This is a genomic window from Stenotrophomonas maltophilia, from assembly GCF_023518235.1.
Lineage (GTDB): Bacteria > Pseudomonadota > Gammaproteobacteria > Xanthomonadales > Xanthomonadaceae > Stenotrophomonas.
In genome coordinates this window covers 508,910-566,580 of sequence record NZ_CP090423.1, presented here as the reverse complement: position 1 = coordinate 566,580, position 57,671 = coordinate 508,910, and the positions used below count along the sequence as shown (strand labels likewise).

The following is a 57,671-nucleotide window of genomic DNA, read 5'->3' as shown; positions in this document are numbered from 1 at the left end:
GCCATCGGCGCATCAGCCACGCTGCGGTACACCACCTGCTGCACGCCGACCGGCGCCAGCACCACGTCGTAGGCGGTGCGGAAATCGCAGGGCACGCCCCGCACCGGGCGGCTCTGCAGGGCGGTGCCACGCGGCACGCGCACCGGCGCGCTCAGTTTGGAGGCCACGCCTTCCATATCGAAATGGGCGATCGAGCAGGACGGAAACGGCCGCAGGTAGTGCGGATACAGCACGTCCAGCAGCGCATCGGTGAACTCAGGATAGTCATCCTCGATGCGCTTGGACACGCGCGCACTGAGCAGCGCGAAGGCTTCGATCAGGCGCTCGACATGCGGGTCCTGGCTGCCTTCGGCAGACAGCTGCAGGCGCCCGGCGATCTTCGGGTAGCGCTCGGCGAACTCACGCCCGTAGCGACGGAGATAGGCCAGTTCGCGTTCGTAATAGGGCAGCAGATCCTGCATCAGGCGGCCTGCGTACGGCGTGCGCGGGTGACCTGGTACTGCAGGGTCGACGGCTGCAGCATCGCATCGAAACTGACCGGCTCGCGCGCCGGCTCCAGGTCCAGCAGCGCGTGGATGGTGAAATGCAGCCCGCCGGCGAACTGGTTGCCGGCATCAAGATGCACGTTGACATTGCGCAGGCGGCGCTCATGACGCGCCACGGCCTGCTCCAGCGAACGGCAGATGGCCGCCCGGTCGTAGGCATTGGCCAGGCTCATGGCCGAGAAATCGGCCAGCCCGTAGGTCAGCAGCGACTGCCGGCAGTTGGGAAATTCCTTCATGTCGCCCTCCTGGAACGCGGCGCGCGAGTTCAGCAGCCCCTCCAGGTCGCCGGCAATGGATTCCTTGTACTGCTCAAGCGAGACGGACTTGAAGACCGGCCCGGCGCCCGGTTGCTTGGGGGCGTCGTCGAACAGTTTTTCCAGCAGGCTGGGTTCGAGTCCCTTCATTGGAAGATCCACTCAGGTTCGGCATCCGTGCGGGCGGCAACGGTGCAGCAAAGGCGAGGCCGATCCTGGCCCCACCCGGCGATCAGACTGCGATGGCGCACTAGGCGCCATCGCAGCGACACAACATCACACGGTGTAGTTCGGGATGTTCTTGGTTGCGCTCCACTGCGCCACGGTCTTGCCACCAACGCCGCCTTCCGGCTTCTGCTGCTGGTAAGTCCACTTGATGGCGCCGAAGCTCAGCTGAACAACTTCCTGCGGCATGCCTTCCTTGTCCACCGTCGTGGTGACGCGGTGGACCAGCACGTTCAGCAGCTCGACCGTGTAGTAATTGATCGCGTTGCCGTCCTTGTCGGCGCGCATGAACTGGATCTGCGCCTTGGGGAAGGTGGTGCCGTTGGAGGCGGCCTGGTTCAGGGCCGTGGAGGCGAGGTCGATCGACTTGGTGATTTCGATCGGGGACAGGTTCACGCGGGCAGCGGTGGTGCCGCCGGAGGTCGACGCGGTGGCCGAACGCGGCTGCAACAGGTCCTGCGAGAACGACTGGATTTCGATCCAGTCCTTGTGCTTGTCGTCGTGCGACTCGCCCTTGATGGTGTCAATCGAGAGGAAAGCGTGCTGCATATCTGGTCTCCTAAATTCCGTTCTTCCGTGAGATTTGATGTGCCAGGCGCGGGCCTGGCGGTTAAGGGGGGCTACGCCCTCTTGAAATAAGCGTCACTGCAATCCGGGGAGCGGACTCCCCTGGACGCTTCAGTTACAGCAAACCGTTACGACTTTTTCGCGGACGCCGGCAGTTCGGCGACCAGACGCAACGAAACAGACAGCTCATCGAGCTGGAAATGCGGCCTGATGAAGGCCACCGCGCGGTAGACGCCAGGCTTGCCCGGCACCTCCGAAACCTGCACAGATGCTTCGCGCAACGGGAACTGCGCCTTGGCTTCCTGCGACGCGTTGTCGTCCAGCAGCACGTACTGGGCGATCCAACGGTTCAGGAATTCCTCGACGTTGCCCGCCGAAGCGAAGCTGCCGATCTTCTCGCGCATCATCGCCTTGAGGTAATGGGCGATACGCGAGACCGCGAAGATGTACTGCAGCTGTGCAGACAGGATCGCGTTGGCATTGGCCGAATCGGTGTTGTACTTCTTCGGCTTCTGTGCCGACTGTGCGCCGAAGAACGCGGCGTAGTCGGTGTTCTTGCAGTGCACCAGCGGCATGAAGCCGAGGTCACTGAGTTCCTTTTCACGACGGTCGGTGATGGCCACCTCGGTCGGGCATTTCAGCGCCACTTCACCATCGTCGGTACGGAAGGTGTGGGTGGGCAGATCCTCGACCAGGCCACCGCCTTCCACGCCACGGATGGCAGCACACCAGCCGAAGCTCTCGAAGGCCTGGGTCAGACGGGCACCCATGGCGTAGGCGGTGTTGCACCACAGGAACTTGCTGTGGTCGGCCGCTTCGATCTCTTCGACGAAGTTGAAGCCCTCGACGGTGGTGCCGTCTTTCGGGTTGTACGGCAGGCGGCCGAGGAAGCGCGGCATGGTCAGGCCCACGTAGCGGCTGTCCTCGCTCTCGCGGAACGACTTCCACTTGGCGTATTCGACGGTGTCGAACACCTTGGCCAGGTCGCGCGGCTTGCCCAGGTCGGTGAAGGTTTCCAGGCCGAACATGCCTTCGCTGGCAGCGGAGATGAACGGCGCGTGCGCCGCGGCGGCCACGTGCGACATCTGCTCGATGAAGTACATGTCCTCCGGCTGGCGGCCGAGGAAGTAGTCACCGATCAGCGCACCGAACGGCGCACCACCGAAGGTACCGAATTCTTCCTCGTAGACCTTCTTGAACAGCGCGCTCTGGTCGAAGTCGATGGCCGACTTGAAATCCTTCACCAGGTCCTTCTGCGGCGAATTGAAGACCTTGATCTTCATGTTCGGGCCGGTGGAGGTCTGCTGGCACAGGTAGTGCAACCCGCGCCAGCTGCCTTCCAGCTTCTGGAAGGCATCGGCGTGCATGACCGCGCTGAGCTGCTCGGAGATGATCCGGTCGATCTCGGCGATGCGGGCATCCAGGGTGAGATTGAGGTTGTCGGAGACCACCACGGTGCCGTCCAGAACTTCCTTCGCCAGCGCGGCGATGATGTCCTTGGCGCGGTCATGTTCGGTCTGCGACTTGGCGACCTTGCTCTTCTCGACGATCTGGTCGAGCAGGCCCACCTCTTCGGCGACGGCGGCCTGGGTGGCCAGTTGGCTGGCATCGGCTGACATCGGTCAGTCCTCCTTGGTCACGCCGAGCTTCTTCAGCTGCTCGGTGTTGTTGAGCACATCGGTCAGCAGGTCTTCCAGCTTCTCGTTGCCGGCCAGCTTGTTGCGCAGGTCGGCCAGCTTGGTACGCGACTCGAGCAGGCGACGCAGCGGTTCGATCTGCTGCACCACCGCCTCCGGGCGGAAGTCCTCGATGGAGTTGAACTTCAGCTCGACGCCGAACTCGCCGCCGTCGTCACTGATCTTGTTCGGCACGCGATACACCGCGCGCGGCGCCACGCCCTCCATCACTTCATCGAAGTTGTCCAGATCGACGTTGACGAACTTGCGATCCTTGACCTTCGGCAGCGGCTGCTCCGGGTTGCCACTGAAATCGCCCATCACGCCGACCACGAACGGCAATTCCTTCTGTTCGATCGCGTCGCCCTTCTCCACGTCGTAGGTGAGCTGGACGCGCGGCGGGCGGATCTTCTGCAGCCGCTTCTGGATGCTTTCCTTCTTGGCCATGAGTGTCTCCTGACTGGGGCCGGTTCCGGATCAGTTGCCGATGTTCTGGAACGGATCGGAGGTGTTGGAGCGGGCGGCAGGCTTGGCCGGCTGCGTCGCGGCGGGCTGGGCGGCGGCGGCCGGAGCGACGGCACGACCGGCGCGGGTACGGGCGCGCGGCTTCGGCTTGGGCGTCGGGTCGAGAATGGCGTCACCCATGGTGTTGCGCAGGGTGGTGGCCAGGGTCTGCGCTTCCTTGCGGGCGGTATCCGACGCCAGCGCGCCACGGCCCTGCAGGCGGGTGAGCGACTGGTTGGCGACGCGGAAACCGGCAACGGTGATCACACCATCGGCAACCAGGTCGTTGGGATCGCGCTGGAGCACCTCTTCGGCGGCAACGATCGCACGGGCGTACTGGCCCTGGTCGAACTGCAGCTGTGCGATGCGCACCCACGGTTCCTTGCGCGTCGGGTCGGCCTTGGCGGCCAGCTCGAACGCGCTGATCGCGGCATCGGCGCCGCCAGCGGTGACCTGCGCCTCCGCATTGCTCAGCGTGGTTTCGAACGGCACGACCTCGGCCTTCTTCGGTGCCGATGAGCAGGCCGCCAGGCCCGACAGCATCATCAGCGCGAACATCGGCCGGTACACAGCCTTCCCCATTGCCTTCACTTCCATAGTGATCCCTCGTCGAAATTAGTTCCTAAAGGGAGCCGAATCTCCGCCGATACAACGCACGGGATTCCTGCCCCTGTCGGCGGCAGTGTACATTCGCGAATACGCGTCGGTATAGTGAATTTCGTCAAGAATATGGCGAATTTGATAGACACACTCTTCACATCCCGATGTGATATTCGCGAGCAGAAACCTTTATACGCGCACCTTTCACCCCCGCACTCCGAGCCCGCCGACTGCACATGAATGCGCAACTTTTCCGACTCCATCGCGTGATCTCCGTCACGATTTTCTCCCTCGTTATCTCCAGCTCACTGGCCGGATGCGCCAGCGACAGCAAACTGGGTAAAGCGATGGACAAGACATTGCAGGCGGTCGGCATCCGCGAGGAGAAGCCCGAGGCACCGCCAGCGATTCCGCTGCGCCTGTATGCCGGCAGCAACCTCAATGCCGGCAATGACAAGCGGGCCACGGCGGCGGTGGTCAAGATCTACCACCTGCGCAGCCTGCAACGCTTCGAACAAGCCCCTTTCAATGCCTTCCTGGACCAGGCCGGCGAGCAGGCAGCGCTCGGTGCGGACCTGCTGTCGGTCAACGAAGTGGTACTCACCCCCGGCGCCCGGCAGGAATTGTCCGAGCAGCTGAGTGAAGGAAGTGCAGTGCTCGGCGTGGTTGCCCTGTTCCGCGCCCCGGCCGAGAATCGCTGGCGGCTGGCCTTCGACACCAAGGGCAAAACGCTTCCGCAGGACGGCGTCACCATCGGCGTGCATGCCTGTGCACTGACCAGCGACAGCAAGGCCTTGTTGACACGTATTTCCGGCGATCCAGGCAGTCTTGCATCGATCCGCTGCGCAGGGGCGAAGTAATTCCGCGCCGGAATTCTGGCACTCGATTTCGCCGATGCGATAGTATCCCCTGATGCAACGTTTGCCCCCGCGCGCTTAATGTGAGATCCAACTCACACTTTCACATTGCTGGATAGGGGTTCTCGCCACAGGGGAAGGTGAGAATGGCGGGATCGGCCCTCGCGGACGATATTTTCGAGCTATTTCCAAGGATTGAACGTGGCTTATGTAAGCAGGATGTCGAAGGTTCTCTGGGGTGAAGGATTGTTCCTGCGCCCCCAGCATTTCCAGCGTCAGGACGCCTATCACGAAGCGCGGCTGCAGGATCTTTCGCAGACGCTGCATCCGTATGGCTGGGGTGCGCGCCGGGTGCGTTTCGATCCCCATGCGCTGTCGGGTGGGACGCTGCGCCCGCTCGACCTGTCGGCTGTGTTCCCCGATGGCGAGACCTACGATGCGCCGGCCCATGACAGCCTGCCCGATGCGGTCTCGCTGCAGGATCTGCCGCCCGGCGTGCAGTCCACGGTGGTCTACCTGGCACTGCCGTTGCTGCGCGACGATGGCGCCAACTGCGCCGATGCCGAAGGCACCGTGCTGGCCCGCTATCGGCAGGCCAACCGCGATACGCAGGATCTGTTCACCGACGCGGTGGAAGCCGAGCTGGCCTTCCTCAGCAAGGCGGTGAAGCTGCTCACCGACGACCAGCCGCGCGATGCCTATGCCACGGTGCCGGTGGCACGCGTGCGCCGCACCTCCAGCGGCGGCTTCGAACTGGACGATGAGTTCATCCCGCCGTGTGCGCAGTTGCAGGCATCGCCGTTCCTGCATCGCGAACTGCGCGCCGTGCTCGACGCGCTGCAGGCCAAGGTGGACGCGCTGTACGGCCTGCACCGGCAGACATCGCAGAACATCATCGAATTCCGCTCCGGCGATATCGCTTCGTTCTGGCTGCTGCACACCATCAACAGCTCGTTCAGTGCACTGGCGCACCTGCTGCATCATCCGCAGCTGCATCCCGAGCGCCTGCACCAGGAGCTGCTGCGCATGGCCGGTGCGCTGCTGACGTTCTCCAATGCGTACCAGCTGGGCGATCTGCCGGTGTATCGCCACGACCAGCCGGAGGCCTCGTTCCGCAAGCTGCTGGAGATCGTGCGCGCCCTGCTGGATACGGTGATCTCCACGCGCTACTTCAAGATCGCGCTCAACGAGATCAAGCCGTCCTATCACCTGGGCCGCCTCGATTCGCAGCGCATCGATGGCAATGCCTCGTTCTACCTGTCTGTGTCGGCCTCGCTGCCGGCGCAGGAGCTGATCCAGAGCGTGCCGGTCCGCTTCAAGGTCGGCGCGCCGGACGACGTGGAGAAGTGCGTGCTGTCGGCGCTGCCCGGCGTGAAGCTGGTGCATGCCGCGCAGGTACCGGCGGCGATTCCGGTGCGCCCGGGCAGCCACTACTTCGAGTTGGACGCGCGCGGCGCGCTGTATGAGCGCATGCTCAAGGCGCAGTCGGTGATGATCTACGTGCCGGCCGGCATTGCCGAGCTGAAGATGGAACTTGTGGCGGTGACCTCATGATGAACTCTCCCCTGCCCCCGACCCCGGGCCCGATGCCGTCGCTGACCGCCAATGGCGCGATGGTCAATCCCACGCCGCAGGCGGCCAATCCACAGAGCCTGCAGGACCTGATGTCCGACGGCTTCTACCTGCTGCTGCTGCTCAAGCGCGGGCAGCTGCCGCACGATGCCGAAGGCTTCGTGCAGACCGTGCAGAAGTTCCTCGATGGCGTGGAGCGCAACGCGATGCGCATGGGCGTGGCATCGGAGGATGTCTACGCCGCCAAATACGCCTTCTGCGCCGCTGTGGACGAAGCGATCCTGTCGCAGCCTTCCCCGCTGCATGAGACCTGGGAGCGCAACCCGCTGCAACTGCGCCTGTTTGGTGAGCACCTTGCCGGCGAGCACTTCTTCGACCGGCTGGAAGAGCTGCGCCGCCAGGGTGCGGCGCGCCTGCCCTCGCTGGAGGTCTACCACTACTGCCTGCTGATGGGCTTCGAGGGCAAATACCGCCTGGAAGGCACCGAGAAGCTGGGCTACCTGACCGCACGCCTGGGCGATGAAATCGTCTACCTGAAGGGCAAGCGCCACGGTTTCGCACCGCACGCGCTGCCGCCGGACAACGTGCGTCACAGCCTGCGCCGCGTGGTGCCGCTGTGGCTGCCGGCGGTGGTGGTGGGCTGCTTCGGCATCGTCGCCTTCTTCGGCATGCGCACCTATCTGGGCCACGAGACGCGCCAGCAGCTGGCCGCCTACAACGATGTGGTGCAGATGCCCGAGCGCACCGCGCACATTACGATCACCTTGCCATGAGCCTGATGATATGGACATCCCAAGCTCCGCACTGCTCGCTTCCCTCGCCTCGCTGTCGCACCGCGACCGCCTGATCCAGCTGAAGGGGCCCGAGGCGGGCCTGGTGGTCGAGCGTTTCGAAGGTACCGAAGCGGTCTGCGGCGACAACCGCCTGCAGATCGACTGCCTGGCCACCGACGCTTTTCTTGCACTGGACCCGTGGCTGGAACAGCCACTGACCCTGCAGCTGCGCCAGGCCGACGGCGCGCTGCGGCAGTGGCATGGGCTGTGCACCGAAGCGGCGCAGCTGGGCAGTGATGGCGGCCTGGCCCGCTACCGGCTGATCCTCGAACCGTGGACCGCACTGCTCCGCCTGCGCCGCAATGCGGTGATCTTCCAGGACCTGGACACCCGCGCGATCTGCGAGCAGATCTTCGCCGACTATCCGCAGGCCGTGTTCCGCTTCGACGTGCAGGCTGCACTGCCGGTACGTACGATCACCACCCAGTACCGCGAAACCGACTGGGCCTTCGTCACCCGGCTGCTGGCCGAGGCCGGCCTGGCCTGGCGCATCGAGCAGGCGCAGGGCGATGAGGCCGCGCACACGCTGGTGGTGTTCGAGCCGGGTGCCGAACTGCCCGACACTGGCCGGGTGCGCTTCCATCGCGCCGACATGGCCGAGGCCAGTGATGGCATCACCGCCTTCGCCGAGCGCCAGCAACTGGTGCCCAACGCCAGCACCGTGGCCAGCTGGCACAGCGAGCAGGTCACGGCGGTGGCCGCGCAGTCCAGCGCCGACGCCGGTAGCCTGCCGGCGCTGGAAGTCTATGTGCAGCCACGCGCCGGGCGCTTCGCCCAGGCCGGCTGGGCCGATGCCGAAGCACAGGCGCGGCTGGACGCGCTGCGGGTGGGCCAGGTGCTCTACAGCGGCAGCGGCAGTGAGCGCCAGTTGGCCGCCGGCAGCACCTTCCGCCTGGCCCAGCACCCGCAGCACGAAGGCCAGGCCTTCCAGCTGCTGGCGGTGCAGCACGTGGCGCTGAACAACCTCGACCAGGGCATCGCCGAGCTGCTGGGCAGCCCGGCGCTGGAGCGCGGCGCCTACCGCAACAGTTTCCTGGCCACCGGCGCCGGCGTGCCGCTGCGCGCCCTGCCGCAGGACCGGCCAACCCTGCATGGCCCGCAGACCGCCCGCGTGGTCGGCATCGCCAACACTGCGGTCACGCCCAACCGCGAGCATCAGGTGCGCATCCAGTTCGGCTGGCAGCGCGGCAGCCAACCCAACCCGGGCGGCCTGACCGACACCGGCAGCGCGCAGCCCGGCCATGCCCCCGGCGACCACACCAGCGGCAGCTGGGTGTCGGTGGCCGAATGGGTGGCCGGCCCGAACTGGGGCACCGCGTTCCTGCCGCGGGTGGGCAGCGAGGTGCTGGTGGAATTCCTGCACGGCGACATCGACCAGCCGCGCATCACCGGCCAGCTGTACAACGGCGAGGTGGCCCCGCCGTTCGGCGGCGGCATCGACGAGAACGCGCGCCACCCCGGCGTGCTCAGTGGCCTGCATACCCAGGCCCATGACGGCAACGGCACCCAGCAATGGGTGATGGACGATACGCCGGGCCAGCTGCGCACCCGCCTGCACAGCTCGCTGGCCGACAGCCGGCTGGAGCTGGGCTACCTGATCGCGCACCAGGACACGGCCCGCGGCGCACTGCGTGGCGAAGGCTTCGAACTGGCCACCCAGGGCTGGGGCAACGTGCATGCCGGCGAAGGCCTGCTGCTGTCGGCCAGCCTGCAGGAACGCGCGGCCTCCACGGTGATGGACAACGCCAGCGTGGTGGCCCAGCTCAAGGGGGCCGAGCGCAGCCTGGAACAGATGCAGCAGACCCTGGCCCAGCAGCAGGTGCCGGGCCTGGCCGAGTACCAGCGCACCAAGCAGCTGCGCGAACAGATCGACCCGCAGGCGCAGGGCCGCTTCCAGGGCGAGGTGAACGGGCAGAGCGCGATGAAGCCCGGCAGCGATGGCCGCAGCCCCGGCGAGCAGCCGGTGGAACGGCTGGGCACACCACTGCTGCTGGCCGAAGCGCCGCACCACATCGCCTGGACCACCCCAGCCAGCGCGGTGGCCTATGCCGGGCAGAACCTGCAGATGACGGTGCAGCAGGACCTGCACGTCAGCGCCGGCGAAACCCTGGCCACCGTCTCCGGCGAGCATGTCTCGCTGTTTGCGCAGAGCGGCCCGCTGCGGGTGATCGCCGCGCAGGGTCCGGTCAGCCTGCAGGCCAACGATGGCGAACTGGAACTGCTGAGCGATCAGGCACTGACCATCACCGCCACCGACGACCGCATCGACGTGCTGGCGCAGACCAAGGTGGTGCTGCAGGCCGGCAACAGCGCGATCACGCTGGAGGGCGACAACATCACCTTCAGCTGCCCGGGCGAGTTCAAGGTCAAGGCGGGTGAGCATCCGTTCATGGGGGCCGATACCAACCCCGCCATTCCCGAGCACCTTCCGCGCGGCACGCAACTGGTGCCGCAACAATTCGGGCTGCGCCTGGTTGAACAGTTCGGCCTGCAGGGACTGGCCGGCAAGCCCTACACACTGGACATCGGCGGACAACATTTCGAGGGCGAACTCGCCTCCGATGGCAGCCTGATGCATGAGATGCCCGAAGGCGCGAAGCAGGCCAAGCTGAAGGTGTTTCCGTTCGGCGCCGACAACCATCCCTGGGAATGGACACTCGACCTTGCCGCACAGAAACAGACCGACGAGCACACCGGACTGCAATCGCGCCTGAAGAATCTTGGATTCTACGATGGTGCGGTCGATGGCGACTTCGGCCAGCTCAGCCGCATGGCCATGCAGCGCTTCCACCAGGCGCGTGAGCTGGTTGGGCTGAACACGCCCAGCCTTCCCGGCGTCACCTCGCTGGGCAAGGACCACGACATCTAGGACGGATGCATGATCTACGGCAATCACAACCTGCAACGAGGCGACCACGACGGCACGCCTGCAAACAACCGGCCGCCTCGCTGGGGGGCCGTCGACAATCCGCCGCCACCCACGCCCGCCAACGCGCAGACGCCGCAGAACCAGGGCGGGGCGACACTGGCGATTCCGCAGCACGTGCGCCAGCTCCAGCAGGACCTGCGCACCCTGGGCTTCATGTTCGTCGGCACACCCGATGGTGGGTTCGGTCGCGGCACCGAGTGGGCGGTACGCGAGTTCCAGATCTACGCCAGCATGGCCAATGCCGCGCAACTGAACCAGGGACGGCTGCACGGTTGGCAGCCCCAGGCAGGCTTGACCGCACCGGAAGTGATGGCGCTGGGACTGCGCCCCAACTCCAATCCACCGGAAAGCTATCACGTCGCCTCATTGGATCGGGTCGCCAACGGATCGCGCTACACCGGCCCGATCAGCGGCGTGATGAATGCCGACACGCGCACCGCGATGGAACACTGGCTACGCAACAACTATCGCTGCCCGGTGGTCATCGAGGCATGGCAGGTTGCCACCGGCAACAACCAGCGCACCACACCGTTCACCAACGGCATCAATATCTGGAACTTCGACGAGATCACGCAGGGCACCGTGCGCAATGCCGCCAATCGCGTGGTCGCCCGCGTGCGGATGTTCAGCAGGGACTTCACCGGTCATTACACACTTCCGAACGGCCGCCGCGATGACCAGTACCAGTCGCTGGGCAGCTACGCGCGGTTCATGACCTACGGCGGCCCGATGAGCGAGGTGCCCAACCATACCTGGGCCGAAGCGGAAATGACGCCCGAACGCCTGATCGGTCCAGCGACGACCACGGCAATCCTGGCCGCCACACCCAACGGCGCCGCAGCGTCCACCTATCGTGTTGTGCGCGCCACGGCCGAGCAGGAATGCATGGGCATGTTCGACAGCATCAACGCCTACGATGACGCCCTGGTCTCTCTCGGCCCGTGCCATTGGACCATGGGCCTGATGCCTGCCGGCGGCTATGACAATGGCGAGCTGCCTGGCTTCCTGGCCTACTTCCTGCATCGCAACCAGGCCGACTACCAGCGCTATCTCGGCAATCTGGGTCTTTATCCGGCGACGGCCTGGGCCGGCGTCAACACGGGGCCGCTCTGGGACCGCACCGGTCGCAAGTATGTCGGCTGGATCCGCCATCACAACGAACAGACGCAGCCTGCGCAGGCGGCGACCGGCCTGGCCCAGCTGCCCATGGTCGACCGGGCAACCGTGGAGGCCAACTACTTCAAGACCTGGCACTGGTTCTATCGTCTTGCCATGATCGGCCGCACCTGCGCGAACTTCCAGCAGGCGATGTGGGACATGGTCCGCTTCCGCATCCGCGACATCCGCTCAGCCCCAATTGCAGTCAATGTGGGAGCCGTCCACATCAACGCAACGCTGGGTGACATCTACACCTCGGAAAAGTCGGTCGCGATCCTGCTGCGCTGGCATATCTTCCGTCCGGGCCACGTGACCGGGGCCCGCGTCAGGGATTCGTTAACCCGCGCCATCAACGGCCATGCCCAGCTGAACTGGGCGACGGCACCGGCGCAATGGACCAACGCACACGAGCAGGCGATCACCGCGCAACTTCTCACTGACGCGCTTACGGTCAACGACACGCAGGATCGTCTCGCCAACTGGCCGACCTATCCCGGGCGCAACAGCCGCAACTACACACTCAACAACGAGCTGGGCGCATTGCGTGATGGCCGCGGCTCCTTCCACTTCGATACCACGGGAATATGACGATGCCTTCCGTTCTTCGAGCCGCCCCGCTGCTGGCCGGCCTTTGCCTGGCCGCCTCCTGTGCAGCCAAGCCCCCTGTCGGCGATACCCTGGACCGCGCCTGCGCCGCAGTCGCCATCGACGATCGGATCGAGCTGCTCCCTCTGGAAGGAAAGCACGTCAGCGCCTGTCCGCCCGGCGACGATGAAGGCTGCCCGTACAGTGGCCAGCAGGGAAAAACATCGCTGAGCGACACACCGGATCTGAACAAGGATGGACGCAAGGATGCCATCCTGACCTACTTCGGCAGCAGTTATGGCGATATCGACGTGACCGACAAGCTGGTCCTGGCCCAATGCAAGGACGGAACCTACATCCGTCTTCTGGAAGGAAAGTTCACGACACTGACCGCTCCGGCCATGCCGCATGCCACGTGGCCGGCTCTGGAAGCGACGAGGAACTGCCCGCTGGGCCGAGGTGATGCGGTCCGCACCGAAAAGATCCAGCTGACCTTCGATAGCAAGGCAGCACAGTATCGTGGACCTGCAGGCCTGAATCTCGCCGCGGCCTGCCAGGCCCAGGGCGACTGACCGAAGTACGCTGCGTGCTCACGGCATGTAGCGGGAAGCGGGAAGCGGGAAGCGGGAAGCGGGAAGCGGGAAGCGGGAAGCGGGAAGCGGGACAGTATCCACGCCAGAATACAAAGAACCCGGTGCACGTCCCTCCTCGCAATTACCGTCACAGCTGATCGCTCAAGTTGCGCGCAAGCATCTGCAGGGCACGTATCTTTACTTCCAGCGAAATCGCAAGGTCGTTGGATCTACTTGCCCTCCCCCAGCAAGAAGCTCACCACCGGTTCCGGCATTACAGCGACAGCAAATTCTCCTGATCTTCAAGCGTACTTACTAGTCGCCTCGGGCATGTCGACCTATGAGATGACGCCAATCACCATCAACGGTCGCAGGCTGTCTACTGCCTAAGTGGACTGTGATGACAGGAACTCCCGCTGCATCAGACCACCGTAACTGGTAATTGGAGGCTGACGCAGACAGCATCAGTTCCGATCAGCCACAACCGCTCTTATGGGCACATCATGTCTTATGCGCACACCATGAAGCAGTTATCAAACAGGCTTACAGCACTGGTAGCTCTCTCCTGCCTTTCGGCTCCCGCTTGCTCATCAACGCCAAAGGACAACGAACTCAGTGTGCGCTCCCCAAAAGGAATTACAGTCACAGCTGATGGTCCGATTGCACGCAACTATCCGCAGACCAAGTGCCTTGACTTCCAGCGAAAGAACAAGAGCATCGGATTTCTCTGCTTCTCCTCCAGCGAGCAGTTCATCACTGATGTCGGCATCGCAGCAACAGCGTCTCCTGATGCTCAGGGGCACTTGCAGGTAACCTCAGGCATGTCTACCTATGAACTGAAGCCAATCATCATCAACGGCCGCACGCTGTTTACTGCCGAAGTGGATTGTGACGACCGGGACGCGGCCCTGTATCGAGCCACCTCAGCGTGTCATGTGGCATTCATGCCCGTGGCCAATGCTCACTTCTTCTATAGCAATTTCATTCTCAGCAATGGAGCGACTTCCACATCGTGGGTCGATGAGCGGACGGTCATGGACATCTGGAAAAGCCTGGCCAGTGCCACTGGCGGGCATGGATGAGCACTGACGCAAGACGCATTCGCAGACCCGGTCAATGTCTCTTGATCGCTTTCATGCTGATCATGGGCGGATGTGGCGGGTCGGCCCCCAAAGCGACGTTCGAGACCTCTCCTGCACTATCCGATGCGGATCTGAAAGGTCTTTACCCGGGCACGCTGCTGACGCAGGTGGTGTTCGAGGACATCGACGGCGCGGGCCTGCTGCTGCTTTCCCGCAGCGAAAGCACGATGCCCGCCGAAGGTGATGAGGATCCGGTGGAGCAGATCACCCTGCGCGCGGAACTGTACCGGCGTGCGGACCAGGCGGCGCCCTGGACGTCGCGATGGAGCGTCGACGACCCGATTCAATGCGAAGGCCTGGACCTGGACGCGGGCTATTTCCTGGACCAGGTGACGGCGACCGATCTCGACAACGATGGCCGCGCCGAGCTGACCCTGGCCAGCCACAGCTTCTGTGGCGGCGGGGTTGACCCGCAGCAGCTGCGCATCGGCCTTCGCCAGGGGGAGCAGTACTACGAAGTGCGGGGCGAATCGCTGGTGGAGGTGGAGGGAGACGCGCCGTTCGGTGGCGAGCGCCAGGATGATTCTGCGCTGGCTTCGGCTTCGCCAGTGCTGCGCGCGCACGTGGATAAGGTGTGGGAAGCGATCAAGCGCGGCCCGCCCGGCGCGCCGTGAACGCCGCGCCTTGATCCAACGCATGCCGTCAGCGTGGGCGCAGTGCTATGGTGGCGCCATCATGCGCCCTGGAGCCGTTCCGATGACCCGAATCAGCATCGCCCGCCTCGCCCTTGCCGCCCTTGCCACGCCGCTGCTGCTGGCCGCCTGCGTCAGCACGCCGGGCCCAGAAGTGAAGGGTACCGGCCGCTGCGACGCCAGCCAGCTGGGCTGGGCGATCGGCCAGCCGGCCAACGAACCCAACATCCGCCGTCTCTCCAGTGAGAGTGGTGCCGGCCTGGTCAACCCGATCGGCCCCAGCACCATCACCACCAAGGACATCCGCCAGGACCGTCTGCGGGTGTACGTGGACAAGGACAACATCATCACCGCCACCCGCTGTGAGTAATCACCGCCGTGGGCTTCTGTAGAGCCGAGCACACGCTCGGCTGCTCTCCGGTCAGTCCGCACGGAATGCCAGTCGAGCAGGCTCGACTCTACATCTCAGGGTTCGGTGTATCCGGCGCAATCCGGCAGCGCCTGGTCGGTGCGGAACATCCCATCGCTGAAGCGGAAAAGACGCGTATAACTGCACGCCGGGTCCTGCTCGGTGCGCAGGTCCTTTTTCTTCAGCGGGCCCTTCGCCAGCGAATCCTCGAAGCGTGAGACGCCAGCCGGGAACCGTGTTGCGACGGTCTGATAGCGCAGCACCGGCATGCCCTCTGCGGCCACGTCCAACCCCAGCTTGGCCGAGAAGCCATACTCATCGTGGCAGGCCCCTGCGCGCTGCTTGATGTCCTGCTCGCTGAAGCAGGCACGGATCATCGCGTTGCCCAGCCACGGTACGGTCAGCACGTCATCATCGACTTGGATGTCGTCCTCAAGGTGGCGCACCCGTGCCAACTGCAGGGTGGACGCATCGGCGCCACCGCCGGAATACATGGTGCTGAATTTGACGATGCCACCGACCAGCACGTTCTGCCGTGCGCGCTGCTGTGGATCCTTCACGGGCGCATCGGCGCCCACCCCTGGCGCCAGCCGCACGATCCAGGGCCACAGCGACAGCTCGCTCTCCGCTGGCACCTCAATGCTCACGTGGTGGACGTGCAGCGACGGCTGGCCCGGCACCCGCTCCTGCACCTCAAGCGTTGTGGGCCGGTCACCATCGTTGGCCACCGGCTGCACGCGCACGCACCATGCGCCGTCGCTGGTGCAGCTGCGCATGCCGGTGGCATCGAGCACCTGGCCCAGTGGCTCCATTACGTTGCCGGCGGCATCGCGCTGCTGCGGCAGGATCGAAGCCTGGGCCAGCGCCAGCAGCGGAGTAGCCAGCAGAGCCGCGCACAAGGCCGTGCGGGCGACAGCGATGGGCATCAGAGGGCTCCTGCATGTGGAACCCCGATGGTAACCGCTCCCCGTAGAGTCGAGCTTGCTCGACTGCATGTAATCCAGAAAACGAGGCCGTCGAGCAAGCTCGACGCTACCCGGATCGGTTGTCTAGCCGCAGTCGCAGCCACCCCACCCCTTCTCCTTCGATGTCTGGCCGATGCCAGGGTTGAAGGTATTGCTCGGGTCCAGCTGTTTGTAAAACCCCGCCAGCGCCGGCTTGGCCGGATACAGGTGGCCGACATTGTGCTCGGCCGGATACTCTGCGCCGCGCTGGTCCAGCAAGGCCCACATCGCGTGCTCGATCGCCATCGGGTCTTCACCCTTGCGCGCGATGTAGTCCTGGTGGAACACGTGACACAGGAAATGGCCGTAGTACAGCTTGTGCAGCAGGCGGTTGTCGATGTCGTCCGGCAGCTGCTCGAACCAGTCGGCATCATCGCGGCGCAGCGCGATGTCCAGTGCCACGATGTCCTGCACCTGCTCGCGGTGCACCTCGCGGTAGCGCACGGCGGCACCGGCCACGGCGAAGCGATGCAGGAACGCCTTGCGGCCCTCCTCCGGCGTGCAGTGGAAATAGCCGCCTTCATGGCCTGCGAAGAACTCGCGCAACCAAGCCTCGGTCTGCGCTGCGTCCTGCGCGGACACCTTCAGCAGCAGGTGATGTTCATAGCGCTGACGGAACTCGCCCATGCGCACGGGCAGGTGCGAGGGCAGCAGCCCCGTCAGCCCCTGCATAACCTGGTCGGTCACCCCGCGCAGGCCCAGCCGTTCGAACCAGCCATCGACGCGGCTCTTCAGCGCGAACGCGGCCGGCACACGCGCGGTGCCGAGGTGATTGATCAGCAGGAAGCTGTCCTTGCCGTAGCGTTCGCCGATGTCATACGCATCGCGGTGGATGTATTCGCCGGCAATCGGCAGGCGCTCGAAGCCGGTCAGCAGCTGGCGACGGATCGCGGTCAGGCTGTCGGTACGGTTGCTGCCAATGTAGAAGACTTCGGCGGCCTCCTTCTCGAAAGTGTCCAGGCGCACCGCGAACACCGCCAGTTTGCCGGCCGAACCGGCAGCTTCGAAGTGACGGCTGGGGTCGGCGTTGAATCGTGCCGGGGTATCGGCATCGACCCGACGCACTTCCTCGGCGTAGCGCGGATCGGAGGCGGCCCGGCCGTCGCCGTCACCCACGTCCATCGCCGTGTAGTCGCCGGCCTGCAGCCGCTGCAGGATCTGTTCGGGCGTATCGCCCAGGGCGATGCCCAGGTGGTTGACCAGCTGCAGTGTGCCCTGCGCATCGACCTGCGCGTACAGTGCCAGCTCGGTGTACGCCGGGCCGCGACGCACCAGCGCGCCACCGGAGTTGTTGCAGATACCGCCCAGCACCGACGCACCGATGCACGACGAACCGATCACCGAATGCGGCTCGCGGCCGAGCGGTGCCAGTGTCTGCTCCAGCCGGTCCAGCGTCGCGCCGGGCAGGCACAGCACCTGGCGCCCTTCGTTCAACAGCTGGATGCCGGTCAGGCGCAACGTGCTGACCAGCACGATCGGACGGCCATAGTCGTTGCCATCCGGGGTCGAGCCGCCGGTCAGTCCGGTGTTGGCCGCCTGCAGGATGATCGCCGCCCCACCCTGCACCGCGGCCTGCAGGACGTGCCACAGTTCCAGCAACGTGCCCGGCCGCACCACCGCCAGTACCGGACCGTCGCCGAAGCGGTAGCCACGGCGGAAACGGCGGGTGGCCTTGTCACCGGTCAGTACATGGCGGCGGCCGACAGCATCGCGCAACCGCGCCAGCACGGTCTGCGGGTCGCTCACGGCAGGTTGACCAGCGAGTCGCGGCCGATGTCGGCGATGCGGCGGGCACCGGTCAGCGTCATCGCCACCCGCATTTCCTTGGCGATCAGGTCCAGCAGATTGGCCACGCCGGCCTCGCCCTGTGCGGCGAGCGCGTAGACGAAGGCACGGCCCAGCAGCACGGTGTCGGCGCCCAACGCCAGCATGCGCACTACGTCCAGACCGGTGCGGATACCGGAGTCGGCCAGGATCTTCAGGTCGCCCTGCACCGCATCGGCGATCGCCGGCAGTGCGCGCGCGGTGGACAGCACGCCATCGAGCTGGCGACCGCCATGGTTGGAGACCACGATGCCATCGGCACCGAACTTGACCGCATCACGTGCATCATCCGGGTCGAGGATGCCCTTGATCACCATCGGGCCCTTCCAGAACTCGCGGATCCACTCCAGGTCCTTCCACGAAATGGACGGATCGAAGTTGCTGCCCAGCCAGCCGATGTAGTCCGCCAGCCCGGTCGGGTTGCCACGGTAGGTGGAGATGTTGCCGAGGTCGTGCGGGCGACCCAGCAGGCCGACATCCCAGGCCCAGCACGGATGGGTGATGGCCTGGCCGATGCGGCGCAGCGCTGCGTTCGGGCCACTCATGCCGGAATGCGCGTCACGATAGCGCGCGCCCGGCACCGGCATGTCCACGGTGAACACCAGCGTGGTCACGCCGGCGGCCTGCGCGCGCTCCAGCGCGTTGCGCATGAAGCCGCGGTCACGCAGCACGTACAGCTGGAACCACATCGGCCGCTGGATCGCCGGCGCCACCTCCTCGATCGGGCACACCGACACGGTGGACAGGGTGAACGGAATGCCACGGCTGTCGGCCGCGCGCGCCGCCTGCACCTCGCCACGCCGGGCGTACATGCCGGTCAGGCCGACCGGCCCCAGCGCCACCGGCATCGCCAGCGTTTCGCCGAACAGTTCGGTTTCCAGGCTCAGGTCGGACATGTTGCGCAGGATGCGCTGGCGCAGCGCGATGTCGGACAGGTCGGAAACGTTGCGCTTCAGCGTGTGCTCGGCATATGCGCCGCCATCGATGTAGTGGAACAGGAACGGCGGCAGCCGGCGTTGCGCGGCAGCACGGTAATCGGTGGAGGCGGAGATGATCATGGGGTCAACCGTGTGGGGAGGGTAGACGCGAGGCCCGCGCACGCCGGGCTTCGTTGTCATCGAGGGTGCGCAGCGTGGTGTGCACGAACTCGAGGTGGGCATGCGCGGCGGCGCGCGCGCGTTCGGGGTCGCCAGCCAGGACCGCATCCATCATCTCGCGGTGCTGGTCGGACAGCGGCGAGAAGGTCCTGGCCGAGGTATAGAGCTTCTCGCGGCTCTGCGAAATGTTGGTCTGCAGCAACTCGAACAGGCCACGCATCACCTGCAGCAGCACCAGGTTGTGCGAGGCTTCGGCGATGGACAGGTGGAAGGCCGCGTCAGCCTCGGCCTCGCCGGAGGGATCGTCCTTGCCATGCGCATCCATCATGGTCTGGAACGCCTGTGCGATGCGCGTGCGATCCTCGTCGGTAGCACGCAGCGCCGCGTGCCAGGCGGTGGCGCCTTCCAGTGCGTGGCGGATCTCCAGCACGTCGAAGCGGTATTCCGGGTCGCCCTGGAACAGCGGCAGGTACGGCGCCAGCGGTTCGTCCAGCGCCTGCCGTGCCCGCGCCGCCGGTTCGGCCACATAGGTGCCGCCGCCCACGCGCGCGCTCAGCAGGCCCTGGCTGGCCAGCTGCGCGATGGCCTCGCGCAGCGCGGTGCGCGAGACCCCCAGCTGCACCGCCAGGGTGCGCTCGGCCGGCAACCGGTCGCCCGGCTGCAGCCGTTGTTCCTGCACCAGGCCGCGCAGCTGCGCGGCCACCTTGTCCGAAATGCGTTGCGTGCTCATGGCGCCATTGTGGCCTGAAGCGAGCAATGAGGGGTCAGACAGCCGGGCATGGCTCAGGGAATCATCCAGGTCAGCCAGTAGGCCTGGGCCAGGGTGATCAGGCCGACCATCGTAGTAAAAATCAGGCTGTGCTTGACCGTGAAGCGGAACAGGTCCGACTCCTTGCCGGCCAGGCCGACCGCAGCGCAAGCGATGGCGATCGACTGCGGCGAGATCATCTTGCCGGTCACCCCGCCGGTGGTATTGGCCGCCACCAGCAGCACATCGGACACGCCGATCTGCTGCGCGGTGGTGGCCTGCAGCGCCGAGAACAGCGCATTGGACGAGGTGTCCGAGCCGGTCAGGAACACGCCCAGCCAGCCCAGGAACGGCGAGAAGAACGGGAACGCATCGCCGGTGTGCGCCAGCGCCAGGGCCAGTGTGGCCGACAGCCCCGAGTAATTGGCGATGAAGGCGAACGCCAGCACCATGCCGATCGAATAGATCGGCATGCGCAGCTCGCGCACGGTCTCGCCGAAGGTCTGCAGCGCCGAGCGGGCCGGCATGCGCAGGGCGATGATGGCGATCACCGCAGCCAGGATGATCGAGGTACCGGTGGCCGAGAACCAGTCGAACTTGTAGATGGCTTCATAGCTCAGCGGCGCCGGCACGATCGGCGGCATCTTCTGCACCATCTGGTCCAGGCCAGGCACAGGGATCTTCAGCACCCAGCCTTCCAGCGGGCCGCCAGCCGCGAACAGCGTCTTGAACGGCTTGATGCTCCACAGGGTGACCATCGCGGTGAGAATCAGGAACGGCGACCACGCCTTGGCGATCTGTCCGACGCTGTAGCGCGGCGCTTCCAATGCCTGTGCGGCCGCTTCGGCACTGGTTCCGGTGTCGAAGCGGAAGATCCGCACCGGCTTCCAGCGGCGCAGGAACAGGGTCAGGCACACCAGCGACGCCAGCGAGGCGGTGATATCCGGCAGTTCCGGACCGATGAAGTTGGAGGTCAGGTACTGGGCGATGGCGAACGAGCCACCGGCCACCAGCACCGCCGGCCAGGTCTCCTTGATGCCGCGCCAGCCATCCATGATCGCCATGATCCAGAACAGCACGATGATCGTAAGGAACGGCAGCTGGCGGCCGGCCATCTGCCCGATCTCGAACGCATCCAGCCCCGTGACCTGCCCGGCCACGATGATCGGAATGCCCATCGCACCAAAGGCCACGGGCGCGGTGTTGACGATCAGGCAGAGGCCGGCCGCATACAGCGGCTTGAAGCCCAGCCCGACCAGCAGTGCCGCGGTGATCGCCACCGGTGCGCCGAAACCGGCCGCACCTTCCAGGAAGGCACCGAAGGCAAAGCCGACCATCAGCATCTGCAGGCGCTGATCTTCGGTGACCGACAGGATCGAAGCGCGGATGATGTCGAACTGCCCGGTCTTGACCGAAACCTTGTAAAGGAACACCGCGCCGATGATTATCCAGGCGATCGGCCACAGCCCGTAGACGAAACCGAAGCCGGCCGCGCCCAGCGCCTGGGTCAGCGGCATGCGGTAGAACAGCAGCGCCACGCCGAGGGCGATGGCCACGGTGATCGTGCCGGCCAGCCAGCCCTTCATGCGCAGCACGGCCAGGGCGACAAAGAAGAAGGCGATCGGCAGCAGCGCGATCAGGCTCGACAACCACAGGTTGCCGGCGGGGTCGTACAGGTGTTGCCAGGGCTGCATGAAGGCTCTCGACTGGGGGCGGGATGTGTTCCACCCCGAAGGGAGGATCGCCGCGGCCCGTCATAATTGGTATTACCATTAATGGCGATGATCGGACCGCTTGCAGCGAATTGAACCGCCATTCTGACGGAGCGCCTATTAGACCATAGCGCTAGATGCCATATTGGTAGGACCATTAAGGCCGCCATGGTAGTACCGGCCGCTGGCCGGCAACTCGAGATTCCTTACGAGATCCGTTTCTCCACCCGCCGCATCACCGCCAGCACCAGCACGCACAGCACACTGACGCCAATCGCAATCACGTATTTGCCGATCCCCACGGCGATGCCGATGGCCGCGGCCATGATCAGCGAACTGGCGGTGGTCAGCCCGCTGACCTGGTCTTCGCGTGAGCCGCGCAGGATGGTGCCGGCCGCAACGAAGCCGACACAGGCCACTACCGCCTCGATCAGGCGTACCGGGTCGACCTGCAGCAGGTCGCGGTAGCGCTCCTGCTGAAAGTGCTCGGCCACCGAATCGCCCAGCCCGACGATCAGCGCCGCGGCACCGGCGATCAGCATGTGCGTGCGCAGGCCGGCAGCGTGCTTGCCCATCTCGCGTTCGATGCCGAGCACGCCGCCGAACAGCATCGCCGTTGCCACGCGCAGCAGGATCGAGAAGTCCTGGGACAGTTCCATGCGACCTCCGGAAGTTTCCGGAAGACTTGCGCGATCGGCGTCGGACGGTGGTGAAGATGGCACCACGGTCCGTTCACCCGGTAACGCCGGGTCATCGCCGACGCCACCGCAGCTCAACGCATCACTGCGCCAGGTAGCCACCATCGATGGCGTAGTAGGTTCCGGTCGCGAAGGAGGCCTCGTCGCTGGCCAGCCAGGCCACCAGTGCCGCCACCTCCTCGGCGGTGCCCAGCCGCTTCAGCGCGTGGCGCGCTTCCAGCGTTGCGCGCACCTTCGCGTCCATCTTCTCCAACAGCGGCGTAATGATGAAGCCCGGACCGACCGCGTTGACCCGGATACCGTCGGCCGCGTGCTCCCACGCCGCGGTCTGGGTCAGGCCGACCACCCCGTGCTTGGCCGCCACGTAGGCGGTGGAACCGGCATAGCCGACCTGGCCCAGGATCGAGGCCATGTTGATGATGCTGCCGCCACTGCCGGCCGTGCGCATCGCCTGGATCTGCGCCCGCTGGCACAAGAACACGCTGGTCAGGTTCACATCGATCACTCGCTGCCAGCCATCCACCGGGTAGTCGCCGCTGCTGGCGGCCGGCCCACTGATGCCGGCGTTGTTGACCGCAATATGCACACCGCCGAGTTCCTTCACCGTGCGCTGCACGGCGGCCTCCACCGCCGCATCATCGGTGACGTCCAGCGCCACACCGATCGCCTGTGTGCCGCGCGCCTGCAGCTGCGCGACGGTGGCGTCCACTGCGTCCTGTTTCAGGTCCCAGACCGAAATGCGGGCGCCGGACGCGGCCAGCGTATGCGCCACTGCCAGGCCGATACCGGATACACCGCCGGTCACGATCGCGGTCTTGCCACCGAGCTGGTAATCGATCATCTACGTTCTCCATCGTTGGGGGATAGCGATGCGGCGCGCAGCCGCCAATCCACCACGCTACGCCGGCCGCTGTGACGAGCCAGCTGACATCGTGTCCGCATCCGATCGTTCCAGCCGTGCAACCTCAACCTGGGTTGATGTATGGATATACGTACGGATATGCAGGCAAAACGCCTGCGTATGCTCAACGGCGAATTCACTTTGGCCGTAATCATCAATCGGTTTGACCATATTGGAATCAAAAGCGCGCGAATCACGGCGACAATGGGAAACGTTTCCAGTTTCTTCGACACACACTTCCCCTCTGGCGCTTTCCCAGCCCTCCACAGTGCCGTCGCCGCCGCGCGGCTGCACGCACAAGCACCGGCGCAGCACCCGCAGTGCAGCGCCCCGGGCAAGGCACCGCCAGTGTCCACCTCCAGAGCACGTGCCGAGCGATGTCCCGATACTTCACCTTTGCCGATTACCGCCGTTTCGGCCAACGCCACGGCTTCGACTACCGCGCCGACCCTGAACACCTGCGCGATGACCAGTGGGCCGGTCGAGGCGAGGTCAACGAACAGTTCCTGCGCGGTGGCATGAGCCTGATCGCGTCCGACGTCCATAACCGGTTCCCGTATGTGGCTACCGCGCAGCAGAGCCCGGGGCTGGTGATCCGCGTGATGCTGCAGGGCCAGGTCGACGTGCGTGTCCCGCGACGTGCAGGATTCACCCTGCGCGCTGGCACCGCGATGACCGCACACCATCGCGAGCAGATCGAGATGACCGGTGCGCATCCCGGTGAAACGCGCATGCGCGGGGTCAGCGTGATGGTGCCCAGCCAGCTCGATCCGGACCTGTTCCAGCTGCCGCAGCTGGAGAGTGCGCTCAACGCGCATCTGGAATGCCGCCACTGGGCCATTCCGCACACCTTGCTACCCGTGCTGGGACAGCTGTTCGACAGCCCGTGGCAGGACGGCATCGACGCACTGTGGCGCGAAGGCGTGGCGCTGCAGCTGCTTGCAGTCGGGCTGCAGGCCGAAGATCTGCAGACCGAGCAGGTACGTACGCTGCGTGCCGGGCAGCGCGAGCGCCTGGAGCGCGTACGCGCCTACCTGCACGATGACCCCAGCCATGCCCACAGCCTGGTCGAACTGGCGCAGCTGGCGTGCATGAGCCCGAGTTCGCTGCGCCGCCACTTCGCGCAGCAGTATGGAAGCTCGGTGTTCGATTACCTGCACGAGCAGCGCATGCGCCATGCCGAGCAGGGCCTGCGCGAAGATGGCTGGACCGTCGAGCAGGCGGCCGCGGCCAGTGGCTACCGCCATCCCAGCAATTTCGCCGCCGCCTTCCGCAAGCGCTTCGGGCTGGTGCCCAGCCGCTGGCGCACTGGTCCTTCGAAGGTCGGGTAAAGCGATATCCCTATGGGTGGGTGTCGACTTTGGTGGACACGCTTTCGCCGCTGCCGGCCAGCGGCCGGCACTACCGCCCCCTCCGGCGTTACCGGCGTCGCGATATCACCGGTAGCGCCGGGCCATGCCCGGCGTCGCCGTAGGCCCCTCAATACACCGGCAGATCGATGTAACTGGCCTGCGCGGCGCTGTGCCAGACCCGCTGCATGGCCTTCTGGTAATCGCCCGGCTTGGCCAGGTAGATGTTCGGCACATAGGTCTGCGGGTTGCGGTCGTACAGCGGGAACAGGCTGGACTGCACCTGCACCATCACCCGGTGCCCCTTCTGGAAGGTGTGGTTGGCGTTGGGCAGGTCGAAGCGGTACGGCAGCACCTGGTTGGCGGCCAGCGGCTTGGGATCACTGAAGCTCTCGCGGTAGCGGCCGCGGAAGATCGCCAGCGACACCGGCAGCTCATAGCCACCCATCTCCGGTGTGGATGCTTCCTGGTCCGGATACACGTCGATCAGCTTCACCACCCAATCGCTGTCGGTGCCACTGGTCGAGGCCTGCAGGTGCACCACCGGCGCGCCACCGATGCGCAGTGGCGCGGTCAACGGTTCGGTGATGAAGGTCAGCACGTCGGGTCGGCCATCGACGAAGCGCTGATCCTTGACCAGCCAGGTCGTCCACATGTCACGGTCGCCAAAACGCACCGGGCGCGGCACGAACGGCACCGGCTTAGCCGGGTCGGACACGTATTCATCGAAGTCGTTCTCGCCCGCTGCCGGCGCCTGGAACGCCAACTTGCCGCCGGCACGCAGGTACAGCGGTTTGCTGCTGGCCGCACAGCCCTTGTCGCAGCTGCGCGGCCAACCCTTCAAGCGGTCCCAATGGTTTTCGCCGGTGTTGTAGATCAGCACCGGCGGCGTATCGGCCTTCGGCGCACCGTCCACCAGGTACTGGTCGAAGAACGGCTTGAGCACATCACGACGGAACTGCAGCGCGGTATCGCCATCGAACTTGAGCGCGCCCAGTTCACTGGCACTGTAGTTCACCTGGCTGTGCCGCCACGGGCCCATCACCAGGTAATTGCGGTTGTTGCCACTGTCGCGCCCTTCCATCGCCTGGTAGGCGTGGTTGGCACCCCACATGTCCTCCTGGTCCCACAGGCCCTGCAGCCACAGGGTCGGCACCTTCAGCGGCGTCTTCGCCATCACTGCATCCAGCGCCTGGCCCTGCCAGAAGGCGTCGTATGCAGGGTGCTCGACCAGCTTCTTCCACCAGGTCAGCTGGTCCACGCCGGTAAAGCGCGCATAGTCGCCGGCCGACCCGATGCGCAGGAAGGTGCTGTAGTCGTCGTAGCCGAGGCTGGGCAGCGGCGTGCCCTTGCCGCGCTTCTCGGTCTGCATCGCGAAGTAATTGAAGTTGACCTGGCGGAACGCACCGTAGTTGAGCCAGTCGTCACCCATCCAGCCGTCGACCATCGGGCTCTGCGGCGCGGCGACCTTCAGCGCCGGATGCGGATCGGTCAGCGCCATCACCACGGTGAAGCCTTCATACGACGAACCGAGCATGCCGACCTTGCCGTTGCTCTCCGGCACGTGCTTCACCAGCCAGTCGATGGTGTCCCAGGCGTCGGTGGAATGGTCGACCGGGGTGTTGTTCAATGGCCCGCGCAGGGGCCGGGTCATCACGTAATCGCCCTCGGAGCCGTACTTGCCACGAATGTCCTGGAACACGCGGATGTAGCCGCCATCGACGAACACCTCATCGCCCTGCGGCAGCAGGTCGCGCATGCGCGGCGAGTCGCTGCGGTTGGCACGGCCGGCAGCGTCGTAGGGCGTACGGGTCAGCAGGATCGGAGCGTTGCGGGCGCCCTTGGGCACCACGATCACTGTGTACAGCTTGGTGCCATCACGCATGGGCACCATCACCACGCGCTTGTCATAGTCGCGGCCGACATCGGGGGCGACGAAGGGCTTGCCGCTGACGTCCGGGGTCATCGGCGGTGTATCGGCGGCCAGCACGGTGCTGGACAGGCAAAGGGCGATGGCTAGAGCAACGGCACGCACACGCATGGACAACCCCTTCCGGCAGGAAAGGCCCCAGCGTACTCCTGCCTTGGGCCGTGAAGTGTGTGCGGGCTTTGCATTCTGCGGTGGATGCAGGCAGGACTGATGGCACATGTGCTGCCCGCTGCCGCTGCGCAAACCGGTAACCGAATGCCGGCCAGCGGACGGCACTACCGACCGGTGCTCCCCGCGCAGCGCCGGGCCACCTCCGGCGGATCCGTCAGGCCGTTTGAACCTCATGCAGCGCCAGCCAGCACCAGCGCCCCTGTTCCTGACGCAGTACCGCCAGCGACTCCCGCCATGTGCGGTTGCCGCCATCGATCAAATGGCCTTCGCGATAGCGCAGCACCACCAACGTTGATGGCGCCTCCACTGCCTGCACGGCCTCGATGGCAATCTGCAACCCCGGTCGCGCGCCATGGGCACCGGCGAACAATGCCTGCACCGCATCTCGGTCCAGCCGACGGCCGGCGATGCCGACCATGCTGAAGTCCGCACAGAAGTGCGTCATCAGATCATCGAGCGCATCGGAGCCGACGTCGGCACGGAACCAGGCCTGCAGTTTGTCGTGCAGGTGGTGGATTTCATGTTCTGCAGTGGTATCCATCAGGTGTTCTCGGGTTGCGAAAGGGGGACAGAATGCGAGCGGCGCAGCAGCGCCATCGGCAGCAGCGTCAATGCGGCGGCCAGACCCAGCGCCACGCTGGTGGCGCGTGCGGGCAACCACTGCATGGCCAGCGCCAGCAGCAGCGCGATGGCCGCAGTGCCGAGGCAGAAGCTGAGCTGACGGTTGAGGTTCCACAACGCACTGGCGTCGCCCAGTGCCTCACCCTCGACACCCTGGAACGCCAGTGTCTGTGCGGTGCTGCTGCACAGGCTGCCGCCGGCGCCCATCAATGCGAACAACAGTGCAGCCAAGGCGAAGGCCGGCTGTGGCAGCAGCGCCATCAACAGCAGGCCGCTGGCCTGAAGCAGCATGCCGGCGCGCAGTACCGTGGCCGGGCCGAAGCGGGACAACAGGTGCTTGCTGGCCGTGATCGCGATGGCCGAGGCCAGCGCCCACGGCAGCATCAACGCGCCGATGCGTGCGGCACTGTATCCGGCCTGGTGCAACTGCAGGGTGCTGGCCAGCTGGCTGCCGATGAACACCCCGGGCACCGCCAAATACACCAGCATCGCCAGTCGCAGCTCGTGATGGGAAAGCAGTGACCAGCGCAGCAACGGATGCGCCTGCCGCCGGGCATGCCGCAGGTGAACCGCCGCCAGCAGCAATGCGATCAGCAGCAGCACGGCACCGGCGCCCCGATGGTCGCGCTCGCCCAACCAGGTGAGTGCCAGCAGCAGCGCGCCCAGCGCCAGCATTGCGGTGGACAGCGCATAGGCCTGCAGGCGCGGCGCACTGCGCTCACCATCGGCCGGCATCCAGGCCAGCACCAGACCCATGGCCATCACCGCCAACGGCAGGCTGGCCCAAAGTACGCCGCGCCAGGACAGCCACTGCACCAGCAGGCCACCCAGTGCCGGCGCCAGGGCTGGCACCAGCAGTGCCACCAGCAGGATGCGTCGGGTCAGCGCGCCACGTTGCTCGGGCGTGCAGTGTCGATAGGCGGTGGCCTGTGCAACCGGAATCAGCAGGCCACCGGCCAGCCCCTGAAGCAAGCGCCAACCCAACAGCCAGCCAATGCCCGGCGCAGCGCCGGCCAGCATGGCGGCGACGGCGAACACCAGCAGCGCCACCAGCAGCAGGCGCCGCTCGCCGCAGCGTGCGGCCAGCCAGGGCGCCAGTGGAATCACCACGCTCAGGCCGAGCATGTAGGCGGTGCCGACCCACGCCAGGCAGCCGATGTCGGCGTGCAGTTCAGCGGCCAGCGCCGGATAGGCCACCGTGGCGATGAACATATTGACCAGATCCAGGGCAAACACCAGCAGGAAGATCGCCTCATGGCGCAGGCGGGGGGACGGCATCGGCGGCGCTCCATCAGGGAAGCGCCCAGCATGCCGGCCGGGCCTTGTTGAAAAAACACGACGACGGCTGCAACACTGTCAAATCTTACTTGACAATTAATCGCCCATGGTCAGCCTCGATCGCTTCGATACCTTCCGCGCCGTGGTCGAGGCCGGCAGCTTGACCGCAGCCGCCGATCGCCTGGGCCTGAGCCGCGCGGTGGTCAGCTTCAACCTCAAGCGGCTGGAGCAGGAGCTGGGCGTGACCCTGCTGCTGCGCAGTACCCGCCACTTGGCGCTGACCGAGGCCGGCGAGCAGTTCCTGCAGCACTGTGTGCAGGCGCTGGACGCTGCACAGGCCGCCATCGATGCCGCGCGCCGCGACCAGCATCAGCTGCAGGGCGTGCTGCGCCTGACCACCACGCCGGAGTACGCGCAGCTGCGCCTGATTCCGGCACTGGAGGCGTTTCGCATGCGGCATCCGGCATTGCAGCTGCACCTGTCGACCTCGCCGGCGCCGGCCGACCTGATTCCCGAGCGCTTCGACCTGGCGATCCGTCTCGGCCGCCTGCCCGACTCGGCGCTGCACGCCATCGAACTGGAAAGGCATCCGTTGTGTGCGGTGGCCGCGCCCGTGCTGCTGGCCCGGCTGCCCACCGCGGATGCGGCCGATGACCCGGTGCAGCTGGGCACCCTGCCCCGCCTGGGCTATCCGCGCCTGGCCGATGTGCCGGTGGTTGCCCCCGATGGCAGCGACGCGCTGTTCGCCACCAATCCGGGCAATGCAGTGGTGCGCGTGGACGGCGCCAGCAGCCTGCGTGCTTTCGCCGTGGCCGGCGCCGGCGTCACCGTGCTGCCGCGCTGGCTGATCGAGGACGACCTTGCCCAGGACCGGTTGCGAGCGGTGCTGCGCCAGCACCGCTTCCCGCAGCAAAGCGTCTACGCGGTGTACCCGCACAGCACGCAGCCGTCACCGAAGGTTCGCCAGCTGATCGATTTCCTGCGCGGGTGGTTTGGCAGCGCGCCGGTGTGAATTCCGCGCTCGCCGGGCATGGCCCGGCGAGCGCAGCGGCCCCCCACAAACAAACACGGCCCCTTGCGGGGCCGTGTCTTCATGCATCAGCGCAGCACCTGCTCCACCAGCTGTACGTCCACCGTCTGCAACGGTTCGGCAGCATTGCGCGACAGCTGCACCTGATAGGTGCCGCCGTCGATCCTCCACTGGCGGGCCTGTGCATCGTAGTGAGCCAGGGTCTTCGGCTCGGCTTCGATACGGATGCGGCGCTGTTCGCCCGGCTGCAGGTTCACCTTGTCGTAGCCGATCAGGCGGATCGGCGTGGTGCTGCCGGCCGGCAGCTTCAGGTACAGCTGGGCCACGTCGGCACCGGCGCGCTTGCCGGTGTTGCGGATGTCCACGCTGGCGACCAGGCGCGAACCTTCCACGCTCACCCTGAGGTTTTCATAGGCGAACGAGGTGTAGGACAGGCCGTGACCGAACGCGAACGTCGGGGTCAGGCCCTTGGCCGCCATCCACTTGTAGCCGACGTTGGCACCTTCGATATCGAAATCGAACACATCACCGAACGGCTTGGCCGGCTTGAAGCCAAGGCCGTCGATGTGCGGGCGCGGCAGCTGCGATTCGTCCGCCACCCAGGTCACCGGCAGGCGGCCGGAGGGGTTCACCTGACCGGTCAGCAGCGCGGCAATGCCTTCGCCACCACGAATGCCCGGGTACCACGCCTGCAGCATCGCCGGCACCTGCGCCAGCCACGGCGTGCGCACCGGGCCGTTGGTTTCCAGTACCAGCACGGTCTTCGGGTTGGCCTTGGCCACCGCCGAGATCAGCGCATCCTGGTTGTCCGGCAGCTGCATGTCCGGCAGATCCACCGATTCGGCCGCCCACTGGGTGGCGAACACGATGGCCACGTCGGCCTGCGCGGCGGCCTTGGCCGCGGCGGCGGCGTTGGTGCCGTCCACATACGTGATGGTCGCATCCGGACGCGCCGCACGCAGTGATTCCAGCGGCGAGGACGGGTGGAAGATCACCGGGCCCGGCCAGGTGGTCGGCAGCACGCCCGGCACCGCATTGGTGCCCTTGGCGGTCACGCCCACCATCGACGAACCACCGCCACCGATCACGCCCTTGTCGGCGTGGCCACCGATGATGACGATGCGCTTCACCGTGTCGGCCAGTGGCAACAGGTTGCCTTCATTGCGCAGCAGCACGCTGCCTTCTTCCACCGTGCGCTGGGCGACGGCGAAACCAGCCTCGGCATCGACCTTCTGGTGCTGCGGCGGGTTGTCGAAGTTGCCGTGCAGGAACATCGTGCGCAGGATGCGCGCCACCATGTCGTTCAGGCGCGCCTGCGGCACCACGCCACCGTGCACGGCCAGGCGCAGCGGCTCATCGAAGAACACCGCCGCATCGAACACTTCACCGGCCGACTGCTGGTCCAGGCCGGCCAGCGCCGCCTTCGAACCACTGTGCACGCCACCCCAGTCTGACATCACGAAACCGGGGAACTTCCATTCCTGCTTCAGCACCTGGTTCATCAGGTAGCCGTTCTCGCAGCCGTAGGTGCCGTTGATCTTGTTGTACGAGCACATCGCCACGCCCGGGCGGCCGGCTTCGAGCGCGATCTCGAAGGCCAGCAGGTCCGACTCGTGCATGGCCTGTTCGCCGATGCGCACGTCGTGGAAGTTGCGGCGGGTCTCCATGTCGTTCAGCGCGAAGTGCTTCATTGAGGAGATCACGTGCTGGCTCTGCACGCCCTGGATCAACGCGCCCACCATCGAGCCGGCCAGCAGCGGATCTTCACCGGCGTACTCGAAATTGCGGCCATTGCGCGGGTCGCGCTGCAGGTTCACGCTGCCCGACAACAGGATGTTGAAGCGCTGCTGCCACGCCTCGCGGCCCATGGTCGCGCCACCGGCGAAGGCGACTTCGCGGTTCCAGCTGGAGGCGGTGGACGGTCCCGACGGCATCGCGGTGGCGAAGTCACCCGGGCGGATGCCACCGGGATTGGTCACGCCGACGCCGGCATCGGCTGACTGCTGCGACGGAATGCCCAGGCGCGCCACGCCCGGCACGAAGCCGGCCGAACCCACCGCGCCTTCCGGCAGCGGGCCACCGTCCTTGCCCAGCCCGAAGTAGCTGTGCAGCATCTGGAATTTTTCGTCCTCGGTCATCGCCTTCAGCAGCAGCGCGGCGCGCGCGTCGGCGTTGAGGGTGGTGTCCATCCACGGTGCGTCGCCGTGCCTGTCGGCAGCGTAGGCCAGGGTCAGCAGGGTGGCACGCAGGCTGCTGCCTTCCACCTTGAACGGTGCGCTGCTGGCAGCCTGGAAGCCATCGCTGAAGTAGCTGGCATCGGCTTCCAGTGCCACCCGCGCCGGATCGAAGCCTGCGGCCTTGGCCGAGTCACCGGCCACCGCGCCGAGCAGCACCGCCGGTGCACCCAGCCGCGAACGGGTGACCAGCGCCGGCAGCTGCGCGGCACCTGCGCCGGCGTCGGTATAGACCGCGACGGTGTGGCGGCCATCGTCCAGGCGCAGATAGTTCAGGCCCGGTTGGTCGGGGCCGGATTCAGCGGCGATCGGCAGCCGCGTCAGCACGGCCTGGCCGCGCTGGGTCTGGCCATCGTCCTTGCCGGCGGCGATGAAGCGGTATTCATAGCCCAGGCCATCGGCCAGCACCTGCAGCGGATCGACCTGGCCGATGCCGCGCTGCACCTGACGCACGCTCACCGCGTCCACCTTCAGGCTCTTCAGCTGCGCGGCCAGGGCCGGCATCGCCTCGGCGTTGGGCGCCTGTTCCAGGGTCAGCACGGTGAACGCGGCGGGGTCGGCCCAGGCCGGAGCGGCCAGTGCAGCAGACAGGGCCAGGGACAGTGCAAGCGGCTTTGTAAACGTTTTCATCGGCAGGCGTAATTCCGTTGCCAAGGCAATCGGTCCAGGGAAAGTGCCGCCGAAGGGTGCAGCGTTCATGCCGCGCAGGGGTTGCCAGGCAACGTCCCGCAGGCCGAAGGGCGGGCCGGTCTGCGCGCGGGACCCTCCTCCCGGCGTGACAACCTGCCTGCCCGGGCCGCGCAGGGCGACCCAATCATGTGAAGATTGTGCGAGGGCGTTCACACCTGTCAACAGGACCTAAGTCACAGGGGCAACGGGGCCGGTGGTTATCAGGCCATCACCGGCGGTCATCAGCAGGCCCCACAGGGCTGCTGATAATGGAGATCCCTGGCCACGAACCGAGCCCATGACCGTCCACCGCGACTTCGACCATCTCTGGCGCGACCGCTGCGATACGTCCAGCCAGCGCGCGCCGCGCGTGCTGATCCGGGTGTTCGTGGCCCCCGGTGAGCTGGAGCGCAGCGTGGCCTTCTACGAGCAGTTGCAGGGCGTGGTCGCCGACGCTGGATTCCCGTTTCCCGACGCCGGGCTGCGCCTGGCGATGGTCGGTGCGTTCCTGCTGATCGAAGGCAGCGCGGCGGCGCTGGCACCGTTCACCTCGACCACCGGCACACTGCTGGTCGACGATGTTCGGCCCTATCACGACAAGCTGGTCGCGGCCGGCGCCGAAATCATCTTCCCGCTGCAGGTAGTGCCGACCGGCGCGGCGTTCAACGCCGTGCACCCTGATGGCACGGTGGTCGAATACGTGCATCACCGGCCGGATCCGCACGGGCGGTGACGGCGCGGCCGGGCGGCGCCCCGCACCCGCGGTAGTGCCGGCCGCTGGCCGGCAAGCTCAAAAGCAAAGGCGGCTATCCGTGCAATGGCGGGATGAGCCCGGCTTCGACAATTCCCCGCACGGCCTGCTGTAGAGCCGAGCCCATGCTCGGCTGCTTTTCGTTCAACTCTCGGAATATTCCATTTCGATGGAGATTCATCCACGCATGGCGTGGATCTACAATCCCGCCATGTCCTCCCCCGCCCTGCCCTGGAATGGCACGCTGCTGCTGGATGTCCACGTGGCCGTGTTGCAGGGTCATGCCGGCGGCAGCGCTGCACATGCGCACTACGCCCATCAACTGCTGTTGAGTGAGGACGCGCCCTGGCAGGTCGAAATCGACGGTGTGCGTCAGCAGGGCCAGCGGCTGTGGCTGCCCTCGTTCCAGCCGCACGCGATCCTGTCGGCGCCGCAAACGGGTTGCACAGTGTTTCTCGAACCGGCGCATGCCGACCTTGAACAGATCCAGCAGCATCTGCACACGCTGCCCGGTACCGCGGCGCAACTGCACGACTGGTTGCCGGGACTGAGCCGCGCACAGCCACTCGACCGCCGCGTGCAGGCGGCGCTGGCCCGCATCAGCCAGCACCTGCCGGGCCCGGTGCCGGCCGCCGATATCGCCGAGGCGGCGCATCTGTCGACCAGCCAGCTGCACCGGCGTTTCCAGTCCGATCTGGCGGTGACCCTGCGCGGCTGGGTGCTGTGGCAGCGCCTGCGCATCGCGCTGGCGCATCACCTGCGCGGGCACAGCCTCACCGACAGTGCGCATGCGGCCGGCTTCGCCGACCTGGCCCATCTGTCGCGCAGCCTGCGCCGCATGTTCGGCATCGGTGCGGCACAGCTGCAGGGCCTGCAGCTGCACGCGGCCTGACACGCTCGATCACTCCCGCCTGTGCAGGCCTTCGGGTAGTTCCGGCACGTCACCCTGCGGCAGCTCGCGGAACGGCGCCAGCAGCTGCCCCGGATAATCGCGCGGGTAGTCCGGCTGGCTGCCGATGCCGAGGTCCTGCTGCCGCAGCCGATAGCCCGGCGCATCGAAAGCGGTCCCCAGCAGATGATCCCAGACGGTCAGGAACAGGCCGAAATTGACGTCGCCAGCAGTGCCGTAGCGCATGTGGTGGAAGCGATGCAGTGGCGCCCACGCCATCACCCGGCCCAGCACGCCGGGGCGCATATCCACGTTGGAGTGCTGCAGCAACAGCTGGATGGCGATGGCAAACGCCAGCACTGCCGCCACCGGCATCGGCAGGCCCAGCACCAGCAATGGCAGCACGCCTCCCACCGCCTCGGCCGCCTGATGCAGCGGGTGCTTCATCAGGCCGTTGAAGCCGTACATGCGGGTGACGCTGTGATGCACGGCATGCAGCCGCCACAACCAGCCGATGCGATGGCTGGCGTAGTGCACCAAGGTGATGCCGAGATCGGCGGCGATGATGGCAACCAGTACCTGCAACGCGAACGGCCACTGTACCGGCCACACCTGCCACGGAATGACCGCCGCCAGCAACGGCACCGCGGCGATCGACAGCAGGTTCAGCCCTTCATTGACCAGTGCATGCAGGGTGTCGCGCACGCTGTCCCCATGATCGTGGTTGAACGCCGGATCATACGGCCAGGCCCGTTCGGCGCCGAACGAGAGCGCGATGGCCAGCGCCAGCAGGGCCAGCAGCCATAGCGGGTCGCCGTGATGGTGGCCGACCCAGGCAATGGCAACGGCGACGAAACCAAGCAGGAACAACGGGGCATACAGGCGGAGCATCCAGTGCTTCATGGGCAACCCGGAAAGTGAGGGGCCTGCATGCTGGCCTGGCGTGTGGGTTGCTGGCTTGAACAAACGGCGCAAGCGCGTGCCGCAGGTGGATGCGGAGATTGGTCAGCACCGTGTTTCCTGCATCCACGCATGGCGTGGATCTACAATGAAGCCCTCATCGCGTCCGGGGCCGGCATGGATTCCTTCAACCTGATGCGCGCCTTCCGCCGCATCGTCGAACGTGGCGGACTCGCCCGCGCCGCCGAAGACCTGGGCCTTTCGCCAGCCGGGCTGAGCAAGCAGCTGCGTACGCTGGAAAGCCACCTGGGTGTAGTGCTGCTGCAGCGGACCACGCGGCGCATGAGCCTGACCGAAACCGGCCACGCCTATTACCGCGAATGCTGCCGCCTGCTCGACGAGCTGGACGCGCTGGAACGCGGCATCGCCGAACAGCGCGGCGAGGTCGGCGGGCGCCTGCGGGTGAACGCGCCGCAGTCGTTCGCGCTGAGCACGTTGTCGCCGCTGCTGCCGCGCTTCCTGCAGCAGCATCCGCAGCTGTCACTGGATCTGCTGATGGAAGACCGATTGATCGATGCCGTCGGTGAAGGCTTCGATGTCTCCCTGCGCATCCGTGCCGAACTGGACGATTCGCGGCTGGTGGCACGCCGCCTGGCGTCGCTGCAGCAGGTGCTGTGTGCGGCACCGTCCTACCTGCAGCAGCACCCCGCGCCCCATACGGTGGATGATCTGCAGGCGCACAGCGTGCTGGCCTACAGCCTGTCCGACTCGCCCGGCAGCTGGCCACTGCTCGGCCCCGATGGCCAGGTCTCGATCACCCTGCCGGCGCGCGTCACCGTCAACAACAGCCTGCTGCTGCGCGACCTGCTGGTGGCCGGCATGGGCATCGGCGCCCTGCCCTCGTTCCTGGCCGCACCGGCGCTGGCCCGCGGCGAACTGCAGCAGGTGCTGCCCGACCATCACTATCCGCCACGCTTCGTGCATGCGGTCTACCCCACCTCGCGCCACCTGCAGCCCAAGGTGCGCGCCTTCATCGATTTCCTGCACGCCGAGCTACCCGGCTGCGCCGGCCTGGATTCGTAACTCCCAGCGAAAACTGAGCTGCCCGTGGCGTGCTGTTTCGGCCACGCCGCACTGCCTAATCTGCCGCCTCCTCCTTCACCGATGGCAGGCAGATGTCTTCCGCTCCTTCCCCCGCCACCGCAGCGCCGGTGGTCGATTTCTTCCACGACGTGGTCTGCGGCTGGTGCTTCGTGCTGGCCCCGCGCCTGCAGCATGTCTCGGCCGAACTCGGCATCCAGGTGCGCCACCGCAGCTTCGTGCTGCAGGACTCGCGCGCCCGGATGATCGAGGTGTTCGGCTCGATGGCGCGTGCCAAGGCGACCATCCTGCGCCACTGGACCGACTGCGCCGCGCATGAAGACACCGCGCGCATCGATATCGAAGGCATGCGCGCACAGGACTTCGAGTATCCCTCCGGCTGGCTGGGCGCACTGGCCTGCCAGGCCGCCGGGCTGATCGGCGGCAACGATGCCCATGGCGCGATGTTCGACGCGGTGCAGTGGGCGCACCTGCACCAGCACCGCAACATCGGCGATGCCGACGTGCTGCTGGACATCGCCGAATCGCTGGGCCATCGGCGCGGCACCTTCGCCGATGCGATGGGTAGCGACGCCGTACGCCAGCGCGTGCAGGCCGATCGTGCCGAAGCCGCGGCCCTCGGCATCCACTCCATTCCCACCGTGATCGGCGGCAACGGCCTGCGCCTGCAGACCCTGCCACTGCCACACCTGCGCCAGGCCCTGGCGCACCTGGTCGCGGCCTGAGCCGCACCGCCCCCCACCCCACAAGGAGATTCCCCATGACCCCACGTACCCTGGCCACCGCACTGGCCCTGCTGCTGGCCGGCACCGCCGCTTCCACCACGGTGTCCGCGCACGAACGCGTTCCCTCCGGCCAGCAGGTCGGCACCAGCCCCTGGGGGCCGAAGGACGAGATCGGCCGCCTCAACCTGATCACCGACGCCTCGCGCGCGGCCATCCTGTCGCGGGTCAGCGGCGGCAAGGCCTATGACCTGGCCACCGAGTACTACGTCGGCATGCCCAGCTGGCAGGACGCCGGCGATCCGCACTACCAGTTCTGGATGACCCACACCCCGCGCGGCACGGTGATGGATGATCCGATGGGCGTGGGCCAGACCATGAACCTCACCCGCAGCTACACCGGTACCGCGTTCTCGATGTACAGCCACACCGGCACCCACATCGATGCGTTGAACCACTTCGGCATCCACGGGAAGATCTGGAACGGCTTCGAGGCCGACAAGCATCTGGGCGACCGTGGCTGGAAGGTCACCGGCATCGAGAAATTCCCGCCGCTGATCGCCCGTGGCGTGCTGATCGACGTGGCCGGCGCCAAGGGCGTGGACATGCTGCCGGACAGCTACCGCGTCACCCGCCAGGACCTGAAGGATGCGCTGGCACGGCAGAAGGTGACGCTGCAGCAGGGCGACGTGGCGCTGATCCGCACCGGCCGCATGCGCCTGTTCGAGCAGCCCAAAGCGTACATGGCCAACCCGCCGGGCATGGGCCTGGACGCGGCGCGCTTCCTGGTCGAAGACAGCGGCGCGATGATCGTCGGCGCCGACAACCTCAGCTTCGAGACCTTCCCGTCGGAGGTATCCGATGACTATGTGCCGCTGCACACCTACCTGCTGGCCCAGCAGGGTGCGCCGATCATCGAACTGGTGGCGCTGGACGAACTGGCCCGTGACAAGGTCTACGAATTCGCCTTCATCGGCGGCCCGTTGAAGATCCGCGGCGGCGATGCCGCACCGTTGCGACCGGTGGCGTTGCCGGTGCGCCCGTAACCGGGGTCTGTGGGTGCCGACCTTGGTCGGCACTCCTTTACCCCTTCAGCAACCTGAAACCCACCCCGCCGATTCCATTAGTAATTCTACTTACAACGCGAGTAGCATGTCCGGTCTCAGCCCCTGATACGCGCCTGTCGATACTCGCTCCATGCCCGCCGTTTCCGCCCATCTCTGCCGCTTCCAGCCTGCCCGGCGCCTCCCCTGGAGGACCGGCTGATGGGCGCCGTCGTCGCCCTCGACCGGCTGCTGGATGGCCGCCAGCTGTGGCGTGGCCCGGCCCGCCACGGGCCGGCCAGCGACCATCTGGCCAGCGGCCACCCGGCCCTGGACGCGCGCCTGCCCGGTGGCGGCTGGCCGGCCAGCGGGCTGTGCGAGGTGCTGCAGGCCGCGCCCGGCGTGGGCGAACTGGCTCTGGTCTGGCCGGCGCTGGCAAAGCTGAGCCAGCGCGACCGCCCGATCGTGCTGATCGCCCCGCCCTATCGCCCGCATGCGCCGGCCTGGGCCGCCGCCGGGCTGGAGCTGGCCCAGCTGCAGATCATCCAGGCCACACCGAAGCAGGCGCTGTGGGCGGCCGAACAATGCCTGCGCTCTGCCGCCTGTGCGGCGGTGCTGTGCTGGCCGCAGCAGGCCGACGACCGCGCCCTGCGCCGCCTGCAGGTGGCCGCCGACAGCGGCCAGTGCCTGGGCTTCGTGTTCCGCGAAGCACGTGCGGCGCGCAACCCCTCCCCGGCCAGCCTGCGCCTGCAGCTCGAACATGGCCAGGTGCGGGTACTGAAGTGTCGCGGCGGATTGCCGCCGGCACAACCACTGCCGCTGGCCATCGCGCACTGAGGCCGCGCCATGCACTGGGCCTGCCTGTTGTTGCCGCAGCTGGCGCTGGACAGCGTGCTGCGCCTGCAGCCGGACCCGCAGCGGCCGCTGGTGCTGCTGCAGGGGCCGGCCCAGCGCCGCGTGCTGCGCGCGGTCAGTCCGGCCGCGCGCGCGATGGGCCTGCGCCCGGGCATGCTGCTCTCGGCCGCGCAGGTGCTGGTGCAGGACCTGCATCTGCACGATTACGACCCCAACGCCGAACAGCACACCCGGCAGCTGCTGGCCAGCTGGGCCTACGCTTACAGTTCGCAGGTCAGCCTCGATTTCCCGCATGCGCTGGTACTGGAGATCGGTGCCAGCCGCGCCCTGTTCGGCGACTGGCCCTCCATCGAACAGCGCCTGCGCAACGAACTGCATGAACTCGGCTTCCGCCATCGCCTGGTGGCCGCGCCCAACCCGCATGCCGCGCGCGTGCTGGCCAATGTGCATGACGGCCTTGGCATCAATGCACAACAGTTGCCGGCAGTGCTGGCGCAGCTGCCGCTGCCACGCTGCGGCCTGCCCGGCGATGCGGTGACCGTGCTCGGCCGCTCCGGCTTGCGCACGCTGGGGGCGGTGCTCCACCTGCCACGCGACAGCCTGGCACGGCGCTTCGCCCCCGAGGTACTGCAGCAGCTGGACGCATTGCGGGGCCTGCCCACCGCGCCGCTGCGCTACTACCAGCCACCGGACCGTTTCGATGCACGCATCGAATTCGAATACGAGATCGAATCCAGCCAGGCCCTGCTGTTCCCGCTGCGCCGCCTTCTGCTGGACCTGGCTGCCTTCCTGTGCTCGCGCGATGGCGGCGTGCAACGCTTCGACCTGCATTTCGAGCACGACCTGCTGCCGGCCAGTGTGCTGACCATCGGCCTGCTGGCACCCGAGCGCGATGCTGCGCTGCTGTTCGAGATCGCGCGCAACCGCATGGAAGCCTTCGCCTTGCCGGCGGGCAGCCGCGCGCTGCGCCTGCAGGCCGAGCAGTTGCCGCCCTTCGTACCGGCCTCACGCGATCTGTTTGACACCCGGCCAGCGCAGGCGATGCCCTGGAACCAGCTGCGCGAACGCCTGCGCGCACGGCTGGGCGATGATGCAGTGCAGCCGCTGGCGGTACAGGCCGACCATCGACCCGAGCGTGCCAGTGGGACCCAGCCACCGGTCAAGCCGCCCGCGTGTTGGCCGCTGCGCCCCGGTTGGCTGCTGGAGACGCCACAGCCCCTGCGCGACCCACGCCTGCGCATCGTCGCCGGGCCGGAGCGGATCGAGTCGGGCTGGTGGGACCAGGCCGATGCACGGCGCGACTACTACGTGGTGGAAACCGCGCACGGCCAGCGCGGCTGGGCGTTCCGTATGCGTAACGATCCACATGCACCGTGGATGCTGCACGGCTGGTTCGGCTGAGCCGCGATGCACAGCGGACTGCCCGGCTACGCCGAACTGCACTGCCTGTCGGCCTTCAGTTTCCAGCGTGGCGCCTCGATCGCCGAAGAGCTGTTCGCACGCGCGGCCGGCCAGGGCTACCGCGCCCTGGCGATCACCGACGAGTGTTCGCTGGCCGGCATCGTGCGCGCCTGGCAGGCGGCGAAGACGCATGGCGTGGCATTGATCGTCGGTGCCGAGTTCCAGCTCGAGGACGGGCCGAAGCTGGCCCTGCTGTGCACCGACCAGGCCGCCTATGCCGGGCTGTGCCAGTTGATCACCACCTGCCGGCGGCGGGCCGGCAAAGGTGAATACCGCTGCCTGCGTGACGACCTGCATGGCCTGCCCGACGGCCTGCTGTGCCTGTGGCTGGACCGGCACCCGGCCGTCACCGACCTGGAGCTGCTGCGCAATGCCTTCAACAATCGCCTGTGGCTGGCGGTGGAGCTGCACCACGAGCACGACGATGCGCGCCGCCTGCAGCAACTGCAGGCGTTCGGTGAACGCCATCGCCTGCCGCTGGTGGCCAGTGGCGATGTGCACATGCATGTACGCCGCCGCCGCGCCCTGCAGGACACGCTGACCGCGATCCGCCACCGTTGCAGCGTGGCCGAAGCCGGCTGGCGCCTGTTCCCCAACGGCGAGCGCCACCTGCGTCCACGCACAGCGCTGGCCCAGTTGTACCCGCCCGAACTGCTGGCCGAGACCCTGCGCATCGCCGAGCGGTGCCACTTCACGCTGGAGCAGCTGCAGTACACCTATCCGCGTGAGCTGGTGCCCGAAGGGCATGATCCGGACAGCTGGCTGCGGGTGCTGGTCGAGCGCGGCATCCCGTGGCGCTGGAAAGACGGCATCAAACCGGCACAACGTACGCAGATCGAGCACGAACTGGCGCTGATCAAGCAGAAGAACTACGCCTCCTACTTCCTCACCGTGCAGGACATCGTGCGTTTCGCGCGCAGCCAGGACATCCTCTGCCAGGGCCGTGGTTCGGCGGCCAACTCGGCGGTGTGCTTCGTGCTGGGCGTGACCGAGATCGACCCGGCGCGCAGCAACCTGTTGTTCGAGCGTTTCATTTCCGCCGAGCGCGACGAGCCGCCGGATATCGACATCGATTTCGAGCACGAGCGCCGCGAAGAAGTGCTGCAGTACGTGTTCAAGCGCTATGGCCGTGAACGCGCCGCATTGACTGCGGTGGCGATCAGCTACCGTGGCCGCAGCGCGATCCGCGATGTGGCCCGTGCGCTCGGCCTGCCGATGGACCAGGTCAACGAACTGGGCGCGGCGATGGACCACTGGGGTGGCCATGTACCGCTGCCGGAGACCCTGCGCGAGCGCGGCTTCGATCCGGATACGCCGTTGATGCAGCGCCTGCTGGCACTGACGGCCGAGCTGATCGACTTCCCACGCCACCTGTCACAGCACCCGGGCGGCTTCGTGATTTCCGAGCATCCGCTGTCGACCCTGGTGCCAGTCGAGAACGCGGCGATGGCCGACCGCACCGTCATCCAGTGGGACAAGGATGACCTGGATGCCACCGGCCTGATGAAGGTCGACTGCCTGGCACTGGGCATGCTCACCGCCATCCGCAAATGCCTGGCGATGCTGCAGCAGCACGGCCTGCACAGCGGTCGCATGGATGCGATCCCGGACGATGACACCCCGACCTACGACATGATCAGTGCCGCCGATACCATCGGTGTGTTCCAGATCGAGTCGCGTGCGCAGATGGCGATGCTGCCACGCATGCAGCCGCGTACCTTCTACGACCTGGTGATCGAAGTGGCGATCGTGCGCCCCGGCCCGATCCAGGGCGACATGGTGCATCCCTATCTGGAGCGGCGCCGGCTGCTGCGCGAGCAGGGCCCGCAGGCGCTGAACAACCTGGAGGAGCCCTTGTATCCGCCGCAGCTGGAACGCGTGTTCGCGCGTACCCTGGGCGTGCCGCTGTTCCAGGAACAGGTGATGCAGCTGGCGGTGGATGCGGCCGGCTACACCCCCGGCGAGGCCGATGCACTACGCCGCTCGATGGCGGCCTGGAAGCGCCGCGGCGGGTTGGAGCCGCATCGCGAGAAGTTGCTGGCCGGCATGTTGAGCAACGGCTTCAGCCGCGAATACGGCGAGCACCTGTTTGAACAGATCAAGGGCTTCGGCGATTACGGCTTCCCGGAAAGCCACGCCGCCAGTTTTGCCCTGCTCACCTATGCCAGCTGCTGGCTGAAGTGCCATCACCCGGCCGCGTTCACCGCCAGCCTGATCAACAGCCAGCCGTTGGGGTTCTACAGCCCCGATCAACTGCTGCAGGACGCGCGCCGGCATGGCATCGGCGTGCTGCCGGTGGACGTGCGCCACAGCGACTGGGATTGCACCCTGGACTTCAGCAAGGGCGCGGCGGCGATCCGGCTCGGGCTGCGCCTGATTGACGGCTGCAGCGAACCGGCCGTGCAGGCCATCGTGCGCGAGCGCGCGCGACGTCCATTCGACGATGTCGGCGACCTGTGCCAGCGCACCGCACTGGACCGCCGCCAGCAGGGCCTGCTGGCCGATGCTGGTGCGCTGCGCGGGCTCAGTGGCCATCGCCATCGTGCGCGCTGGGACATCTCCGGCGTGGAGAACCGGCTGCCGCTGTTCGACCAGGCCCGTGCCACGGCCGAAGCCCGTGTGCCGCTGCCACTGCCCAGCGCCTGGGAGGACATGCAGGCCGATTACCGCAGCACCGGCACCACGCTGGGTCGCCATCCGATCTCGTTCCTGCGTGCGCAGCTGCGCAGCCGTGGCTGCCTGGATGCCGCGCAGCTGGCCGGGCACGGCCACGGCCGCCGCGTGCGCATTGCCGGCCTGGTGCGCATGCGCCAGCGCCCGCAGACCGCCAGCGGCGTCACCTTCCTCACCCTTGAGGACGAGACCGGCATGGTCAACGCCGTGGTCTGGCGGCACTTGGCCGATCGCCAGCACCGGGTGCTGGTCGATACCCAGCTGATGCAGATCGACGGCCGCCTGGAGCGTGTTGATGGCGTGCAGCATGTCATCGTGCAGCGCATGCACTGCCTGGATGAACTGCTGCAGGGCCTGCGCAGCCACAGCCGCGATTTCCACTGAATCGAACAGCAGTCGACTCACAGTCGACTCTACCCGGCCGGCTCTACCCATCGCCTTTTGCATCCGCTATCGTCGGCACATCCAAGGAAGGACGACCCGATGCCCCGTGCGCTGCTGCTGACCACCCTGGGGGTCTCGACCCTTGCCCTGCTCGTTTCCGGCTGGACTGCCTGGAACCTGCACCGCAGCCAATCACCACAGCGCATCATCGAGGCACGCGGCCTGGTCATCCACGATGGCAACGGCCAACCGCGCGTGATCCTCGGTGCACCGGTTCCCGATCCGCTCAGCCAGGGGCGCCCACAAGGGCCGCGCGCCACGGCGCTCTCCGGGCTGATCCTGCTCGGCCCGGATGGCTCCGAGCGCGGTGGCTACGGCACCAGCGACCGCGGCGGCGAAGCCGTGTTGACCCTGGACGATGCCAGCGGCACCACCGAAGTCTTCAAGGTCGTCGCCAATCCGGACCGGGGCGCCAGCCTGATGGTCAAGCACCAGAACAACACCGGCGCCATGCTCACCTCCTGGCAGGGCAAGCCGGAGCTGATGTTCGTCGATGACAGCGGCCAGTCCTACTACGTCCGCCCCGGTGCCAACGCCGCGCCCTGATCACCGCACGCCGTAGCGTCGAGCTTGCCCGACGTTGCTTCACCTTTGTAGAGCCGAGCCATGCCCGGCTGCTGTTGGTGGAAGCCGTCGAGCATGGCTCGACGCTACATGACGGGCCGTCGAGCAAGCTCGACGCTACGAACCGCACACCGCCGCCAGATCATCGGCCAGCTGCCGCAGCTGCGTCGCGCCCAGTGCTGCGCAGGTAATGCGCAGGCCATGCCCCGGCGCAGCCACTGCGAACACCTCGCCCGCGCGCACATGCCAGCCACGCGAGGCCAGCGCCAGTACCTGCCGATGGCTGTCGGCCGGCAACGGCAGCCACAGGTTCAAGCCTTCCATCGGCTGCGGCGTCGCCACGCCGCGTGCCCGCAGCAGCTCCTGCAGCAACTGCAGGCGTTGCTGATAGCGCTCGCCCGCAGAAACGATCCTGGCCCGCTGTGCGGGAGAGGCCAGTACCGAGATGGCCGCGTCCTGCAGCAGATGACTGACCCAACCGGTGCCGGACGCCAACCGCAACCGCAACCGCATCGCGGTCTCGTCATCACAGGCCAGCCAGGCCAGCCGCAGGTCCGGGCCCAGTGGTTTGGACAGCGAGCGCAGCAATGCCCAACGGCGGCCATCCAGTGGCAGCACCGAGTGATAGGCCTGCTGCGAGAGCAGTGCGTAATGATCGTCGATCAACACCGCCACCTGCGGGTAGGCCGCCAGCACCTGGCGCAGCGCCCGTGCCCGTTTCGCATCCAGGCTGGCCCCGGTCGGGTTGTGCGCACGCGGGGTCAGCAGCACCGCACGCGCGCCGGCCTCCAGTGACTGGCGCAGCGACTCCACCTGCATGCCGTTCGCATCCACCGCCACCGGCAACGGCGCATGCCCGGCAGCGTTGAACACGTTGAGACTGCCGAGGAAGCAGGGATCCTCCACCGCGATCCGGTCGCCCGGCAGCAGCCACGCCGCCAGCAGGCGCTCGATGCCATCGACCGCACCATGGGTCAGTTCCAGCGCATAGCCGCCGGGGCAGTCCGCATCCAGCGAGGCCCGCGCCAGCGACTGCAGCCGTGGGTCGACTGTACCCACGCCATACAGCCGCGGCGCAGCCGGAGCCAGCCGCAGAGGCGGCAGCAGGCGTGGATCCGGATTGCCACCGGCCAGGTCATGCAGGGCCAATCCCGGTGGGGTGCCCTCGCGCGCCATCGTCGGCGGCAGGCCGCGCACCACCGTGCCGCGGCGGCCACCGGTGCTGGCCAGACCGGCCGCATCCAGCCGCTTGTAGGCGGCGGCCACGGTGTTGCGGTTCACCCCCAGCTGTTCGGCCAGCTCGCGCACCGGTGGCAGCACGCTGCCAGCAGGCAACCGGCCCTTGCCGATGCCATCTCGGATGCTGTCGAAGATCGACTCGGCGCTATGCCCAGTGATTTTCATTTTGTCCTATGCCAAAATAATTCTTGTCCTGTGCCAGTGTATCCCACCCTGGCCGCCCTGCATTGGAGGTGCCCACATGCCCCTTGCCGCCGCAGACTGGCCCGTCGCCCAGTCTGTCGAACAGATCGCCGCCAACCTGGTCACGGTGCGCCAACGCATCGCCGATGCCTGCGCCCGCGTCGGCCGCGACCCGGCCGGCGTACGCCTGCTGCCGGTCAGCAAGACCGTCGATGACGCCCGTATCCGCATGGCGGTGGCCGCCGGCTGCCACGAACTGGGCGAGAACAAGGTGCAGGAGGCACAGCGCAAGGCCGAGGCCATGGCCGACCTCGGCGTGCACTGGTCGGTGATCGGCCACCTGCAGACCAACAAGGCGCGCTACGTGGCACGCTTCGCCAGCGAATTCCAGGCCCTGGACAGCCTGCGTGTGGCCGAGGCGCTGCAACAGCGCCTGCAGCTGGAGGATCGCACGCTGGATGTGTTCGTACAGGTCAATACCTCGGCCGAACCGAGCAAGTACGGCCTGGAGCCCGCTGCTGTCGAGGCATTCGTGCAGCAGCTGCCGAGCTTCGACCGCCTGCGAGTACGTGGCCTGATGACCCTGGCCATCTTCAGCCCCGACGTCGAGCGCGTGCGCGCCTGCTTCGTGCGCCTGCGCGAACTGCGCGACCAAGTGCAGCGCACCACGCCTGCCGGCCTCGACCTGTCGCAGCTGTCGATGGGCATGTCCGGTGACTTCGAAGTGGCCATCGAGGAAGGCGCGACCGTGGTCCGTGTCGGCCAGGCCATCTTCGGCGCCCGCGCTACCCCGGACAGCTTCTACTGGCCGAACAACGGAGCCGAGGCATGAAGCACGCGGTCGTCCTGCAACACGTTGCCTTCGAGGACCTTGGCACCCTGCAACCGCTGCTGTTGGCACAGGGCTGGCAGCTGCAGGTGCTGCAGGCTGGTGTAGATGCACTCGATCCGGCCGAAGCGGCTGACCTGCTGGTGGTGCTGGGGGGTCCGATCAGCGTCAACGATGTTGATCTTTACCCGTTCCTCGACGACAGCATCGCGTTGCTGCAACGACGGCTGCTACAGCAGCGGCCGACCCTGGGCATCTGCCTGGGTGCGCAGCTGATGGCACGCGCGCTGGGCGCACAGGTTGCACCCAGCGGCGGCAAGGAAATCGGCTTTTCGCCGCTGCTGCTCACCGATGAGGGTCAGCGTTCACCACTGCTGGCGCTACAGGGCATTCCGGTACTGCATTGGCATGGCGAGGTATTCGAGCTTCCGGCAGGTGCGCGCCGGTTGGCCAGCACGCCGACCTGCCGCCACCAGGCCTTTGCCATCGGTCACCATGCCCTGGCCCTGCAGTGCCATCCTGAACTGGACGCGCGCCAGTTCGAGCGCTGGTTGATCGGGCACACCCTGGAGCTGGCCCAGGCCGGCATCGACCCCAACGACCTGCGCGCACAGGCACGCCGCTATGGCGCACCGCTGGCGGCAGCGGCCACCGCGATGTTCAGCCAATGGTTGCAGGAACTATCGGAGACAGCCCGATGAACTATCGATTGCAGATCCACCGCAATGGCGCCTACTGGGGCCACTTCGACTGCAGCGGCCCCGATGCCCAGCAGCACATGGACAGCATCGCCGCACAGCTGCCCGCCGATCAGGGCTACCAGCTGCAACGGCAGAAAGGCATCGGCGAAGAGCGCATCCTGTCCAGCAACGCCGACGGCCTGCGCGTGCTGGCGGTGCAGATCCAGTACCGCAATCTCTAACCCGACGGCGGTCGTGCCGGCCGCTGGCCGGCAACGCTGCGCTCCCCCTATCGCATCTAAGGCAACGCTGATCAAGTCTCAAAAACCTGAGAAAATAGTCTCATGTATTGGATAGCGGGAATCGAGCGATGAAGCAGCAGACCTTGGCGATGGCGGCGGATCAGGAAGTTGGGTTCGAGCAGTACCGTCGGCCCACGCGCCGGGATGTGTTTCTTTCGACGATGGAGCAGATCGTGCCGTGGTCGGCGCTGTGCGCGGTGATCGAGCCGCACTACCCCAAGCCTGGCAACGGTCGTCCGCCGGTGGGGCTGGAGCGGATGCTGCGGATGTATTTCGTGCAGCACTGGTTCAACCTGGCCGACCAGGCATGCGAGGAAGCACTGCTCGATAGTCCGGCGCTGCGGCGGTTCGTGGGGATCGACCTGGGCCGCGAGCGGGTGCCCGACGCCACCACGCTGCTGAAGTTCCGCCGCTTGCTGGAGCACCACGAGTTGGGCGCAGCGTTGTTCGCCCAAGTGGGAGACGTGCTTGAGGACCGCGGCCTGAAGGTGGGCACCGGCACGATCGTGGATGCCACGATAATCGCAGCACCGAGTTCGACCAAGAACGCCGACAAGGCCCGCGATCCTGACATGCACCAGACGCGCAAAGGCCAGCAGTGGTATTACGGGATGAAGCTGCACATTGGCGTGGACAGCCGCACGGGGCTGGCGCACAGCGCGGCGGTGACCGCAGCCAACGTACACGACAAGCACTTGCTGGAGGACCTGCTGCACGGGGAGGAGCGGCGGGTCTATGGCGACAGTGCCTATGCCAGCCAGAAGGCCCTGATTGGCGAGCATGCGCCGCATGCCAAGGACTTCACCAACCAGCGGGTGCGCAAGGGCGGCGAAGTGGATGAAGCCGAGCGCAACCGCAACAAGTCCAGGATCCGGGCACGGGTGGAACACGTGTTCGCGGTGGTGAAGCGGCTGTGGGGCTTCAGCAAGGTGCGCTACCGAGGGCTGGAGAAGAATGCCAATCGCAGCTTCGTGGTGTTGGGGCTGGCCAACCTGTACTTGGCGCGTGCCCGTGTGGCGGGATAGATGCCCTTGGTGGGCAGCGATGGGGGTGAAAATCCCCGACCGCTGCAAGGTTCAAGCTACAAAAGTCCATGTAGGGACAAAAATCGCTTCATCGAATTCATCTTGATCAGTGCAATCGCTGTGCAGCTACTTGATCAGCGTTGCCCTAAGCCGACGGCGTGCGTCTGGAACGCCTGGCGTCTTCCCTGCAGGGCGATCACCGCCTGCTGTGCCTGTGCCTGGCCACCCGGCATCCCGATGGTTTCCTGCGACAACGCGCGGTCGAGGCAACGGGGCAGGCGTCAGCACCGTGGGTGCTGGCGTTCCATCTGGCGCTGCTCAACGAGTATGTCGAAGAGATCGCTCTGGCAATCAACCATCATGCCCGCCAGATCGGCCTGACCGCTTACGCGTGCATTGACCGACGCCGCAGCGCACCGGCGCCACCATAGATGCAAATGATTCTCTTTTGCTGTAAAGTGCAGCCGCTGCCCTTGCCGCCGCGGGCTGTTTCCCCTCCCAGTTGTTGCCCGCCCCGTGTCCACGCCTGTCGAACAGACGGATGTCGCGCAGCTGTGCGCGGCCCATTACCGGCCGCTGCATGCCCATGTCCGCCACAAACTCCCGCAACGCTGCGACGCCGATGACGTCGTCCAGGAAACCTGGCTGCGCTTCCTGAAGGTCGCTGCCAGCGGTCTGCTGGGCAATGGCCGCGCCTACCTGTATCGCGTTGCCCACAATCTGATTGCCGACCATTACCGCCAACGGCAGCGTCGCCGAGAAGCACCGCTGGAGGATGCGCACACGCTGGCCCTGGTCGATCCGGCACCGCAGCCCGAACAGCACCTTCTCGACACCGAACAGTTGCGCCACCTCGATGCGATCATCGCCGCGCTGCCACCACGCTCGCGCCAGGTGTTCCTGCTGGCCCGGGTGGAACAGCTGGGGCTGGCTGAAATCGGCCGCCAGCTCGGCATCAGCCGGCAGACCGCACACGGTCATCTGCTGCGTGCGCTGGTCACCCTGCAGCGGGTGCCCGGTGCATGAACCAGGAGACGATCGCACGCGAAGCGGCGCGCTGGTGGCTTGATGGCCATGACGGGGGCCGCGACGAATCCGCGTTCGAGCAGTGGCTGCAGGCCGATCCACGCCACGCCGCGCAGTATCTGCACCTGCAGCAGCTGTGGCAGGCCGGCGCAGCCCTGCCCAGCCTGCAACGCCAGCAACAGCGCCATCAGCGCCGCCGTCTGCGCGAGGCCGGCATCGCGGTCCTGCTGCTGTGCACACTCGGGCTGTACAGCCGCCATGCCTCGCCACCGCCTGCACAGGTCCTGCGTACCGCCGCCGGTGAGATCCGTGACGAACGGCTGCCAGATGGCACGCGGGTCTGGTTGTCGCCGGGCAGCGAAGTGCATGTCCGCATCGATGCGCAGCGCCGGCAGCTGCAGCTGCAACACGGCCAGGCCGGCTTCGAGGTAGCTGCCGATGCGGCCCGCCCGTTCCAGGTGCACACGCCGCAGGGCACGGTGACCGCACTGGGGACCGCGTTCGACCTGGCCGTGCTGGACAACAGCAGCCGGGTCACGGTCACCGAGCATCGCGTCCGCGTGGACAGTGGCAACGGCCACACCGTGGTTGCCGAGGGAGAACAACTGCGCTTCGACAGCGTCGGTCAGGGCATGACCGTGCCCGCCGATCCGGGTGCATTGGCCTGGCGCGGGCGGCGCCTGCACTGGGTCTCCACACCGCTGGACGAGGTCGTCCAGGACCTTGATCGCTGGCATGGAGGCCACACCTGGATCGTCGGCGCGCGCCTGCGTCAGCAGCCGGTCACGCTGCTTGGCAGCACCGCAGGCGCCGCCCACAGCCGCGACCAGCTGGCGGCGCAGCTGCATGTGCGCGTGCTGCGCCTTGGCGGCAATCTGCAGGTCTGGCTGCCCCCGCGCACGGGGCGACGCGATGCACCCTGACATCGGCCCTGCTCACGCGTCTACCCGGGATGACGACGCTCTGCGTCAACCCCTGGAGCCCCCGATGCTGTGCCACCGCCCCCTTGTCCTCGCCCTGTCGCTGGCCTGCGCCAGCGCGTTCCCGTCGCTGCCCGCCCACGCGCAGGCACAGACAGAATCGCGTCATTACGATGTCCCCGCCCAGCCGCTGGCCAGCGCGCTGGACGCTTACAGCCGGTTGAGCGGCGTCGACCTGGTGATTGGCGCGGCGCTGCCTGCCGGCCACACCGCACCCGCACTGCAAGGCGACTTCGACGATGCCCAGGCATTGTCGCGCCTGCTGCACGGCAGTGACCTGCGCCCGCGTTTCATCGATGCACGCCGCGCCACGCTGGAGCCGGCACCGGCCGAATCCGATGACGGCAGCCGTCGCACCGGCCCGCTGCGTGTGCAGGGCAACGACGCGCTCGGCTATGCTCCCGGCGCCGGTGCCAGCCAGTACGTCCCTGCCACCGACGATGGTTTCGCGCCGACTGTCGGCAGCGAACGCGTGGCCATGGCCGAACGCCAGGATGGCAACAGCCTGCTGCGCTCGATGCCCGGCACGCACAGCTTCCATTCGCGCAGCCAGCCTGGGCTGCAGGTCAACATCCGGGGCATGACCGGCGCGGGTCGGGTCAACACCATGATCGATGGGGTCACCCAGACCTTCCGCAACAACGCCGGGCATGGCTCCGGTGGTCCGTTCGCCTATGTCGATCCGTTCCTGCTCGCCGGTGTGGACGTGCAGCGTGGTGCGGTTGCCGGCGGTGATGGCGCCGGTACGCTGGCCGGCAGTGCAAACTTCCGCACGCTGGACATCGACGATCTGCTCGGCGAGGGCCGTGACTGGGGCCTGCGCGCCGGCTACCGCCAGGGCAACAATGGCTACGGCAATGGCCGCACCTTCGCCGGTGCCTGGCGCCACAGCGAAGAAGGTGGCGATCGCCAGTTCGGCCTGCTGGCTGCCGCAAGCAGCAGCCGCAGCAGCGAATACGCCACCGCCCATGGACAGAAGAACAACGCCGATCCGGGCAGCCAGCAGCCCAGCAGCTGGTTGCTGAAAGCGCGCCTGCAACCCAGCGACCAGCATCGGCTCGACCTGAGCCACATGCGCTACGAAAACGACTTCTACCACAACTATCCGTGGCAGATTTCCGCTCGCAACCAGCGCGCCAGTTACCACTACACACCCTACACGCCTTGGATCGACCTGCGTGCGACCTTCGCCAGCAACAAGACCCGGCTCTTCTATCCGCCAGTGGAGGATTCAAACTACATCGGCCGCCGCACCCACAGCAGCCTCAGCAGCTGGACGCTCGACAACACCAGCCGCTTCGATATCGGCGACCTGCAGGCGCGCTGGAACACCGGCATCAAGCACCAGTCGGACATCTACGTGGCCGACACCCCTATCCTGCGCGGCGCCAACCCACAGGGCCGCAGCCAGCTGGACAGCGTGTTCAGCACCCTGGAACTGCAGTACGACATCTACGCGCTGACCGCTGGCCTGCGCCAGGATCGCTATCGCATCGGCGGCCATATTCCGGTGTGTTCCGATGTGCCGGGCCAATGCACGCAGATCAATGGCGGCGGCATCGACGTGCGCCGCAGCGAGCGCGCACTCAGCCCCAGCCTGGCGCTCTCACTGCGGGCCACCGACTGGCTGCAGTTGTTCGCTGAAGTCTCGCGCACCTCACGGCCGCCGCGTGTGCAGGAGATGTTCTTCGAGAAGATCCCGCTGGAGGACGCCAGCGTCGCCGACGGTATCGGTGCCAATCCGTTCCTGCGCCGCGAGCGCTCACGCAACCTGCAGTTCGGTGCCAACCTCAGCACCGGTTCGCTGCTGGTCGATGGTGACCTGGCGCAACTGCGCATCACCCGCTTCGACAACCGCATCCGCGACTACATCAAGCCGCAGTACCTGTTGATCGTGCATCCGCCTGAAGTGGAGCCGTTGGTGGTGCCGATCGACAGCGATCCGCAGCTCAATGCCTGGACCGATGTGCTGGATGCGGACGACTTCACTGCCACGACCCGCTGGATGAACCATTCCGGTGTGGTGCGCATGCACGGCGTCGAGCTGGAAGCGCACTACGCCAGCGAGCACTACCACGCCACCCTCAGCTGGACCCGCTCGCGCACCAGCGCGCCAGCCATCGAATTCGTCAACCTGGAAGACATCACTGCCCTGCCCGACCGCTACTGGACCCTGGACGTGGGCGGTCGCTGGTGGCAGCAGCGCGTGCAGGCCGGCCTGCGCGCCGAGTACTCCGGCCCGACCGAAGAAGGCTACGACTTCTTCCAGACCCGCAAAACCGGCGGCACCGGTGTGCTGCTGGACTTCTACGCCAGCTTCAAGCCGCAGGCCAATACCACGCTGTGGCTGAACATCGAAAACCTGCAGAACAAGTCCTATGACAACAATGCCTCGATCGACAGCATCTTCAGCCCAATCCTGGATCGCGGCAACGGCCGTGGCCGCACCGTCTCGATGGGCGTCAACGTGGCGTTCTAGCCGTCGCTGGCTGCCCGTGTGCCTGTTCGTCTTCGCGGGCGTGGCCGGCGCGGAGCCGATGCCGGGCACGGTGATCGAACTGGCCAGCGGCGAGCCCCTGGACGAGGCCGCGTTCGTGCAGCGTGCGGCCGGCGCGCAACGGCTGCTGCTGGGTGAACGCCATGACCTTGGCGGCGACCATGCGGCCCAGCGCTGGCTGCTAAATGCCCTGCCACGGAAACGCCCTCAGCGTGCCCTGGTGATGGAGATGATCGCCAGCGAGCGCCAGCCGCGCCTGCAACGGGTGCAACGCTGGCTGGCCAAGGGCAACCATGCCGGAGGCGAACGCCTTCAGGAACTGCTGGACTGGGATGCACGCTGGCCGTGGGCTGCCTATGGCGGGCTGGTACAGGCCGCCACTGATACGGGCATTGCGCTGTTCGGCGGCAACCTGTCGCGCACCGAGGTCAACGCGCTGCTGGCCTCTCCCGGAGCCGTGCAGTTCCCGGGGGCCACCGCAAGACAACGCCTGTCCGCCGTGGTGCTGGCCCAGCACGCAGATGCAGCGCCCATGCTGGACGGCATGCTGGCCGTACAGCAGGCCCGCGACAGGCGCATGGCGCAGGTGCTGGCCGATGCCCCCGCACCGGCATTGCTGGTCGCCGGCCGCTGGCACGTGCTGCGGGGCACCGGCGTGCCGGGCTACCTGCCGCCTGGCACGCCGGCGCTGGTGATCGTGCTTGCCTCGCCCGGCGAAGTCGTTGACGCGTCCGACGCCGACCTGCTGTGGGTGCTCGGCGATGAGTGAGCGCAGCCACCACTGGCAGGCGATCGCGGTCAGCATCGGCCTGCACCTGCTGCCCTTGTTGCTGCTGGTGCACTGGGTAACGGCGCCTCCGGCGCTGCCGCCACCGGAACAGGATGTGCGCATCAGCCTGCGCCTGCTGGCACCGGCCACGCCGCCGCAGCCGGTGGAAGAGCGCCAGGCCGACACCCCCAGCCAGGCGCAGCAGGCGCGCGCGTCGCAGCCGACGAAATCGCCTCCGCCGCCCAAGCCTACCGCCGCGCGCGAGGGTGAGCTGGCAGCCAGCCAGACTGGCGGCCATGGCCGGCAACCGCTGCTGGTCGCCCCGCCTGCGGCCGCAACCGATGCCAGTCCCGCACCGGCATCGATCACGGCCGCACCGCCTGCTCCTGACGCGCCACCGGCGGACTTCCAGGCCGGCGCCGCCAGCGACCAGTGGGAAGCCCGCCTGATGGCGCGGCTGGAGCGTTACCGCTATTACCCCGCCGCCGCACGCTCGCGTCGCCAGCAGGGGACGGCCTGGGTCAGGGCCAGCATCGACCGCGAGGGCCGCCTGCAGGCACTGCGGCTGGAGCAATCCAGTGGCCAGCCGATGCTCGATGATGCGGCGTTGCAGACCTTCCGCCGCGCGCAGCCATTGCCACCGATTCCCGTTGAATTGAAGGCACCGCAGGAACTGGTGGTGCCGGTGGAGTACTACCTGCGCTAGGCGTGGTGGAGCTGCCGGGCAGTCTGCGACCTCAACCCGGGTTGAGGTCAAATACATCCGGCGCAACAGAGCAGTACGCCATGCGCAACGATCGCCCCGTCCGTAGCGCCGAGCTTGCTCGGCTGCTCCATGGGATCGGCAGCCGAGCGTGGGCTCGGCTCTACAGGCAGGCAGAAGGCAACCACGCGGGTGCCGTCGAGCAAGCTCGACGCTACGTCCACGCCGGGTCGGCAGTGAAATCGATGGTCAGCCAGAACGTGCTGCCACGGGCATCCAGGCGTACCGCGATCTCATCGCGCATCGCATCAACCTCGCCCACCGAACCCAGTGGCGTCGCCGGGTCGGCCAACACGTGGATCTCGATGAACCGCATGCGCCCCATCTTCGCCACATGGCTGGTGAAGCCGGCATAGCCGCGTTCGGCCACGAATGCCTGCATCACCTGCTGCACGCGCCGGTCCAGATCGTCGGGCGCCACCTGCAGCACCTCGCGCATCGCCTTCCAGGCACTGCGCGCCGGCACCGGCAGCACCGCCAGGCTGATCAGCGCCAGCACGATCGAATCCAGGTATGGCACCCAGTGGTGCCAGTCGCCACCGTGCAGGGCCAGCGCCAGCACGAACGCCAGCACCACCGCCAGGCTCATCAGGCCACCCAGCAGCCAGCCACGCACGTCCAGCCACAACAGCGCCGAGCGCAGGCGCCGGGCACGCTGCGCGACGAACGCAGCCATCGCCAGGTTGCTGGCACTCAGCAGTGCCGCCCACCACAGTGCGGGCCCGAATTTCACCTCGTGCCCGCCAGTGGTCAAACCAATTACCGCGTTGGCCAGCGCATACACGCAGGCCAGCGACAGGATCACGCCGCCCAGCGCCTCCACCATCGGCTCCAGATGCCAGTAGCCGTACTGGAAGCGCGGGCTCTGCTCCCGCGCCACCAGCCGCAGCACCGACAACGACACCAGGGTCAGCGCCACGTCGACCAGGCTGTACACGCCATCGAACAGGATGGCCTGCGATCCCACCAGCAGGCCACCGCTGAAGCCGACCGCGCTGACCGCGATGGTGACCCCGATGGAGAACTTCAGGATGCGTTGCTCGCGCGCGGTCTCCATCGTACGCCGAAGGGTCGACCGTCGCCGGTCAGGCCTTCAGCACCTCCACCCGGTACGAGGTCACATCGCCGTCCTGCTCGATGATCAGCCCGTGCACGTCCGATTCGAAGCCCGGGAAGCGCGCGTTCTGCTCGCGGGCGATGCGCAGCGACTGGATGATCGGTTCGTCGCTGTCGCCGAACCGCTCACCCGGCATGATGGTCGGGATGCCCGGCGGGTACGGCACCAGCATGGTCGCCGCCACGCGGCCGCTGAGCTGCTCGATGTCGACCCGTTCGATCTCGCCCTTGACCAGATGGTTGTACGCATCGGCCGGGGTCATCACCGGCGTCGGCAGGTCCACGTACATCTCACGCATCACCTTGGCCACCGAGAACTCCTGGTTGAACGCGTGCAGCGCGTCGCACAGGTCACGCAGGCCCCACCCTGCATAGGCGTTCGGATAGTCGGCCGCCAGCGACGGCAGTGCCTGGCTCAGCGGTGCGTTGCGGTCGTACAGTTCCTTGAACGCCATCAGCTCGGTGACCAGTGTGCTCCACTTGCCCTTGGTGATGCCCATCGAGAACAGGAACAGCACCGAGTACAGGTTGGTCTTCTCCACGGTGATGCCACGGCCCCACAGGAACTTGCTCAGCACCGCCGCCGGGATTCCCAGCGAGCCCATGCTGCCATCCATCGACAGGCCCGGGGTCAGCAGGGTCACCTTGATCGGATCGATCAGCACATAGTCGTCGACCAGGTTCTCGAAGCCGTGCCAGTGTGCATCCGGCTGCAGATACCATTCCTCGCGCTTGGCCACCAGCGGTGCCGGCGTATCACCCTTGTCCAGGCTGCGCTCGACCTTTGTGGGCTGCCACACGCTGAACCACCAGTCATCGCGCCCCAGGTCATCGCGCACGTGCAGCATCGCGCGACGGAAGGCGATCGCCTCGTCATGCATTTCCTGCACCAGCGAACGGCCAGCGTCGCCTTCCATCATCTTCGAGGCCACGTCGCAGGCGGCAATCACCCCGTAATGCGGGCTGGTGGAGGTGTGCATCATGAACGATTCGTTGAAACGCTCGGCATCCAGGTTGCGCTGCGCCGAGTTGCGCACGTGGATCATCGAGGCCTGCGAGAACGCGGCCAGCAGCTTGTGCGTGGAATGGGTGGTGAAGATGATCGCATCCTGCTCACGCGGCTTGCCCTTGGCCATGCCGTAGTGGTTCTCGTAGAACGGATGGAACGCGGCGTAGGCGTACCATGCTTCGTCGAAATGCAGGAAATCGACCGCGCTGCCGATCTCGTCGGCGATCTTCTCGGCGTTGTAGCACAGCCCGTCGTAGGTCGAGTTGGTGACCACTGCAATGCGCGGCTTGGAGCCGGCCTGATAGGCCTTGCTGGCCAGCGGGTTGGCAGCGATGCGCTGCTGCAGCGACTCCGGCGTGAACTGGTCCAGGCTGATCGGGCCGATGATGCCGTGCGCATTGCGGCTAGGGGTGAAGTACACCGGCACCGCACCGGTCATGATCAGCGCATGCAGCAGCGACTTGTGGCAGTTGCGGTCGACGAACACCACGTCGCCACGCGCCACCGTGCCATGCCAGACGATCTTGTTGGCGGTGGAGGTGCCGTTGGTGACGAAGAAGGTATGGTCAGCGCCGAAGTTGCGCGCCGCCTCTTCCTCGGCGTCCTTGATCGGGCCGGTGTGATCCAGCAGCGACCCCAGCTCCGGCACCGAGATCGACAGATCGCTGCGCAGCGTGTTCTCACCATAGAACTGGTGGAACGCGCGGCCCACTGGCGATTTGGTGAACGCCACGCCGCCGGCGTGGCCCGGCGTGTGCCAGGAATAGTTCGACTCGGCCGCATGATGGATCAGCGCCTTGAAGAACGGCGGCAGCAGGTTCTTCATGTAGTCTTCGGCCGCGCGCATGACCTGCCGCGAGATGAAGCTCTTGGTGTCTTCGAACAGGAAGATGAAGCCGTGGATGTACTTGAGCAGCTTGCTCGGCACCTTCTCGATGGTACGGCGTTCACCGTACAGGAACACCGGCAGGTTGGCGCGGCGTGCGCTCTGCTCGCGCAGGAAGGCGGTCAGGCGCTGGAACTCGCCGTCCACCTCTTCGCTGCCATCGATCGAGATCAGCACCGCCGAGGCCGCTACGTAGGTACGGGCACCGGCGCGGGCATCATCCAGATTCAGGCCGCACAGTACGCGCTGATCGTTGCTGCGCAGCTCCTCCACCAGCGCACGGATCAGGATGCCACCGATGCGCGGTGACTCGTAGTCGTTGTCGATGACAATGACCGGATAGTCCAGGGACTTGAAATACACGTTGATTCTCCTTGTCTAACTCAGGAACGCTGGGCACTGGCGGTGATGGCCGAGGCCTCGCGGGCGCGCTGCCGCTGCTGGCGGCGCTCCTCGCTGAAGAAGGGATAGAACACGGTGATGAACAGCACGAACAGGAAGGCGTACTGCACGATGGTTCCCGACGAGCCGTAGATCGCCCACAGGCAGTACACGACGGTCAGGCTGGTCAGCGTCCAGAACGCGCCGGTATGGATGATGGTGTGCGAGCGTTCGACCACGAAGTAGCAGGCCACGCA

The 57,671-nt window shown here is 66.6% G+C and carries 53 protein-coding genes (2 of these 53 running past the window's edge); 30 read left to right on the top strand and 23 right to left on the bottom strand.

Annotated elements, in window-relative coordinates:
• The 6 genes from tssF to LZ605_RS23070 all read right to left on the bottom strand — a co-directional run.
• A protein-coding gene (gene tssF / locus LZ605_RS02930) for a type VI secretion system baseplate subunit TssF (protein ID WP_107230862.1) crosses the window boundary here: on the bottom strand, positions 1–461 show its beginning. It extends 1,375 nt beyond the left edge of the window; the window shows 461 of its 1,836 coding nt (coding positions 1–461); it begins with the start codon at positions 459–461; its stop codon lies beyond the left edge, outside the window.
• The gene (gene tssE, locus LZ605_RS02925; RefSeq protein WP_249843715.1) at positions 461–949 is read right to left on the bottom strand and encodes a type VI secretion system baseplate subunit TssE; all 489 of its coding nucleotides are present in this window, start codon (positions 947–949) and stop codon (positions 461–463) included. The genes tssF and tssE overlap by 1 nt, the downstream gene beginning before the upstream one ends.
• Positions 950–1,075: 126 nt before the next feature.
• Positions 1,076–1,573, bottom strand: coding sequence for an Hcp family type VI secretion system effector (locus LZ605_RS02920; protein WP_006465355.1), 498 nt, complete (start codon positions 1,571–1,573; stop codon positions 1,076–1,078).
• Positions 1,574–1,719: 146 nt separating this feature from the next.
• Entirely contained in the window at positions 1,720–3,210 is a 1,491-nt protein-coding gene (tssC, locus tag LZ605_RS02915; protein ID WP_107230863.1) for a type VI secretion system contractile sheath large subunit, read from the bottom strand.
• A 3-nt stretch (positions 3,211–3,213) separates the two neighbouring features.
• Positions 3,214–3,714: a type VI secretion system contractile sheath small subunit gene (tssB, locus tag LZ605_RS02910; RefSeq protein WP_107230864.1), complete on the bottom strand. Its 501-nt coding sequence runs from the start codon at positions 3,712–3,714 to the stop codon at positions 3,214–3,216.
• 30 nt (positions 3,715–3,744) lie between these two features.
• Positions 3,745–4,368 (bottom strand): tetratricopeptide repeat protein, encoded by a 624-nt coding sequence (locus LZ605_RS23070; protein WP_107230865.1) that lies wholly within the window; start codon positions 4,366–4,368, stop codon positions 3,745–3,747.
• A 269-nt stretch (positions 4,369–4,637) separates the two neighbouring features.
• Between LZ605_RS23070 and tssJ the strand changes: the two genes are divergently transcribed.
• The 9 genes from tssJ (at position 4,638) to LZ605_RS02855 (ending at position 15,021) form a co-directional block, all read left to right on the top strand.
• Positions 4,638–5,231, top strand: coding sequence for a type VI secretion system lipoprotein TssJ (gene tssJ / locus LZ605_RS02895; RefSeq protein ID WP_429001137.1), 594 nt, complete (start codon positions 4,638–4,640; stop codon positions 5,229–5,231).
• A gap of 216 nt (positions 5,232–5,447) precedes the next feature.
• A complete protein-coding gene (gene tssK, locus LZ605_RS02890) occupies positions 5,448–6,782 on the top strand; it encodes a type VI secretion system baseplate subunit TssK (protein WP_107230867.1) in 1,335 nt (444 codons plus the stop codon).
• Positions 6,782–7,573 (top strand): type IVB secretion system protein IcmH/DotU, encoded by a 792-nt coding sequence (gene icmH / locus LZ605_RS02885; RefSeq protein ID WP_107230868.1) that lies wholly within the window; start codon positions 6,782–6,784, stop codon positions 7,571–7,573. Before tssK ends, icmH begins: the two co-directional genes overlap by 1 nt.
• Positions 7,574–7,583: 10 nt before the next feature.
• Positions 7,584–10,502, top strand: a complete 2,919-nt coding sequence (tssI, locus tag LZ605_RS02880) for a type VI secretion system tip protein TssI/VgrG (RefSeq protein ID WP_249843713.1) — start codon at positions 7,584–7,586, stop codon at positions 10,500–10,502.
• Positions 10,503–10,511: 9 nt separating this feature from the next.
• Positions 10,512–12,308 (top strand): peptidoglycan-binding domain-containing protein, encoded by a 1,797-nt coding sequence (locus LZ605_RS02875; RefSeq protein ID WP_249843712.1) that lies wholly within the window; start codon positions 10,512–10,514, stop codon positions 12,306–12,308.
• Between the two features lie 2 nt (positions 12,309–12,310).
• Entirely contained in the window at positions 12,311–12,877 is a 567-nt protein-coding gene (locus LZ605_RS02870) for a hypothetical protein (protein WP_249843711.1), read from the top strand.
• 503 nt (positions 12,878–13,380) lie between these two features.
• Positions 13,381–13,959: a hypothetical protein gene (locus LZ605_RS02865; protein ID WP_249843710.1), complete on the top strand. Its 579-nt coding sequence runs from the start codon at positions 13,381–13,383 to the stop codon at positions 13,957–13,959.
• Between the two features lie 53 nt (positions 13,960–14,012).
• Complete coding sequence (locus LZ605_RS02860; protein WP_249843709.1) at positions 14,013–14,633, top strand: M949_RS01915 family surface polysaccharide biosynthesis protein; 621 nt, start codon at positions 14,013–14,015, stop codon at positions 14,631–14,633.
• A 91-nt stretch (positions 14,634–14,724) separates the two neighbouring features.
• Positions 14,725–15,021 (top strand): hypothetical protein, encoded by a 297-nt coding sequence (locus tag LZ605_RS02855; RefSeq protein WP_306803900.1) that lies wholly within the window; start codon positions 14,725–14,727, stop codon positions 15,019–15,021.
• A 95-nt stretch (positions 15,022–15,116) separates the two neighbouring features.
• Here the strand turns inward: LZ605_RS02855 and LZ605_RS02850 are convergent, their stop codons facing one another.
• From LZ605_RS02850 to LZ605_RS02815, 8 genes are all read right to left on the bottom strand, one after another.
• Positions 15,117–15,986: a hypothetical protein gene (locus tag LZ605_RS02850; protein WP_249843707.1), complete on the bottom strand. Its 870-nt coding sequence runs from the start codon at positions 15,984–15,986 to the stop codon at positions 15,117–15,119.
• 123 nt (positions 15,987–16,109) lie between these two features.
• Positions 16,110–17,810, bottom strand: coding sequence for a D-lactate dehydrogenase (gene dld, locus LZ605_RS02845; RefSeq protein WP_249843706.1), 1,701 nt, complete (start codon positions 17,808–17,810; stop codon positions 16,110–16,112).
• Positions 17,807–18,946: an FMN-dependent L-lactate dehydrogenase LldD gene (lldD, locus tag LZ605_RS02840; RefSeq protein ID WP_249843705.1), complete on the bottom strand. Its 1,140-nt coding sequence runs from the start codon at positions 18,944–18,946 to the stop codon at positions 17,807–17,809. The genes dld and lldD overlap by 4 nt, the downstream gene beginning before the upstream one ends.
• A 4-nt stretch (positions 18,947–18,950) precedes the next feature.
• On the bottom strand, positions 18,951–19,715 hold the full coding sequence (lldR, locus tag LZ605_RS02835) for a transcriptional regulator LldR (protein ID WP_249843704.1): 765 nt from the start codon (positions 19,713–19,715) through the stop codon (positions 18,951–18,953).
• A 53-nt stretch (positions 19,716–19,768) separates the two neighbouring features.
• Entirely contained in the window at positions 19,769–21,427 is a 1,659-nt protein-coding gene (gene lldP, locus LZ605_RS02830) for an L-lactate permease (protein ID WP_249843703.1), read from the bottom strand.
• A 224-nt stretch (positions 21,428–21,651) separates the two neighbouring features.
• Positions 21,652–22,104 carry an MgtC/SapB family protein gene (locus tag LZ605_RS02825; RefSeq protein WP_249843702.1) on the bottom strand — a complete coding sequence of 151 codons (453 nt, stop codon included), beginning with the start codon at positions 22,102–22,104 and terminating at the stop codon, positions 21,652–21,654.
• A gap of 121 nt (positions 22,105–22,225) precedes the next feature.
• Positions 22,226–22,984: an SDR family NAD(P)-dependent oxidoreductase gene (locus LZ605_RS02820; protein ID WP_249843701.1), complete on the bottom strand. Its 759-nt coding sequence runs from the start codon at positions 22,982–22,984 to the stop codon at positions 22,226–22,228.
• A gap of 57 nt (positions 22,985–23,041) precedes the next feature.
• Entirely contained in the window at positions 23,042–23,338 is a 297-nt protein-coding gene (locus LZ605_RS02815) for a hypothetical protein (protein ID WP_249843700.1), read from the bottom strand.
• Positions 23,339–23,421: 83 nt separating this feature from the next.
• Between LZ605_RS02815 and LZ605_RS02810 the strand changes: the two genes are divergently transcribed.
• On the top strand, positions 23,422–24,375 hold the full coding sequence (locus LZ605_RS02810) for a helix-turn-helix transcriptional regulator (RefSeq protein ID WP_249843699.1): 954 nt from the start codon (positions 23,422–23,424) through the stop codon (positions 24,373–24,375).
• 148 nt (positions 24,376–24,523) lie between these two features.
• Here the strand turns inward: LZ605_RS02810 and LZ605_RS02805 are convergent, their stop codons facing one another.
• From LZ605_RS02805 to LZ605_RS02795, 3 genes are all read right to left on the bottom strand, one after another.
• Positions 24,524–26,434 (bottom strand): CocE/NonD family hydrolase, encoded by a 1,911-nt coding sequence (locus LZ605_RS02805; protein ID WP_249843698.1) that lies wholly within the window; start codon positions 26,432–26,434, stop codon positions 24,524–24,526.
• A gap of 214 nt (positions 26,435–26,648) precedes the next feature.
• Positions 26,649–27,035, bottom strand: a complete 387-nt coding sequence (locus LZ605_RS02800; protein WP_249843697.1) for a DUF4440 domain-containing protein — start codon at positions 27,033–27,035, stop codon at positions 26,649–26,651.
• On the bottom strand, positions 27,035–28,393 hold the full coding sequence (locus LZ605_RS02795) for an MFS transporter (protein WP_249843696.1): 1,359 nt from the start codon (positions 28,391–28,393) through the stop codon (positions 27,035–27,037). The genes LZ605_RS02800 and LZ605_RS02795 overlap by 1 nt, the downstream gene beginning before the upstream one ends.
• 106 nt (positions 28,394–28,499) lie before the next feature.
• On the opposite strand from LZ605_RS02795, the gene LZ605_RS02790 reads away from it, so the two are divergent.
• On the top strand, positions 28,500–29,405 hold the full coding sequence (locus LZ605_RS02790) for a LysR family transcriptional regulator (protein WP_249843695.1): 906 nt from the start codon (positions 28,500–28,502) through the stop codon (positions 29,403–29,405).
• Between the two features lie 86 nt (positions 29,406–29,491).
• Here LZ605_RS02790 and LZ605_RS02785 read toward each other — a convergent pair whose 3' ends face one another.
• Positions 29,492–32,287 (bottom strand): beta-glucosidase family protein, encoded by a 2,796-nt coding sequence (locus tag LZ605_RS02785; RefSeq protein WP_249843694.1) that lies wholly within the window; start codon positions 32,285–32,287, stop codon positions 29,492–29,494.
• Positions 32,288–32,624: 337 nt separating this feature from the next.
• On the opposite strand from LZ605_RS02785, the gene LZ605_RS02780 reads away from it, so the two are divergent.
• Positions 32,625–33,059: a VOC family protein gene (locus LZ605_RS02780; protein ID WP_249843693.1), complete on the top strand. Its 435-nt coding sequence runs from the start codon at positions 32,625–32,627 to the stop codon at positions 33,057–33,059.
• Positions 33,060–33,264: 205 nt separating this feature from the next.
• Positions 33,265–33,969 carry an AraC family transcriptional regulator gene (locus LZ605_RS02775; protein ID WP_306803815.1) on the top strand — a complete coding sequence of 235 codons (705 nt, stop codon included), beginning with the start codon at positions 33,265–33,267 and terminating at the stop codon, positions 33,967–33,969.
• A 9-nt stretch (positions 33,970–33,978) separates the two neighbouring features.
• Here the strand turns inward: LZ605_RS02775 and LZ605_RS02770 are convergent, their stop codons facing one another.
• Positions 33,979–34,857 (bottom strand): sterol desaturase family protein, encoded by an 879-nt coding sequence (locus LZ605_RS02770; RefSeq protein WP_249843691.1) that lies wholly within the window; start codon positions 34,855–34,857, stop codon positions 33,979–33,981.
• Between the two features lie 141 nt (positions 34,858–34,998).
• Between LZ605_RS02770 and LZ605_RS02765 the strand changes: the two genes are divergently transcribed.
• From LZ605_RS02765 to LZ605_RS02735, 7 genes are all read left to right on the top strand, one after another.
• Positions 34,999–35,949 (top strand): LysR family transcriptional regulator, encoded by a 951-nt coding sequence (locus LZ605_RS02765; protein WP_249843690.1) that lies wholly within the window; start codon positions 34,999–35,001, stop codon positions 35,947–35,949.
• Between the two features lie 92 nt (positions 35,950–36,041).
• The gene (locus LZ605_RS02760; protein ID WP_249843689.1) at positions 36,042–36,692 is read left to right on the top strand and encodes a DsbA family oxidoreductase; all 651 of its coding nucleotides are present in this window, start codon (positions 36,042–36,044) and stop codon (positions 36,690–36,692) included.
• Positions 36,693–36,727: 35 nt separating this feature from the next.
• Entirely contained in the window at positions 36,728–37,735 is a 1,008-nt protein-coding gene (locus LZ605_RS02755; protein ID WP_249843688.1) for a cyclase family protein, read from the top strand.
• A gap of 219 nt (positions 37,736–37,954) precedes the next feature.
• Complete coding sequence (imuA, locus tag LZ605_RS02750) at positions 37,955–38,569, top strand: translesion DNA synthesis-associated protein ImuA (protein ID WP_249843687.1); 615 nt, start codon at positions 37,955–37,957, stop codon at positions 38,567–38,569.
• Positions 38,570–38,578: 9 nt separating this feature from the next.
• Positions 38,579–39,988 carry a Y-family DNA polymerase gene (locus LZ605_RS02745; RefSeq protein WP_249843686.1) on the top strand — a complete coding sequence of 470 codons (1,410 nt, stop codon included), beginning with the start codon at positions 38,579–38,581 and terminating at the stop codon, positions 39,986–39,988.
• 6 nt (positions 39,989–39,994) lie between these two features.
• Complete coding sequence (locus tag LZ605_RS02740) at positions 39,995–43,105, top strand: error-prone DNA polymerase (RefSeq protein ID WP_249843685.1); 3,111 nt, start codon at positions 39,995–39,997, stop codon at positions 43,103–43,105.
• 99 nt (positions 43,106–43,204) lie between these two features.
• Entirely contained in the window at positions 43,205–43,711 is a 507-nt protein-coding gene (locus LZ605_RS02735; protein ID WP_107233190.1) for a hypothetical protein, read from the top strand.
• Between the two features lie 135 nt (positions 43,712–43,846).
• Here LZ605_RS02735 and ptsJ read toward each other — a convergent pair whose 3' ends face one another.
• Positions 43,847–45,133, bottom strand: a complete 1,287-nt coding sequence (gene ptsJ / locus LZ605_RS02730) for a transcriptional regulator PtsJ (protein WP_249843684.1) — start codon at positions 45,131–45,133, stop codon at positions 43,847–43,849.
• A 76-nt stretch (positions 45,134–45,209) separates the two neighbouring features.
• On the opposite strand from ptsJ, the gene LZ605_RS02725 reads away from it, so the two are divergent.
• From LZ605_RS02725 to LZ605_RS02680, 10 genes are all read left to right on the top strand, one after another.
• Positions 45,210–45,983 (top strand): YggS family pyridoxal phosphate-dependent enzyme, encoded by a 774-nt coding sequence (locus tag LZ605_RS02725; RefSeq protein ID WP_249843683.1) that lies wholly within the window; start codon positions 45,210–45,212, stop codon positions 45,981–45,983.
• On the top strand, positions 45,980–46,681 hold the full coding sequence (locus tag LZ605_RS02720; protein ID WP_249843682.1) for a glutamine amidotransferase: 702 nt from the start codon (positions 45,980–45,982) through the stop codon (positions 46,679–46,681). The genes LZ605_RS02725 and LZ605_RS02720 overlap by 4 nt, the downstream gene beginning before the upstream one ends.
• Entirely contained in the window at positions 46,678–46,902 is a 225-nt protein-coding gene (locus tag LZ605_RS02715) for a hypothetical protein (protein WP_249843681.1), read from the top strand. The genes LZ605_RS02720 and LZ605_RS02715 overlap by 4 nt, the downstream gene beginning before the upstream one ends.
• 128 nt (positions 46,903–47,030) lie before the next feature.
• On the top strand, positions 47,031–47,987 hold the full coding sequence (locus LZ605_RS02710) for an IS5 family transposase (RefSeq protein WP_102947207.1): 957 nt from the start codon (positions 47,031–47,033) through the stop codon (positions 47,985–47,987).
• A 158-nt stretch (positions 47,988–48,145) separates the two neighbouring features.
• Positions 48,146–48,418, top strand: a complete 273-nt coding sequence (locus LZ605_RS02705; protein ID WP_249843680.1) for a hypothetical protein — start codon at positions 48,146–48,148, stop codon at positions 48,416–48,418.
• 85 nt (positions 48,419–48,503) lie between these two features.
• Positions 48,504–49,013: an RNA polymerase sigma factor gene (locus tag LZ605_RS02700; protein WP_249843679.1), complete on the top strand. Its 510-nt coding sequence runs from the start codon at positions 48,504–48,506 to the stop codon at positions 49,011–49,013.
• A complete protein-coding gene (locus LZ605_RS02695) occupies positions 49,010–49,936 on the top strand; it encodes a FecR family protein (RefSeq protein ID WP_249843678.1) in 927 nt (308 codons plus the stop codon). Before LZ605_RS02700 ends, LZ605_RS02695 begins: the two co-directional genes overlap by 4 nt.
• Before the next feature lie 64 nt (positions 49,937–50,000).
• The gene (locus LZ605_RS02690; RefSeq protein WP_249843677.1) at positions 50,001–52,472 is read left to right on the top strand and encodes a TonB-dependent receptor; all 2,472 of its coding nucleotides are present in this window, start codon (positions 50,001–50,003) and stop codon (positions 52,470–52,472) included.
• A gap of 16 nt (positions 52,473–52,488) precedes the next feature.
• Positions 52,489–53,259 carry a ChaN family lipoprotein gene (locus LZ605_RS02685; RefSeq protein WP_249843676.1) on the top strand — a complete coding sequence of 257 codons (771 nt, stop codon included), beginning with the start codon at positions 52,489–52,491 and terminating at the stop codon, positions 53,257–53,259.
• Positions 53,252–53,965, top strand: a complete 714-nt coding sequence (locus LZ605_RS02680) for an energy transducer TonB family protein (protein WP_249843675.1) — start codon at positions 53,252–53,254, stop codon at positions 53,963–53,965. Before LZ605_RS02685 ends, LZ605_RS02680 begins: the two co-directional genes overlap by 8 nt.
• 211 nt (positions 53,966–54,176) lie before the next feature.
• Here LZ605_RS02680 and LZ605_RS02675 read toward each other — a convergent pair whose 3' ends face one another.
• The 3 genes in view from LZ605_RS02675 to adiC are tightly spaced (at most 28 nt apart) and all read right to left on the bottom strand, a layout consistent with a single transcriptional unit that may run on beyond the window.
• Positions 54,177–55,079: a cation diffusion facilitator family transporter gene (locus LZ605_RS02675; protein WP_249843674.1), complete on the bottom strand. Its 903-nt coding sequence runs from the start codon at positions 55,077–55,079 to the stop codon at positions 54,177–54,179.
• Between the two features lie 28 nt (positions 55,080–55,107).
• The gene (locus LZ605_RS02670; RefSeq protein WP_249843673.1) at positions 55,108–57,396 is read right to left on the bottom strand and encodes an Orn/Lys/Arg decarboxylase N-terminal domain-containing protein; all 2,289 of its coding nucleotides are present in this window, start codon (positions 57,394–57,396) and stop codon (positions 55,108–55,110) included.
• Positions 57,397–57,416: 20 nt separating this feature from the next.
• A protein-coding gene (gene adiC / locus LZ605_RS02665) for an arginine/agmatine antiporter (RefSeq protein ID WP_107233177.1) crosses the window boundary here: on the bottom strand, positions 57,417–57,671 show its final stretch. It continues 1,098 nt past the right edge of the window; the window shows 255 of its 1,353 coding nt (coding positions 1,099–1,353); its start codon lies beyond the right edge, outside the window — the gene reads right to left on this strand; it ends in the stop codon at positions 57,417–57,419.

Bases quoted from the DNA above. Each gene is read 5' to 3' on its own strand.
- LZ605_RS02735 (WP_107233190.1), top strand. From the start codon at position 43,205: ATGCCCCGTGCGCTGCTGCTGACCACCCTGGGGGTCTCGACCCTTGCC.
- LZ605_RS02720 (WP_249843682.1), top strand. From the start codon at position 45,980: ATGAAGCACGCGGTCGTCCTGCAACACGTTGCCTTCGAGGACCTTGGC.
- LZ605_RS02715 (WP_249843681.1), top strand. From the start codon at position 46,678: ATGAACTATCGATTGCAGATCCACCGCAATGGCGCCTACTGGGGCCAC.
- LZ605_RS02800 (WP_249843697.1), bottom strand. From the start codon at position 27,035: ATGGATACCACTGCAGAACATGAAATCCACCACCTGCACGACAAACTG.
- LZ605_RS02710 (WP_102947207.1), top strand. From the start codon at position 47,031: ATGAAGCAGCAGACCTTGGCGATGGCGGCGGATCAGGAAGTTGGGTTC.
- LZ605_RS02785 (WP_249843694.1), bottom strand. From the start codon at position 32,287: ATGAAAACGTTTACAAAGCCGCTTGCACTGTCCCTGGCCCTGTCTGCT.
- LZ605_RS02860 (WP_249843709.1), top strand. From the start codon at position 14,013: ATGCTGATCATGGGCGGATGTGGCGGGTCGGCCCCCAAAGCGACGTTC.
- LZ605_RS02740 (WP_249843685.1), top strand. From the start codon at position 39,995: ATGCACAGCGGACTGCCCGGCTACGCCGAACTGCACTGCCTGTCGGCC.
- tssI (WP_249843713.1), top strand. From the start codon at position 7,584: ATGGACATCCCAAGCTCCGCACTGCTCGCTTCCCTCGCCTCGCTGTCG.
- LZ605_RS02920 (WP_006465355.1), bottom strand. From the start codon at position 1,573: ATGCAGCACGCTTTCCTCTCGATTGACACCATCAAGGGCGAGTCGCAC.
- LZ605_RS02780 (WP_249843693.1), top strand. From the start codon at position 32,625: ATGACCGTCCACCGCGACTTCGACCATCTCTGGCGCGACCGCTGCGAT.
- lldD (WP_249843705.1), bottom strand. From the start codon at position 18,946: ATGATCATCTCCGCCTCCACCGATTACCGTGCTGCCGCGCAACGCCGG.
- LZ605_RS02870 (WP_249843711.1), top strand. From the start codon at position 12,311: ATGCCTTCCGTTCTTCGAGCCGCCCCGCTGCTGGCCGGCCTTTGCCTG.
- LZ605_RS02745 (WP_249843686.1), top strand. From the start codon at position 38,579: ATGCACTGGGCCTGCCTGTTGTTGCCGCAGCTGGCGCTGGACAGCGTG.
- LZ605_RS02675 (WP_249843674.1), bottom strand. From the start codon at position 55,079: ATGGAGACCGCGCGCGAGCAACGCATCCTGAAGTTCTCCATCGGGGTC.
- LZ605_RS02775 (WP_306803815.1), top strand. From the start codon at position 33,265: ATGGCGTGGATCTACAATCCCGCCATGTCCTCCCCCGCCCTGCCCTGG.
- tssB (WP_107230864.1), bottom strand. From the start codon at position 3,714: ATGGCCAAGAAGGAAAGCATCCAGAAGCGGCTGCAGAAGATCCGCCCG.
- LZ605_RS02690 (WP_249843677.1), top strand. From the start codon at position 50,001: ATGCTGTGCCACCGCCCCCTTGTCCTCGCCCTGTCGCTGGCCTGCGCC.
- LZ605_RS02760 (WP_249843689.1), top strand. From the start codon at position 36,042: ATGTCTTCCGCTCCTTCCCCCGCCACCGCAGCGCCGGTGGTCGATTTC.
- LZ605_RS02810 (WP_249843699.1), top strand. From the start codon at position 23,422: ATGTCCCGATACTTCACCTTTGCCGATTACCGCCGTTTCGGCCAACGC.
- imuA (WP_249843687.1), top strand. From the start codon at position 37,955: ATGGGCGCCGTCGTCGCCCTCGACCGGCTGCTGGATGGCCGCCAGCTG.
- LZ605_RS02865 (WP_249843710.1), top strand. From the start codon at position 13,381: ATGTCTTATGCGCACACCATGAAGCAGTTATCAAACAGGCTTACAGCA.
- LZ605_RS02755 (WP_249843688.1), top strand. From the start codon at position 36,728: ATGACCCCACGTACCCTGGCCACCGCACTGGCCCTGCTGCTGGCCGGC.
- tssK (WP_107230867.1), top strand. From the start codon at position 5,448: ATGTCGAAGGTTCTCTGGGGTGAAGGATTGTTCCTGCGCCCCCAGCAT.
- LZ605_RS02795 (WP_249843696.1), bottom strand. From the start codon at position 28,393: ATGCCGTCCCCCCGCCTGCGCCATGAGGCGATCTTCCTGCTGGTGTTT.
- LZ605_RS23070 (WP_107230865.1), bottom strand. From the start codon at position 4,368: ATGGAAGTGAAGGCAATGGGGAAGGCTGTGTACCGGCCGATGTTCGCG.
- LZ605_RS02725 (WP_249843683.1), top strand. From the start codon at position 45,210: ATGCCCCTTGCCGCCGCAGACTGGCCCGTCGCCCAGTCTGTCGAACAG.
- LZ605_RS02875 (WP_249843712.1), top strand. From the start codon at position 10,512: ATGATCTACGGCAATCACAACCTGCAACGAGGCGACCACGACGGCACG.
- icmH (WP_107230868.1), top strand. From the start codon at position 6,782: ATGAACTCTCCCCTGCCCCCGACCCCGGGCCCGATGCCGTCGCTGACC.
- LZ605_RS02820 (WP_249843701.1), bottom strand. From the start codon at position 22,984: ATGATCGATTACCAGCTCGGTGGCAAGACCGCGATCGTGACCGGCGGT.
- tssE (WP_249843715.1), bottom strand. From the start codon at position 949: ATGAAGGGACTCGAACCCAGCCTGCTGGAAAAACTGTTCGACGACGCC.
- LZ605_RS02695 (WP_249843678.1), top strand. From the start codon at position 49,010: ATGAACCAGGAGACGATCGCACGCGAAGCGGCGCGCTGGTGGCTTGAT.
- LZ605_RS02850 (WP_249843707.1), bottom strand. From the start codon at position 15,986: ATGCCCATCGCTGTCGCCCGCACGGCCTTGTGCGCGGCTCTGCTGGCT.
- lldP (WP_249843703.1), bottom strand. From the start codon at position 21,427: ATGCAGCCCTGGCAACACCTGTACGACCCCGCCGGCAACCTGTGGTTG.
- ptsJ (WP_249843684.1), bottom strand. From the start codon at position 45,133: ATGAAAATCACTGGGCATAGCGCCGAGTCGATCTTCGACAGCATCCGA.
- LZ605_RS02790 (WP_249843695.1), top strand. From the start codon at position 28,500: ATGGTCAGCCTCGATCGCTTCGATACCTTCCGCGCCGTGGTCGAGGCC.
- LZ605_RS02805 (WP_249843698.1), bottom strand. From the start codon at position 26,434: ATGCGTGTGCGTGCCGTTGCTCTAGCCATCGCCCTTTGCCTGTCCAGC.
- LZ605_RS02770 (WP_249843691.1), bottom strand. From the start codon at position 34,857: ATGCTCCGCCTGTATGCCCCGTTGTTCCTGCTTGGTTTCGTCGCCGTT.
- lldR (WP_249843704.1), bottom strand. From the start codon at position 19,715: ATGAGCACGCAACGCATTTCGGACAAGGTGGCCGCGCAGCTGCGCGGC.
- tssC (WP_107230863.1), bottom strand. From the start codon at position 3,210: ATGTCAGCCGATGCCAGCCAACTGGCCACCCAGGCCGCCGTCGCCGAA.
- LZ605_RS02680 (WP_249843675.1), top strand. From the start codon at position 53,252: ATGAGTGAGCGCAGCCACCACTGGCAGGCGATCGCGGTCAGCATCGGC.
- LZ605_RS02765 (WP_249843690.1), top strand. From the start codon at position 34,999: ATGGCGTGGATCTACAATGAAGCCCTCATCGCGTCCGGGGCCGGCATG.
- LZ605_RS02825 (WP_249843702.1), bottom strand. From the start codon at position 22,104: ATGGAACTGTCCCAGGACTTCTCGATCCTGCTGCGCGTGGCAACGGCG.